This is a genomic window from Flavobacterium tiangeerense (genome assembly GCF_007830355.1).
Taxonomy (GTDB): domain Bacteria; phylum Bacteroidota; class Bacteroidia; order Flavobacteriales; family Flavobacteriaceae; genus Flavobacterium; species Flavobacterium tiangeerense.
In genome coordinates this window covers 1-57,671 of sequence record NZ_VLKO01000013.1, presented here as the reverse complement: position 1 = coordinate 57,671, position 57,671 = coordinate 1, and the positions used below count along the sequence as shown (strand labels likewise).

The 57,671-nt window shown below is 34.5% G+C and carries 49 protein-coding genes and 1 tRNA gene (1 of these 50 running past the window's edge); 26 read left to right on the top strand and 24 right to left on the bottom strand.

All coding sequences use genetic code 11. The features are described from left to right. Positions 1 to 552, bottom strand: partial view of a TrmH family RNA methyltransferase gene (locus IQ05_RS14360; RefSeq protein WP_144894103.1) — the 5' portion only. Its footprint begins 111 nt before the window's first position; the window shows 552 of its 663 coding nt (coding positions 1-552); its start codon is at positions 550 to 552; its stop codon lies off the left edge, out of view. 222 nt (positions 553 to 774) lie between these two features. On the opposite strand from IQ05_RS14360, the gene IQ05_RS14355 reads away from it, so the two are divergent. The 3 genes from IQ05_RS14355 (at position 775) to IQ05_RS14345 (ending at position 5,256) form a co-directional block, all read left to right on the top strand. Next, on the top strand, positions 775 to 1,470 hold the full coding sequence (locus tag IQ05_RS14355; protein WP_144894101.1) for an SIR2 family NAD-dependent protein deacylase: 696 nt from the start codon (positions 775 to 777) through the stop codon (positions 1,468 to 1,470). 115 nt (positions 1,471 to 1,585) lie between these two features. Then, on the top strand, positions 1,586 to 2,932 hold the full coding sequence (gene purB / locus IQ05_RS14350) for an adenylosuccinate lyase (protein WP_144894099.1): 1,347 nt from the start codon (positions 1,586 to 1,588) through the stop codon (positions 2,930 to 2,932). A gap of 89 nt (positions 2,933 to 3,021) precedes the next feature. Further along, complete coding sequence (locus tag IQ05_RS14345) at positions 3,022 to 5,256, top strand: cation:proton antiporter domain-containing protein (RefSeq protein WP_144894097.1); 2,235 nt, start codon at positions 3,022 to 3,024, stop codon at positions 5,254 to 5,256. A 135-nt stretch (positions 5,257 to 5,391) separates the two neighbouring features. Here IQ05_RS14345 and guaB read toward each other — a convergent pair whose 3' ends face one another. The 5 genes from guaB to IQ05_RS14320 all read right to left on the bottom strand — a co-directional run bounded on the left by guaB (position 5,392) and on the right by IQ05_RS14320 (position 11,198). Further along, positions 5,392 to 6,864, bottom strand: a complete 1,473-nt coding sequence (gene guaB, locus IQ05_RS14340; protein ID WP_144894094.1) for an IMP dehydrogenase — start codon at positions 6,862 to 6,864, stop codon at positions 5,392 to 5,394. Positions 6,865 to 7,105: 241 nt separating this feature from the next. Beyond that, positions 7,106 to 8,497, bottom strand: a complete 1,392-nt coding sequence (locus tag IQ05_RS14335) for a DUF5723 family protein (protein ID WP_144894093.1) — start codon at positions 8,495 to 8,497, stop codon at positions 7,106 to 7,108. Continuing rightward, positions 8,494 to 9,045 (bottom strand): hypothetical protein, encoded by a 552-nt coding sequence (locus tag IQ05_RS14330; RefSeq protein ID WP_144894091.1) that lies wholly within the window; start codon positions 9,043 to 9,045, stop codon positions 8,494 to 8,496. The genes IQ05_RS14335 and IQ05_RS14330 overlap by 4 nt, the downstream gene beginning before the upstream one ends. A 108-nt stretch (positions 9,046 to 9,153) precedes the next feature. Next, complete coding sequence (locus IQ05_RS14325) at positions 9,154 to 10,017, bottom strand: hydroxymethylglutaryl-CoA lyase (RefSeq protein WP_144894089.1); 864 nt, start codon at positions 10,015 to 10,017, stop codon at positions 9,154 to 9,156. A gap of 152 nt (positions 10,018 to 10,169) precedes the next feature. After that, entirely contained in the window at positions 10,170 to 11,198 is a 1,029-nt protein-coding gene (locus IQ05_RS14320) for a quinone-dependent dihydroorotate dehydrogenase (RefSeq protein WP_144894087.1), read from the bottom strand. Between the two features lie 282 nt (positions 11,199 to 11,480). Between IQ05_RS14320 and IQ05_RS14315 the strand changes: the two genes are divergently transcribed. From IQ05_RS14315 to IQ05_RS14305, 3 genes are all read left to right on the top strand, one after another. Then, complete coding sequence (locus IQ05_RS14315; RefSeq protein WP_144894085.1) at positions 11,481 to 12,008, top strand: hypothetical protein; 528 nt, start codon at positions 11,481 to 11,483, stop codon at positions 12,006 to 12,008. 145 nt (positions 12,009 to 12,153) lie between these two features. Continuing rightward, the gene (gene pepT / locus IQ05_RS14310; protein ID WP_144894083.1) at positions 12,154 to 13,392 is read left to right on the top strand and encodes a peptidase T; all 1,239 of its coding nucleotides are present in this window, start codon (positions 12,154 to 12,156) and stop codon (positions 13,390 to 13,392) included. Between the two features lie 239 nt (positions 13,393 to 13,631). Then, positions 13,632 to 14,099, top strand: a complete 468-nt coding sequence (locus IQ05_RS14305) for a hypothetical protein (RefSeq protein WP_144894082.1) — start codon at positions 13,632 to 13,634, stop codon at positions 14,097 to 14,099. Between the two features lie 72 nt (positions 14,100 to 14,171). Here IQ05_RS14305 and yajC read toward each other — a convergent pair whose 3' ends face one another. The 3 genes from yajC to IQ05_RS14290 form a co-directional block, all read right to left on the bottom strand. Further along, positions 14,172 to 14,444 (bottom strand): preprotein translocase subunit YajC, encoded by a 273-nt coding sequence (gene yajC, locus IQ05_RS14300; RefSeq protein WP_144894080.1) that lies wholly within the window; start codon positions 14,442 to 14,444, stop codon positions 14,172 to 14,174. 20 nt (positions 14,445 to 14,464) lie between these two features. Beyond that, on the bottom strand, positions 14,465 to 15,376 hold the full coding sequence (nusB, locus tag IQ05_RS14295; protein WP_144894078.1) for a transcription antitermination factor NusB: 912 nt from the start codon (positions 15,374 to 15,376) through the stop codon (positions 14,465 to 14,467). A gap of 184 nt (positions 15,377 to 15,560) precedes the next feature. Beyond that, positions 15,561 to 16,667, bottom strand: coding sequence for a Glu/Leu/Phe/Val family dehydrogenase (locus tag IQ05_RS14290; RefSeq protein ID WP_144894075.1), 1,107 nt, complete (start codon positions 16,665 to 16,667; stop codon positions 15,561 to 15,563). A 202-nt stretch (positions 16,668 to 16,869) separates the two neighbouring features. Between IQ05_RS14290 and IQ05_RS14285 the strand changes: the two genes are divergently transcribed. The 4 genes from IQ05_RS14285 (at position 16,870) to IQ05_RS14270 (ending at position 21,028) form a co-directional block, all read left to right on the top strand. Beyond that, positions 16,870 to 18,630 carry an ABC transporter ATP-binding protein gene (locus IQ05_RS14285; protein WP_144894073.1) on the top strand — a complete coding sequence of 587 codons (1,761 nt, stop codon included), beginning with the start codon at positions 16,870 to 16,872 and terminating at the stop codon, positions 18,628 to 18,630. 71 nt (positions 18,631 to 18,701) lie between these two features. Next, a complete protein-coding gene (locus IQ05_RS14280) occupies positions 18,702 to 19,082 on the top strand; it encodes a PUR family DNA/RNA-binding protein (RefSeq protein WP_144894139.1) in 381 nt (126 codons plus the stop codon). Between the two features lie 107 nt (positions 19,083 to 19,189). Continuing rightward, positions 19,190 to 20,002 (top strand): sulfurtransferase, encoded by an 813-nt coding sequence (locus IQ05_RS14275; RefSeq protein ID WP_144894070.1) that lies wholly within the window; start codon positions 19,190 to 19,192, stop codon positions 20,000 to 20,002. A gap of 105 nt (positions 20,003 to 20,107) precedes the next feature. Next, entirely contained in the window at positions 20,108 to 21,028 is a 921-nt protein-coding gene (locus tag IQ05_RS14270; protein WP_144894068.1) for a hypothetical protein, read from the top strand. A gap of 1 nt (position 21,029) precedes the next feature. Here IQ05_RS14270 and IQ05_RS14265 read toward each other — a convergent pair whose 3' ends face one another. After that, a complete protein-coding gene (locus IQ05_RS14265; protein WP_144894066.1) occupies positions 21,030 to 21,368 on the bottom strand; it encodes a tRNA-binding protein in 339 nt (112 codons plus the stop codon). A 142-nt stretch (positions 21,369 to 21,510) separates the two neighbouring features. On the opposite strand from IQ05_RS14265, the gene IQ05_RS14260 reads away from it, so the two are divergent. Continuing rightward, positions 21,511 to 22,389, top strand: a complete 879-nt coding sequence (locus IQ05_RS14260) for an alpha/beta fold hydrolase (protein WP_144894064.1) — start codon at positions 21,511 to 21,513, stop codon at positions 22,387 to 22,389. A gap of 81 nt (positions 22,390 to 22,470) precedes the next feature. Here IQ05_RS14260 and IQ05_RS14255 read toward each other — a convergent pair whose 3' ends face one another. The 8 genes from IQ05_RS14255 to IQ05_RS14220 all read right to left on the bottom strand — a co-directional run bounded on the left by IQ05_RS14255 (position 22,471) and on the right by IQ05_RS14220 (position 28,995). Beyond that, a complete protein-coding gene (locus tag IQ05_RS14255; RefSeq protein WP_144894062.1) occupies positions 22,471 to 23,403 on the bottom strand; it encodes a peptidylprolyl isomerase in 933 nt (310 codons plus the stop codon). Between the two features lie 236 nt (positions 23,404 to 23,639). Beyond that, positions 23,640 to 24,686: a ligand-binding sensor domain-containing protein gene (locus tag IQ05_RS14250; protein ID WP_144894060.1), complete on the bottom strand. Its 1,047-nt coding sequence runs from the start codon at positions 24,684 to 24,686 to the stop codon at positions 23,640 to 23,642. Between the two features lie 104 nt (positions 24,687 to 24,790). Beyond that, positions 24,791 to 25,414 carry a hypothetical protein gene (locus tag IQ05_RS14245; RefSeq protein WP_144894058.1) on the bottom strand — a complete coding sequence of 208 codons (624 nt, stop codon included), beginning with the start codon at positions 25,412 to 25,414 and terminating at the stop codon, positions 24,791 to 24,793. 165 nt (positions 25,415 to 25,579) lie between these two features. Then, complete coding sequence (locus tag IQ05_RS14240; RefSeq protein ID WP_144894056.1) at positions 25,580 to 25,846, bottom strand: hypothetical protein; 267 nt, start codon at positions 25,844 to 25,846, stop codon at positions 25,580 to 25,582. Positions 25,847 to 26,015: 169 nt separating this feature from the next. Continuing rightward, entirely contained in the window at positions 26,016 to 26,555 is a 540-nt protein-coding gene (locus tag IQ05_RS14235; protein ID WP_144894054.1) for a hypothetical protein, read from the bottom strand. Positions 26,556 to 26,718: 163 nt separating this feature from the next. Then, on the bottom strand, positions 26,719 to 27,234 hold the full coding sequence (locus IQ05_RS14230) for a hypothetical protein (RefSeq protein ID WP_144894052.1): 516 nt from the start codon (positions 27,232 to 27,234) through the stop codon (positions 26,719 to 26,721). Between the two features lie 173 nt (positions 27,235 to 27,407). Then, positions 27,408 to 28,148 carry a hypothetical protein gene (locus tag IQ05_RS14225; protein WP_144894050.1) on the bottom strand — a complete coding sequence of 247 codons (741 nt, stop codon included), beginning with the start codon at positions 28,146 to 28,148 and terminating at the stop codon, positions 27,408 to 27,410. Between the two features lie 163 nt (positions 28,149 to 28,311). Next, positions 28,312 to 28,995, bottom strand: coding sequence for a hypothetical protein (locus IQ05_RS14220; protein ID WP_208653373.1), 684 nt, complete (start codon positions 28,993 to 28,995; stop codon positions 28,312 to 28,314). Between the two features lie 319 nt (positions 28,996 to 29,314). Here IQ05_RS14220 and trmD point away from each other — a divergent pair, with 319 nt between their 5' ends. The 6 genes from trmD to IQ05_RS14190 all read left to right on the top strand — a co-directional run bounded on the left by trmD (position 29,315) and on the right by IQ05_RS14190 (position 37,076). Then, on the top strand, positions 29,315 to 29,992 hold the full coding sequence (gene trmD, locus IQ05_RS14215; RefSeq protein ID WP_144894046.1) for a tRNA (guanosine(37)-N1)-methyltransferase TrmD: 678 nt from the start codon (positions 29,315 to 29,317) through the stop codon (positions 29,990 to 29,992). 170 nt (positions 29,993 to 30,162) lie between these two features. After that, positions 30,163 to 30,513 (top strand): 50S ribosomal protein L19, encoded by a 351-nt coding sequence (gene rplS / locus IQ05_RS14210; protein ID WP_086453886.1) that lies wholly within the window; start codon positions 30,163 to 30,165, stop codon positions 30,511 to 30,513. 265 nt (positions 30,514 to 30,778) lie between these two features. Next, positions 30,779 to 33,001 carry an NADP-dependent isocitrate dehydrogenase gene (locus IQ05_RS14205; protein ID WP_144894044.1) on the top strand — a complete coding sequence of 741 codons (2,223 nt, stop codon included), beginning with the start codon at positions 30,779 to 30,781 and terminating at the stop codon, positions 32,999 to 33,001. Positions 33,002 to 33,147: 146 nt separating this feature from the next. Beyond that, on the top strand, positions 33,148 to 35,529 hold the full coding sequence (locus IQ05_RS14200; protein WP_144894042.1) for a TonB-dependent receptor: 2,382 nt from the start codon (positions 33,148 to 33,150) through the stop codon (positions 35,527 to 35,529). Positions 35,530 to 35,558: 29 nt separating this feature from the next. After that, positions 35,559 to 36,380 (top strand): DUF4249 domain-containing protein, encoded by an 822-nt coding sequence (locus tag IQ05_RS14195; protein WP_144894040.1) that lies wholly within the window; start codon positions 35,559 to 35,561, stop codon positions 36,378 to 36,380. Positions 36,381 to 36,413: 33 nt separating this feature from the next. Further along, complete coding sequence (locus IQ05_RS14190; RefSeq protein ID WP_086453882.1) at positions 36,414 to 37,076, top strand: thiamine diphosphokinase; 663 nt, start codon at positions 36,414 to 36,416, stop codon at positions 37,074 to 37,076. Here the strand turns inward: IQ05_RS14190 and IQ05_RS14185 are convergent. Then, positions 37,073 to 37,957 (bottom strand): alpha/beta fold hydrolase, encoded by an 885-nt coding sequence (locus IQ05_RS14185; protein WP_144894038.1) that lies wholly within the window; start codon positions 37,955 to 37,957, stop codon positions 37,073 to 37,075. The genes IQ05_RS14190 and IQ05_RS14185 overlap by 4 nt on opposite strands. A gap of 141 nt (positions 37,958 to 38,098) precedes the next feature. Between IQ05_RS14185 and rlmF the strand changes: the two genes are divergently transcribed. Both rlmF and uvrB read left to right on the top strand, forming a co-directional pair. Further along, a complete protein-coding gene (rlmF, locus tag IQ05_RS14180) occupies positions 38,099 to 39,043 on the top strand; it encodes a 23S rRNA (adenine(1618)-N(6))-methyltransferase RlmF (RefSeq protein WP_144894036.1) in 945 nt (314 codons plus the stop codon). A gap of 60 nt (positions 39,044 to 39,103) precedes the next feature. Next, positions 39,104 to 41,095: an excinuclease ABC subunit UvrB gene (gene uvrB / locus IQ05_RS14175; protein ID WP_144894034.1), complete on the top strand. Its 1,992-nt coding sequence runs from the start codon at positions 39,104 to 39,106 to the stop codon at positions 41,093 to 41,095. Here the strand turns inward: uvrB and IQ05_RS14170 are convergent. Next, positions 41,092 to 41,493 (bottom strand): excinuclease ABC subunit B, encoded by a 402-nt coding sequence (locus IQ05_RS14170; protein WP_144894032.1) that lies wholly within the window; start codon positions 41,491 to 41,493, stop codon positions 41,092 to 41,094. The two genes, uvrB and IQ05_RS14170, sit on opposite strands and share 4 nt — an antisense overlap. A gap of 56 nt (positions 41,494 to 41,549) precedes the next feature. Between IQ05_RS14170 and IQ05_RS14165 the strand changes: the two genes are divergently transcribed. From IQ05_RS14165 to IQ05_RS14150, 4 genes are all read left to right on the top strand, one after another. Further along, positions 41,550 to 42,371 (top strand): alpha/beta hydrolase, encoded by an 822-nt coding sequence (locus tag IQ05_RS14165; RefSeq protein ID WP_144894030.1) that lies wholly within the window; start codon positions 41,550 to 41,552, stop codon positions 42,369 to 42,371. Between the two features lie 26 nt (positions 42,372 to 42,397). Further along, entirely contained in the window at positions 42,398 to 43,408 is a 1,011-nt protein-coding gene (locus tag IQ05_RS14160) for a dipeptide epimerase (protein WP_144894028.1), read from the top strand. Between the two features lie 83 nt (positions 43,409 to 43,491). After that, a complete protein-coding gene (locus IQ05_RS14155; protein WP_144894137.1) occupies positions 43,492 to 43,959 on the top strand; it encodes a DUF1456 family protein in 468 nt (155 codons plus the stop codon). Positions 43,960 to 43,961: 2 nt separating this feature from the next. Next, complete coding sequence (locus IQ05_RS14150) at positions 43,962 to 44,618, top strand: NAD(P)H-binding protein (RefSeq protein WP_208653372.1); 657 nt, start codon at positions 43,962 to 43,964, stop codon at positions 44,616 to 44,618. 118 nt (positions 44,619 to 44,736) lie between these two features. Here IQ05_RS14150 and IQ05_RS14145 read toward each other — a convergent pair whose 3' ends face one another. Both IQ05_RS14145 and sucC read right to left on the bottom strand, forming a co-directional pair. Further along, positions 44,737 to 46,305: a protein adenylyltransferase SelO gene (locus tag IQ05_RS14145; protein ID WP_208653375.1), complete on the bottom strand. Its 1,569-nt coding sequence runs from the start codon at positions 46,303 to 46,305 to the stop codon at positions 44,737 to 44,739. Between the two features lie 153 nt (positions 46,306 to 46,458). Then, complete coding sequence (gene sucC / locus IQ05_RS14140; RefSeq protein WP_086453873.1) at positions 46,459 to 47,652, bottom strand: ADP-forming succinate--CoA ligase subunit beta; 1,194 nt, start codon at positions 47,650 to 47,652, stop codon at positions 46,459 to 46,461. Positions 47,653 to 48,058: 406 nt separating this feature from the next. On the opposite strand from sucC, the gene gltB reads away from it, so the two are divergent. From gltB to lysA, 3 genes are all read left to right on the top strand, one after another. After that, on the top strand, positions 48,059 to 52,576 hold the full coding sequence (gltB, locus tag IQ05_RS14135; protein ID WP_144894022.1) for a glutamate synthase large subunit: 4,518 nt from the start codon (positions 48,059 to 48,061) through the stop codon (positions 52,574 to 52,576). A 2-nt stretch (positions 52,577 to 52,578) separates the two neighbouring features. Further along, positions 52,579 to 54,033, top strand: coding sequence for a glutamate synthase subunit beta (locus IQ05_RS14130; protein WP_144894020.1), 1,455 nt, complete (start codon positions 52,579 to 52,581; stop codon positions 54,031 to 54,033). A 306-nt stretch (positions 54,034 to 54,339) separates the two neighbouring features. Continuing rightward, positions 54,340 to 55,560, top strand: a complete 1,221-nt coding sequence (lysA, locus tag IQ05_RS14125) for a diaminopimelate decarboxylase (RefSeq protein ID WP_144894018.1) — start codon at positions 54,340 to 54,342, stop codon at positions 55,558 to 55,560. 64 nt (positions 55,561 to 55,624) lie between these two features. Here lysA and pafA read toward each other — a convergent pair whose 3' ends face one another. Both pafA and IQ05_RS14115 read right to left on the bottom strand, forming a co-directional pair. Then, entirely contained in the window at positions 55,625 to 57,238 is a 1,614-nt protein-coding gene (gene pafA, locus IQ05_RS14120) for an alkaline phosphatase PafA (protein ID WP_144894016.1), read from the bottom strand. A 298-nt stretch (positions 57,239 to 57,536) separates the two neighbouring features. Beyond that, positions 57,537 to 57,622, bottom strand: a tRNA-Leu gene (locus IQ05_RS14115). Positions 57,623 to 57,671: the final 49 nt, after the last annotated feature.

Here is a 57,671-nt window from a genome sequence, read left to right as displayed (position 1 = left end):
ATTAATATTAGAACTTCGCAATCTATTGGTTAAATTTTGAATGATGATAGCTGCCGAAACGGAGATATTCAAACTTTCGGTGAAACCTACCATTGGGATTTTTAAAAAACCATCGGCCCGTTGCAAGATTTCCTCAGATAAACCATCGCGTTCGGTGCCAAAAAATAAGGCGCTGGGTTTAGATATGTCAAAATCTTCCATCAAACAATCGTTGTCGTGTGGTGTAGTAGCGATAATTTGGTAGCCTTTCTTTTTTAAAGTGTCAACACAAGTTGTTACACTATCGAAAGTGTTAATGTCAACCCATTTTTGGGCACCCATGGCAATTTCTTTATCGATACTTTTTCCGTATCGCTGTTCAATTACGTTCAGTTCTTGAATACCAAAAACCTCGCAACTACGCATCACGGCGCTGGTGTTGTGCATTTGGAACACATCTTCAACGGCTATAGTAAAATGTTTGGTTCTGTTTTGCAATACTTTCAAGAATTTCTCTTTGCGATTATCTGTGAGGATATTTTCAAGAAACTCGAGATATTTTAAATCGATCATTTGGGATTATTTTTTGGCAAAAATAGTAAAAAAGACTAGTTTTATCTTTTAAAGAACAGCTAGTATTGATCTATTACGAATTGTGCTTTGAAAGTTAAACGAAGTACGCTTACGGGATTTGCGTGAGGGATTGACGCGGCATCCTTTATGGGCTTTTTTTGCCCATAAAGATATAGCAGAAAGCCCGGCCGCCGCGGCGAACACGCCCAAAAAAAATAGAACATGAAAAAGAAATTAGTAGTTTTGACTGGCGCTGGAATTAGTGCGGAAAGTGGTATTAAAACCTTTCGGGATAGTGATGGCCTCTGGGAAAGGCATAATGTTCAAGATGTGGCCACGCCCGGAGGTTGGTATAAAAATCCTGCTTTGGTACTTGATTTTTACAACCAAAGGCGCCGACAGCTCAAAGAGGTTGTTCCTAACGCAGCTCATTATATTTTAGCAGAATTGGAGTCGGAATTTAATGTGCATATCATCACTCAAAATGTAGACGATTTGCACGAGCGTGCTGGCAGTACGCAAGTATTGCACCTGCATGGGGAATTGTTAAAAGTGCGCAGCACACGCAACCCTGATTATATATTAAAATGGACCGAAGATTTGAATTTTGGCGACTTTGATGAAAATCAAAATCAATTGCGTCCACACATTGTATGGTTTGGCGAAGAAGTTCCTGCACTAGAAGAAGCCGTTTCGATTACAGAAACTGCTGATTATTTTGCCGTGATAGGCACGTCGTTACAAGTGTATCCGGCGGCAGGTTTGATTGATTTTACGAAAGTGACAACACCACTATTTTACATTGACCCCAAACCGATTAAAATTCCGAATTTGAGAAATCAACTGCAAGTGATTCCTGAAATGGCTTCGAAAGGAGTTGAAATCATGAAAAATAAATTACTACATAAAATACCATAAGAATGGCAATAGCAATGGCAAAAAATCAATTATTAGAGCAATAAAAGTCTAAACTTATAATCCATTACTTGTAACTTATAACTATTTTTGTGCCTTTCGAACAAACAACTAAACAATGACTACTTTAAACGAATTGAATGCTATTTCTCCAATTGATGGAAGATATAGAAGTAAAACCCTTTCTTTAGCTCCATTTTTCTCTGAAGAAGCTTTGATCAAATACCGCGTACTGGTTGAAATTGAATATTTCATTGCCTTGTGCGAAGTGCCTTTGCCACAACTTGCTGGAGTGAATTCGGATTTATTTGAAAGTTTACGCAACATTTACCAAAACTTTTCGACAGAAGATGCCCTTTGGATTAAAGAAACAGAAAAAGTAACCAACCACGATGTAAAAGCGGTAGAATACTTTATCAAAGATGCTTTTGAAAAACTAGGTTTATCACAATACAAAGAGTTCATTCATTTTGGGTTAACTTCCCAAGACATTAATAATACTGCGATTCCGTTATCGACTAAAGAGGCTTTTGAAAAAGTATACATGCCCTCGTTAATCGCTTTGACAGCAAAGTTGAAAGAATTAAGCGTGGAATGGAAAGACGTGCCTATGCTAGCACGCACACACGGACAGCCTGCCTCACCTACTCGATTGGGTAAAGAAATTGGCGTTTTTGTAGAACGACTAGAGGAGCAAATGCGTTTGTTGTTCAATATCCCGTTTGCAGCTAAATTTGGCGGTGCTACTGGAAATTACAATGCCCACCATGTAGCTTACCCACAAATTGATTGGAAACAATTTGGAGGTAAATTTGTAGAAGATATTTTAGGATTACACCACTCTTTCCCAACCACTCAAATAGAACATTACGATCATTTTGCAGCGTTTTTTGACGCGTTAAAAAGAATAAACACTATTATTATTGACTTGGATAGAGACATATGGACGTACGTTTCTATGGAGTATTTCAAGCAAAAAATAAAAGCAGGCGAAATAGGATCGTCAGCCATGCCGCACAAAGTAAATCCTATTGACTTTGAAAACTCAGAAGGAAACTTAGGCATTGCCAATGCTATTTTTGAGCACCTTTCGGCGAAATTACCTTTGTCTAGATTGCAGCGCGATTTAACTGATAGTACTGTTTTAAGAAATGTGGGTGTCCCAATAGGTCATACCATCATAGGATTTGAAGCTACCTTGAAAGGATTGAATAAATTGCTCTTGAACGAACCTAAATTTCACGAAGATTTAGAGAAAAACTGGGCTGTTGTTGCTGAGGCAATTCAGACTATTTTGCGTCGTGAAGGATATCCAAATCCGTATGAAGCCTTGAAAGGGTTGACAAGAACTAATGAAGAGATTGATAAAAACGCTATTCATGGTTTTATTGCAACACTAGATGTATCTGAAGCTATAAAAGCCGAATTAATGCAAATTACACCTAGCAATTTCTTAGGGGTCTAAACCTCGATATTGTTATACTTTTCTAAAATCTGCTTTTGTCACTTGATAAAAGCAGATTTTTTTGTTATTTTAGTAAAAATTCAAAATTTATGTTTCCCTTTTTATCCGCTTCAATAGTTCATTTACCCGATTTAATAACTGATTTAGGTTTAATCTTAATCACTGCTGCCATAGCTGTATTGTTATTTCGAATTATGAAACAGCCTTTGGTTTTAGGGTATTTGGTTGCAGGATTTTTAGCCAGTTCTGAATTTGATTTTTTCCCAACAGTAAAAGATGTTAATAGTGTAAAAGTTTGGGCCGAGATAGGCGTTATTTTTTTACTATTCAGTTTAGGTCTTGAGTTCAGTTTTAAAAAACTGGTAAAAGTGGGCGGTACGGCTTCTATCACAGCGTTTACACAAATAATTACACTAGTGACATTGGGCTTTTTTACGGGTCAATTTTTGGGATGGAGTAAAATGAACAGTATCTTTCTTGGCGTAATATTATCTATTTCTTCTACTACCATAATCTTAAAAACCTTTGATGAACTGGGCGTAAAATCGCAAAAATTTGCGGGTAACGTAATTGGTTCTCTTATTGTTCAAGATATTATTGCCATTTTAATGATGGTTTTACTCTCAACAGTTGCGGTGAGTCAGCAGTTTTCTGGAATGGAATTGGTGCAGTCCGTATTGAAACTGATTTTCTTTTTGACGATCTGGTTTGTAGTCGGAATCTTTTTTATACCCACATTACTAAAAAAAGCCAAACATTTATTAACTGATGAAATGATGTTGATTATTTCGTTAGCCTTGTGTTTACTAATGGTGATTTTTGCCGCAAATGTTGGTTTTTCCCCGGCCCTTGGCGCCTTCATTATGGGATCTATCATTGCCGAAACTACGCAAGCAGAACACATAGAACATCTTGTAAAGCCTGTAAAAGACTTATTTGGTGCGGTGTTCTTTGTATCTGTAGGAATGTTAATTGATCCCAATACACTGCTAGAATATGCTTTTCCAGTGGCTGTTTTGACATTAATCGTAATCTTTGGGCAATCCATCAGTTCTTCAATAGGTTCATTGCTATCCGGACAACCGCTTAAACAATCCATACAATCCGGTATGAGTTTGTCTCAAATTGGAGAATTTTCATTTATCATCGCTACATTGGGAACCACCCTAAAAGTAACTAGTGATTTTTTATATCCCATTGTAGTCGCCGTATCTGCAATTACCACTTTTACTACGCCTTTCATGGTCAAGTTTGCCGAACCTTTCTCGGTTTTTGTTGAAAAGAAACTTCCTAAAAGATGGGTGAAAAGAATTCAATTGTACAGCTCTAATACCGAAGAAATAAAATCATTAAGCAATTGGCAAATTGTAATGAGAAGTTATCTTACACAAGTTGTTCTGCACTCTATCATTATTGTTGCCATCATTTTGCTTTCTTCAACTTTTATACTTCCGTTAGTAGAAAATTCAAAATTTGGAAATGCTATTGCCGCACTTATCACATTGATTATATTATCACCTTTCTTGTGGGCACTATCGTTAAGAAGAGTTGCAGTCAAACAAGTTCAAATTTTATTGGAGCAAAAAAAACATTATGGCCCAATTATCATGTTGGTACTTTTTAGAATAGCGCTTTCATTATTTTACGTGGGGTTTATTTTAAATACTTTTTTCTCAGCAGGAATTGCTGCAATTGCTTTTTTAATTGCCATTGGTTCTTATATCTTATTCCCGAAAAAATTACATGCCGTTTATCATAAAATTGAAGATCATTTTATGACCAACTACAATGATCGAGAAATTAAAAAAGAAAATAAACGACAAAATACGCTCTCGCCTTGGGACGGACACATGACAGAGTTTGATATTGCCAAAGAATCTAATTTAGCTGGGAAAACTCTTGAAGAATTAAAAATTAGAGAACAGTTTGAAATCAACATCGCCTCAATTAAAAGAGGTGAAGTAGTAATTAATATTCCTTTGCGAACCGAAAGATTGTTTCCTGGAGATGAAATAAGTGTTATCGGAACGGATAAACAAGTTAAGGAATTCAAAATCTACTTGGATAAAAACGAAATTGATGTTGCCGAAAAAGTGGTTGAGACTGATATTATTCTTCAAAAACTGGAATTAAAAAACCGCGTTTGTATTGGCAAAAGTATTCGAGAATCGCAAATTCGAGAAAATACCCATGGTATTATTGTTGGTATAGAACGCAACGGAAAACGAACCTTAAATCCTGAATCTCACCTAGTATTAGAGGAAAGCGATATTTTATGGATTGCAGGCGAGAAGAAAAAAATTGCTGCCTTTTTAAGATCTTAGCCTTTTTTCCATAAAAAAACCATTAAGAAAATTAAGTTTCAACAGCAATTGAACGCTTATGTAATTTTCTTAATGGTTTTAATTTATTGTAACCCTAAAGCTATTTCAAATATCCATCTGAAATTTGCTCACGAACTATCTTGAATAATTAGGAGCTTCTTTTGTTATTGTCACATTATGTGGATGACTTTCATTGATACCACTAGCAGTAATGCGAACAAAACGTCCAGTCTCTTGTAGCGTAGGAATGTCTTTTGCACCACAGTATCCCATTCCAGCACGAAGACCACCAATGAATTGTAACATACTTTCATTTAGTTCTCCTTTGTAAGGCACACGACCTACAATTCCTTCTGGAACTAATTTTTTCACATCATCTTCAACATCCTGAAAGTAACGGTCTTTAGAGCCTGTTTCCATAGCTTCAACAGAACCCATTCCTCTGTATGATTTGAATTTTCTACCTTCAAAAATAATGGTTTCACCTGGAGATTCTTTGGTACCTGCAAGAAGTGAACCTAACATTACACAATCGGCACCAGCGGCTAAAGCTTTAGGTATATCCCCTGTATATCGAATTCCACCATCAGCAATTACAGGAACACCAGTTCCTTTTAAGGCAGCAGCTACTTCAAGCACTGCAGAAAACTGAGGAAAACCTACACCTGCAACAATACGAGTCGTACAAATAGAACCTGGACCGATACCTACTTTTACACCATCAGCGCCGTTTTCAACTAAAAATTTAGCTGCTTCAGGAGTTGCAATGTTACCCACGATAACATCAATTTGAGGAAATTTAGATTTAACTTCTTTCAAGGTATTCACCACGCCTTGTGTGTGTCCGTGAGCAGTATCGATAATGATTGCATCGACACCCGCATTTACCAAAGCTTCAGCCCTTTGTATGGCATCACCCGTAACCCCAATCGCTGCAGCTACGCGCAAACGCCCGAAAACATCTTTATTAGCAATAGGTTTTTGGGTTAATTTAGTAATATCTCTAAAAGTAATAAGACCTACTAGTTTATAAGTAGCATCCACTACAGGAAGTTTTTCAATTTTGTGACCTTGCAATACTACTTCGGCTTGTTCTAAGGAAGTTCCTTCGGCTACAGTAACTAAGTTTTCACTTGTCATTACCTCAACAATAGGCCTTGCATTGTTTTTTTCAAAACGCAAATCTCTGTTAGTAACAATACCTTTTAAAATTTTATTTTCATCAACGATAGGTATACCGCCAATACCAAATTCTTTCATAACATTTTTTGCATCAGCAACGGTAGAACTCAATGGTAAAGTTACTGGATCGATAATCATACCTGATTCAGCACGTTTTACCTTACGAACTTTAGTTGCTTGCTGCTCGATAGTCATGTTTTTATGCAAAACACCTATTCCTCCTTCTTGTGCCATTGCAATAGCCATAGCACTTTCGGTAACGGTATCCATAGCAGCAGATACAATAGGGACATTAAGAGTTATATTTCTTGAAAATTTTGACTTGATACTTACTTCACGAGGAAGAACGTTAGAATAGTTGGGAACTAATAGAACATCATCGTAAGTTAATCCTTCACCGATAATCTTAGAGTTGTGTGCGATCATTGCAATTGTAGTTGGAGTTTAATTGCGTGCAAATATACATTTTTTTTCACAGAAAAAGAACATAACAATGATAAATCAATAAAGTAAACTACTTCAATAACAATTTCTATTAAAAAGAATACTTGATTTTAATACCTCAATCTTAATCGTTTAGAAAAACGGGCTTTTTAAAATTTAAAAAAATTACAACTTGGTACTATTTATAAACTCTCTTGAAATAATTGTTTCAATTGTTTAAAAATTATTTTACAATCACATTGAATCCTAACTGAAAAGAAAGGCTGTTCGCTTTTGTTAGATCCTTATATTCTAACAAATTATCAGCCATTAGATAGAAATTTATAGGCCCTGAAGTAGTTGACAAACCCAAACCTATATTTTTACTAGAATAGGTATCTAATGTATAGGTAGCCTTAGCCTGTAACCCTTTTAGGATTTTTCTCGAAAAATAAGTTGTAAAAGCAAACATAGGCATTCTAGGAGTAGACATCACAAATAATTGCGCTCCTACTGCACTTTTATAAACTGCTTCGCTTCCATTACCTTTACAATTACAATCGTCCTCACTATCCTCATCAAAAGAATATTGGAAAGAAGAATTCAATTTAATAGGACGCCATGTTGTGTATTTTGAATTTATAGTATCTAATGGAATGGCTTCTTGAAATTCTTTGTAAATATTTTCTGCAGAAGCTCCTGAACTAAAACTAGGCACAATACCTCGATAGTTGTACCTTCCCTTTAAGGTATAACTTTCAACATCCTTAGTGTGGTTTATAAATCCTACATCAAGAATACTTCCTGTTATTTGTATGTTTTGTAAAGGATAATAGGTAAAACCTGCATCAAAACCTAAACCTAAATTACCACCTAAAAGAGCTCCTTTTGTAATGTCCTTAACTACATCCGATTCATTATTTTCATCATCATACTTTGCCAGTCCTGAAGTATTGAGTTGCATATTCGAATAAATACTTTGATCGTAAACACCTATATTTGATGGTCCTGTATAAATATAACCTGAGTTTTTTGTAGAATTAGCATTATAAATACTGGAGTAAATCTTTCCACGAACACCCACAATAAAGTTTTTGCTAATATTTTTATGTACTCCAATGTGCCATACTGACAATAACTCAGCCTTCATACTTAAATCTCCTAAGTCAAAAATTTTCCCTAAGTAATTACTATTGCCATCAATTGCAAGAATGGCTAAATCCTTAGGCATGTAACTCATCATATCAAATTCTTGATACATCCCAAATGAGACATACGCGTTGGAAGCATCACGGTCAGCACCCGGAATTCTAAACCCGCCATTAAAAATTTCCATTTGCTGGTTTATCGCCAATTTATCATTTCTGTTTGTCTTCATCACCACATTACGCAACTTAGTGTTAAAATCAACACCATCGTTTGCAAATAGATCGTAGGTACTAAAACCGCTTGAACCTACATTAGCAGAAACACCAGACAATAATGGGACTCCAGCATACCATTTGTACTTAAAATCAGCGCCAGGATTTGTCATCAATGATTGTGGAACTGCCGTGAAATTGTACAAGATTTGCTTGTTTTGAGACCAACTACAAAATGCAACGAGCAATGTTAAAATGTGAATTATTTTTTTCATTCTACAACAAGATAAGCCGTTACACCTGAACGTAATATTAATTTCCCTGAACTAGTTTCGGTCAATGGTTGACCCGGTGACATGCGTAATATGAAAGCAATTTTGGTTGTTCTTTTAAGTAAATCAAGTTGGACATTCTCAAAATCATCCGTTCTATTTACTTTGTTTACTGTTCCTGAATATGCTGGCACATTAAGATTGGCCGAATAAACTGTAGTATTGTCTTTATCTAAAAATAGAAGTTCTACTTCATAAGCCCTATTAATGGTGTTTTCCATTTCGGTAAAAATAGAAGCTTTCTTAAGATTATCTCTAAAAAATTTATCTGAAAAAACATCCACTGCAGGTACATCAAAAACTAAGCTTTGCTCTTGACCATTGTCTACAAAATCTGGAGCAGGAACTTCAAAATAAGCTAAATTAGCTATAAAAACAGGCTCTAATTTCAAAGTGTTCACTTGATCAAAATCAACATCACTAGCACATGAAGTAAAAAGAAATACGATAGAGATGCAACTATAAACGAATGTAATGAGCGATCTTTTCATTTGGAATTAGTAATTTGATTGTTATAAAAATACATACTTTTTATTAAAAAAACGAAATTAAATTAACTCTAGTATGTAGTTTCAACAAACAACCATACAATTGCTTTTTTAATGAAATTCTCCAAATAATTTTGATGCCTCATTGTAGGCACTTTCAAAACTCATGGGACTCATGCCTGCATATTCTTTTTTTGCTGTAAAATAAGAGAGTAATTTTTCTGTAGGCATGTTTCCTGTTAGATTATCGGTTGCCATAGGACAACCTCCAAATCCTTGTATAGCACCATCAAATCGCCTGCAACCCGCAAGATAAGCAGCATCAATTTTTTCAAACCATTTATCAGGAGTAGTATGCAAATGAGCTCCGAACTCAATAGTAGGATATTGCGGAATTAAATTTGAAAATAAATACGATATAACATCTGGGTTTGAACTTCCTACTGTGTCTGAAAGGGATAAAATTTTAACTCCCATTGCGGCTAATTTTTGAGTCCATTCACCCACAATATTCACATCCCATGGATCACCGTATGGATTCCCAAAACCCATTGATAAATAAGCAACTACCTCTTTATTTGATTTATCAGCAATTTCAAGAATTTCTTGTAAAGTCACTAGAGATTCAGCAATGGTTTTGTGTGTATTCCGCATCTGAAAATTTTCGGAAATAGAAAAAGGAAAACCTAGATACTGTATTGCCTCATGGGTAGCAGCCTGAGACGCTCCCTGAGTATTGGCAATTATTGCCAGTAATTTACTTTTTGTTTGTGACAAATCAAGTTGTTCTAATACTTGGGCTGTATCCTGCATTTGTGGAATTGCTTTTGGAGAAACAAAGCTTCCAAAATCAATACTGTCAAACCCCACTCTTAATAAAGATTGAATATAAGCTACCTTTCTGGCTGTGGGAATAAATGGTTTTATGCCTTGCATGGCATCGCGCGGGCATTCTATAATTTTTATTGGCTCCATATAAAGTCAAAGATACTAAAGTAATTGTTTTTACGAAATCGTTTTTTCTGTTTAACGCAAAATTTAAAAATTCCGAAAATTAGCAGTAATCAATCACATTTTTCTTAAATGACAAATACAAAAAAAGCTACGCTTGTGGGCTTTTTTTTTCGTTAGGATTTTGACTTTCTTTTTAGCAAGGCCTTGTTAATTGCTTTTACCAATGCTGGTCCTTCATAAATAAAACCCGTGTATAACTGAATCAAACTAGCACCTGCATCTAGTTTTTCAAGAGCATCGGCAGCGGAGTGAATACCCCCTACACCTATTATTGGAAAAGCTTTATTACTTTTTTCTGAAAGGAAACGAATAACTTCGGTAGAGCGTTTTGAAAGTGGTTTACCTGAAAGCCCACCCATTTCACCACGATTCTCAGATTGTAAACCTTCGCGAGAAATAGTGGTATTTGTTGCTATTACTCCCGCAATACAAGTTACACTTATAATATCTATAATGTCAAGCAATTGATCATCAGTTAAATCTGGAGCAATTTTAAGTAAAATTGGTTTTTGCTTTGGCTTAGCCAAATTCTTGTTCTGTAAGGTTTGCAACAACAGTGTTAACGGTTCTTTATCCTGAAGCGCTCTTAAATTAGGAGTATTAGGCGAACTTACATTGACAACAAAATAATCTACATAATCATACAAAGCATCAAAACATAATTCATAATCGAGCGCAGCATCTTCATTTGATGTAATTTTATTTTTACCAATATTTCCGCCAATTAAAACCTTATCATTACTTTTCAATCGATTAACGGCATCATGAACACCTCCATTATTAAAACCCATACGATTGATAATAGCACTATCCTCTTTTAAACGGAATAATCTTTTTTTAGGATTTCCCTCTTGCCCTTTAGGAGTTAGTGTTCCAATTTCGATAAAACCAAAACCAAAATTAGAGAGTTCTTTATACAACTTAGCGTCTTTATCAAAGCCTGCAGCAAGTCCCACGGGATTTTTAAATTTTAATCCAAAAACTTCTGTTTCTAATTTTGGATCGTCTACTAGATAAAGTGACCTAAACAAAAAAGGAAAACCCGGTACTTTAGATAAAAAACGAATGCAAGAAAAAGTAAAATAATGAACCTCTTCCGGATCAAACCAAAAAAGAATAGGGCGTAAAAGCAATTTATACATGATTGTGTTGTTGTGTCATGCAAAAATAGAACTATCCCAGCGATAAATAAATTTTTAGAAAAAAAATATAACGATGTTACTTGAATCATTGGTAATATAAAACAAAATAAAAGTCTTGAAAAGATAAAACGACAAACTTATTTCTCAACAAAAACATAAAATAAAAGCTCTATTTGTTAACTTTTAGTCTTATTTAACTTGTTATTTACTTAAAATGACATAATTTTAGCAAATTGAAAATATTCCTAACAAATGGATGAATAACAACTTAAATTAAAATCTATGAAAATTAAAATAATAACAACAGCAATATTGCTTTGCACTGTTCAAGTATTCTTTGCGCAAGATGTCAAAAAAGACACGCAATTACCAAACTCTAAATCCTCTGTAGAAGTTACTAAAAATGACAGCATAAAAAAAGCTACTCAAGCAGCAAATAAAGCTTTAAAAGCCGAAGAAAAAATGCTCAAAGAAAGACTGAAAAATGATAAAAAAGCACTTAACCAAGCCGAAGAAACAGAAAAAGAAAAACACAAAGCAGATAAAGAACAAAGGGATTTTGCTTTAAAACAAAGTAGGATACTTGCTGCTGAAAAGTCGGTTCAAAAAAGCAAAGAAAAGCTCGCTACTACCGAGAAAAAATTGCTAGATAACATGGAAAAATTCGAAAAGAAAAAAGACAATCGAAAACTAGATCCTACTCAAATAGAAAAAGAAAATATTAAAATTAGCAAGCAACAAATCAAAATCAACAATTTAAAAGAAGATGTTGCAAAAGCAGAAAAAAAATTGAGTAAAGTAAGAGATTAAACGTAAAACCACTTTCGAGTGGTTTTTTTTTGTGACAAAGTAATATTGCTAAAGCTATAATGCTCAAATAAAAATCAAAAAATGTTCTTAATGAGAATCAAAATCCATGTGGAAAAAATTATATTTGCATAAAACAAATTAAACCATGCAACATATCATTGACCGCTTCATCAGTTATGTTATAATTGATACAGAATCTGATGCCAACTCACCAACCACGCCAAGCACTCCAAAACAATGGGACTTAGCAAACAAACTGGTTGAAGAGCTAAAAAATATTGGAATGCAAGATGTGACTATTGATGACAAAGCATATATCATGGCCACGTTACCTAGCAATGTAGATCATGAAGTACCTACAATAGGTTTTATATCACACTTTGATACCTCACCAGATTTTTGTGGTGCCAATGTAAAACCGCAAATAGTTCCCAATTATGATGGTAAAGACATTGTGTTAAACGCTGAAAAAAACATCATTTTATCCCCAGATTATTTTAAAGACCTATTACAATATAAAGGGCAAACCTTAATAACAACCGATGGAACCACTTTATTAGGAGCCGATGACAAAGCCGGAATCACTGAAATTGTAACGGCAATGGAATTCTTAATCAACAATCCTGAAATCAAACACGGGAAAATCAGAGTTGGTTTTACACCAGATGAAGAAATAGGTCGTGGTGCTCATCATTTTGACGTTGAAGAATTTGGAGCAGCATGGGCATACACTATGGACGGAAGCCAAGTAGGCGAACTCGAATATGAGAATTTTAATGCGGCTGGAGCCAAAATAACTTTCAAAGGAAAAAGTGTTCATCCTGGATATGCCAAAGGAAAAATGATCAACTCCATGCTAATTGCCAATGATTTTATCAATCAATTACCATCTGATGAAACTCCTGAGCAAACAAAAGGCTATGAAGGTTTTTTTCATGTTCACCACCTTTCTGGAAATATCGAAGAAACAGTTTTAGAATTGATAATCAGAGATCATAACAAGAAAAAATTTGAGAAAAGAAAAGAACTCATTGAAAAAATAACCGCTAAAATCAATAAAAAATACGCTAGGCAATTTGGAGAGGATATTGTAATTACAGAAATAAAAGATCAGTATTACAATATGAAAGAAAAAGTATTGCCCGTAAAATACATTGTTGATATTGCCGAGCAAGCAATGAGAGAATTGAATATAAAACCATTGATCAAACCTATTCGAGGTGGAACTGATGGATCACAACTTTCATACAAAGGACTTCCATGTCCTAATATTTTTGCTGGAGGTCATAATTTTCATGGGAAATACGAATATGTACCAGTAGAAAGTATGCAAAAAGCTGTTGACGTAATTGTTAAAATAGCCGAATTGACAACAAAACTATAACGAAACATTTATTTCATAATTCAAAAGTCTCCATCTCTGATAGGAGACTTTTTTTTTGAATATAAATCAACAACAGAATGAATTGTGATCTGCAAACATATGCTTGTAAAAAAAAACTCCTAAAACAAAAGCTTAACATTGAGCAATGAATAAAATCACTACATTTACTAACGTAAAAATAACAATTTATTAATATTGTGATTTATTATAACATCAAACAACTATAAACTACTTTTTTTATGACATCACACGAAGAGGAAACAAACCTCACACCAGAATCTACACCTGAGACTACTAAACCCGTTAGAGCAAGACGCGCTCCTGCAGCAAAAAAAACAGCTACTTCTGTAGAGACTGAAGACACAACAGAAAACCCATCACTTGATACTGAAACTACTGATATTGAAACACCAGCATCAGAAGAAGAAGTTATCACTTCTTCAGTTGAGGAAGTATTGAATGACAAGGATAAAAAGGAAAAGAAAGACAAAAAAGAAAAGAATAAAAACAAAGTAAAAATGAAAGATAAAGAAAAGAAAAAAGTAGCAAAGGCGAATGCCAAAGAAAAAGCTAAAGCCAAAGCTAAAAAAGCAAAGAAAACTAAAAAAGACAAAGCCAAAAAAGCTAAAGTAAAAGCAAAACTGAAAGCAAAAAAAGCTAAAGCTAAATCAAAAAAAGCAAAAAAGAATAAAAAGAATAAAAAATAAATGCTCCTTGTGAAAATAAAAAAGTCCCAAATTAAAATCTAATTTGGGACTTTTTATTTGTGTTGTTTACTACTATTTTTTCACTAACGCTGCGCTCATTTCCATTGAAATTGCTGAACGCTCCATTTTTAATTTACCAGACATAGTCTCAATTACCACTGTAGTTTCTGCTAGTTCAGCAACTTTTCCGTGCAATCCACTTTTGGTAATGATTTTATCTCCCACTTTTAAGCTGCTTTCAAATGTCTTCTCATTTTTAGCTCTTTTTTGTTGTGGTCTAATCATAAAGAAATAGATAACAACAAACATTAAAATGAAAGGGGCAAACTGCTGTAATTGTTCCATGTTTTTTTTTATTTTTTTTATTACATCAAACCGCGACCGGCTTTGATAATTCTATTATTTGTATTCAATTCTTTTACTAGGTTATCTAGAATACCATTGATAAATATACTACTTTTTGGGGTAGAATATTCTTTGGCAATTTCAAGATATTCATTCAATGTTACTTTTACAGGAATAGATGGAAATTTTAGAAACTCACAAATTGCCATTTTCAAAATAATGGTATCAATTTCTGCTATTCTTTCACTGTCCCAATTAGGTGTTTTGTCAAGATATTCTTTTGCAAGATCTTTTTCGTTCAAAACTGTTTTACGAAACAACTCTTTTACATAATCTCTATCTTCATTATCCTTGTACAATTTTGGAACTCTAAAATTGTCATCTTCACCAGCCTTGATTGCTTTTAATTGCTTAATGATATGCGTGTTAACCAGTGGAATATCATCAACCCAAGTTAATTTATCATCTTCAAGGTAATCATACAGTTTTTCATTTGGAACGATCACTTGCATGAATAAGTCCACAATAAATTGTCGATCTTCTTCAAATGTGTTTATACCACTTTGCATGTAATCCAGATATAGCTTACTAGCTTTAATTTCGTTAAGTAGCAAAACAATATAATCATCATTTAATGACCAATTGTTAATTTTACGATCCTCAAGTGCTATGCTTAATGAATTATTATCAGAGAGGATTTGAAAAATTTTATTTTTAATAAATTTTTCGTTTGGATTACGTTCTTCTGGAGTAGCTAAATGTTTTAAGCTTGATTTATGCAAATAAACAGTTTCAGTCTTACAAATTTCAATCAATGAAGAGAGCATTATAAGGTACAAATCTTGGATACTATCTATACTATAATAAAGGAATTTTTCCTCTTTTTCCAAACTATCTGAACCGCTTTGATGCATTGCATAAATGGATTGCATGACCTTTACGCGTATGTGTCTTCTATTTACCACCTTGTAAGAACTTTAAATTTATTAGGGTGCAAAAATAAGGATTTCATTTTTTAAAATAAAATATATAATCGCTTATTTTGAAGTATTCAGCAATCAGTATTTAGTGATATCAAATAATGCATCACTAAATACTGGCAGCTGAGTATGAAAACTACTTTTTACTGTTCTCTAATTTTCTTTGATCAATTCTATTTTGTGCAATAGTAAGTGCCGCTTGATGTGTTGTACAATTATTGGCAATAGCATAATCAAATATTTCTAGCGTAGTGTTATAAATATTTTCGGTTTTACGCATGATTTCTGCTTTATCATAATGAGCTAACTCTGCATAAACGTTAATAATTCCACCTGCATTAATCAAGAAATCTGGAGCATACAAAATTCCTTTTTGTTGCAATAAAGCTCCATGAATGTTCTCATCTGCAAGCTGGTTGTTTGCTGCACCAGCAACAACTTTTGCTTTTAGTTTTGAAATAGTACTATCATTTAAAGTCGCACCCATAGCACATGGCGCGTAAATATCTACATCAGCAGTGTAAAGATCTTCACCTCTGTAAATTTCAGCATTATATTTTGCTCCTACTTCTACAAGTTTTTCTTCATTTATATCAGCAATAGTAACAATGGCTCCTTCTTTGGTTAAATAGTCTACCAATGTTTCTCCAACGTGTCCTATACCTTGAACTAATACTTTCTTACCACTTAATACATCGGTACCAAATTGTTGTTTAGCAGCCGCTTTCATTCCCAAATACACCCCGTAAGCCGTAACTGGAGATGGATTTCCAGCACCACCTCTAGATTCAGAAATTCCAGTAACATAAGGAGTTACATCTCTTACAATATCCATATCTGCCGTTTCCATTCCCACATCTTCTGCAGTAATATAACGTCCACTTAATGAATGTACAAACTCTCCAAATTTACGCATTAATGCAGGATTTTTTTGAGTCTTAGCATCACCTATAATAACTGCTTTACCACCACCTATATTTAGACCTGTTATAGCTGCTTTGTAGGTCATCCCGCGTGAAAGACGCAAAACATCATTTAGTGCTTCCCACTCATTAGCATAATTAAACATCCTTGTACCACCTAATGCGGGTCCCATTACCGAATTATGAATACCAATAATTGCTTTTAAACCCGTATCTTTGTCATTACAAAATACAATTTGCTCGTGATCATCAAATGATAATTGACCAAAAACAGGATCCATTTTTTGAAGTTCTTTTCCAGTTGTAAAATCTGCTTTCATTGTGTAAGTTTTAATAGTGAGACATTTATGAATTTGTCAAAAAGACTAGCCAAATCTACATAAAATTTAAATATGCAGTAACATTTCTGGAAAAAATCATTAATTTATCAATAACTTTCACTTGATAATCAGCAATATAATCTTGTAAAAAGTTAGCTAAACATTATAAAAAAGTTACAAAACACAGAATATCTCACTAAAAATGAAAGAATTACGTTATTTAAATAAATATTTCGTCAAATATAAATACAGCTTTTTATTAGGAATCGTATTTACAATTATCGCTCAAATATTCATGCTTTTTACCCCAAAGTTGATCAGTCAATCTTTTATGGTAATTGAGGCTTTCGCCAAAGATACATCAGTAGCTAAGTCCGCTATTAAAGACGAATTGATATCCAATATATTACTGATTATTGCAACTACAATAATAGCCGGTCTTTTGACCTTCTTGATGAGACAAACGCTAATTGTGATGTCCAGACACATCGAGTTTGATTTAAAAAATGAAGTATTCAGACAATACGAAAACTTAACTCAAAATTTTTACAAACAAAACCGTACAGGAGATTTAATGAACCGCATTAGCGAGGACGTTTCAAAAGTGCGTATGTATGTAGGACCCGCAGTGATGTATACTATAAACACAATAATTAGGTTTGCAATAGTAATTGTGTATATGTACAACGTGTCTCCTATATTGACTTTGTACACCTTATTACCGCTGCCTATTTTATCGTATGCTATCTTTAAATTGAGCTCTGAAATAAATTCGCGAAGCACTATTTTTCAACAGTATTTATCAAAAATTTCTAGTTTCTCACAAGAGATTTTCTCTGGAATTAGAGTGATCAAAGCCTACTCATTAGAGCAGCAGCACCAACAAAATATGGTAAATCTTGCCGAGGAAAGTAAAAGCAAAAGCTTAAATCTAGCCAAAGTACAATCGTTATTTGGACCCTTAATGATGGCTTTAATTGGTATAAGTAACTTGGTGGTGATTTATTTTGGTGGTCTCATGTACATCAACGGATCTATAAAAAGTATTGGAACCATTGCTGAATTCATCTTGTACGTTAATATGTTAACTTGGCCAGTTGCCTCACTGGGTTGGGTTTCATCTATGGTTCAAGAAGCAGAAGCTTCTCAAAAAAGACTTAATGAATTTCTTAAAATAGAACCCGAGATTAAAAACAACAATCCTAACAAATCTGTTATTGAAGGTAGTATTGCATTTCATAACGTGAGTTACACCTATGAAGACACCAATATTCAAGCTTTAAAAGATATTTCATTTACCGTTAAAAAAGGGGAAACATTGGCTATTTTAGGTAAAACGGGATCTGGTAAATCAACTATTTTATCGTTAATATCTCGTATGTATGATGTGTCTGGCGGTAAGGTAACCATAGATTCAGCTGAAATAAGTACATTAAACTTATTTGACCTTCGTAACAGCATCGGTATTGTTCCTCAGGATGCATTTTTATTCTCTGACAGTATTAAAAACAACATCAAGTTTGGTAAAGAAAACGCAACGGATCAAGAAGTACAAGCTGCCGCCAAAAGTGCCGTTGTTCATGACAATATCATGGGGTTCAACAAACAATATGAAACAGTACTTGGAGAACGCGGTATTACACTTTCTGGAGGACAAAAACAACGCGTATCTATTGCAAGAGCCATCATAAAAAATTCACCTATTTTATTATTTGACGATTGCTTGTCTGCTGTGGATACCGAAACCGAAGAGGCTATCTTGAACAATCTTAATGCTATTTGCAAAGACAAAACAACTATTATTGTTAGCCATAGAATATCATCAGCAAAGAATGCAGACAACATAATTATAATAGACAACGGACAAATTATTCAACAAGGTTCTCATAATCAATTGATAAATCAAGAAGGGTATTATGCCGACCTGCATTTAAAACAACTTTCAGAAAAAGAAATGATTTAATTGTTGGATAATACATATTTTTTATAGATTTTTGAGCGCTATTTAACAACGATAAATTGACTGAAAGGAATATGAGAGAACATGACATGTTAGAAAAAGAAGAAATATTTTCTAAAGTTTTAAGAGCTGGAAGAAGAACGTATTTCTTTGATGTGCGCGCTACTAAGGCTGATGATTACTACATCACCATTACCGAGAGTAAAAAATTTACAGAAGAAGATGGATCGTTTCATTTTAAAAAACATAAAATCTACTTGTACAAAGAGGATTTTACTGCTTTTGCAGAAATTCTTGACGAAATGACTTCTTATGTATTAAATCACAAAGGTGAAGAAGTAATATCTGAAAGACACCAAAAAGATTTCAAAAAAGAATATGCTTTAGAGAAACAAGACGATGATAGCTTACCACAAACATCAACATTTACAGATATAGATTTTGATGATATTTAATTTTTAGTTCCTTACTTACACCAAGAAAGTCCAAAAACTATCCGTTTTTGGACTTTTTTTTTACTTTATAATCCAGAAGTTTTATTTCTTTGTCAAAATGAAAAAAAATGACCTCAACAATAGTATCGGTAGAATGGCTTTACAAAAATCTTGATTTACCCAATCTAATAATCTTAGACGCTAGTCTTAAAGAAAATCAGGCTAAAACACTGTCTGATTTTGAAAATCTCAGAATACCAAACGCTCGATTTTTTGATTTAAAAACAGCATTCAGCGATCAAAATAATCCATTACCCAATTCCATACCAAGTCCAAGTCAATTTGAAGATGAGGCAAGAAAAATTGGCATTTCAAAAAACAGCATTCTGGTAGTGTATGACAACTTAGGAATTTACTCTAGCCCAAGAGCTTGGTGGATCTTTCAAGTTATGGGATTTACAAACATTGCTGTGCTTGACGGTGGCTTGCCACAATGGATTAAAGACAATTACCCTGTAGAGACCATTCCAGAAAATGAAATATATAATCTTGGTGATTTTAAAGTTGATTTTCAAAAAGAACTGGTAAAAACTAAACATCAAGTTGAAAGAAACATTATTGACCAAAAATATCTTATAGTTGACGCCCGTATTGAGAACCGTTATAATGGTATCGTAAAAGAGACCAGAGCTGGACTTCAAAGCGGACATATTCCAAAGGCGATAAACATTCCCTACACAAGTGTTCTTCAAAACAATACCTTTTTACAACCTGAGGAACTTAAAACCGTTCTAAAACCAAGCGCTAAGCCAATTATAGTTTACTGTGGATCCGGAGTTACCGCTTGCATAATCGTTTTAGCATATGCTTTGATTGAGAGTGACAATTGCTCTGTTTATGATGGATCTTGGGCTGAATGGGGTTTAAAAAAGAAAATATAGCAATTTTAAAGCAAATGGTTCAAACTACTTTAAACAAAGGTTAATTAATTGAAAATCAATATTTTTAAAATGTTAATTCAGTACTTTTAGTCCTTACTTAGTATTATGAAACAATATAACACTGTATTTCAATTTTTGTATCGCTTGCTCTTATCTGTTGAAACTAAAAAAAGAGCTGAAAAGTTTTTTGTTTCCATGGCCATTATTTTTTTCTTGGTACATCTTAGTATCATTGTCATTATTGACCTAGGCTGGATTGATACCCCAAAATATTCAAAGCTATTGAGTAATCCTATAGCCGCAATTTACACGCCATTTTCGTTTATTTTGATTTATGAGGTCTATCTTTTAATTTACTATTTACCAAAATCAACCACTATATACATTGGTAAACAATATGAAATCATTACGCTTATCATTATCAGACGCATCTTTAAAGATTTGACTAAACTGGACTTTAAAGACAACTGGTTTGACTCTGCTCCAAATGTAAATTTTACACTAGACATACTGGCTACCATAATGCTTTTCTTATTGCTTTTTTTCTTTTACAAATTGAGTAAGGAGAATGAGATCAACCAGTCTAAAATTCAAAAAACTACAGCAATTGCTTCGTTTATCAAATTAAAGAACATTTTTGCTATCATTCTAATTCCTGTCTTTTTAAGTTTATCCATTTACAGCTTGGGACATTGGATTTATGAAAATTTCTTTTCGATTGCAGAAATTGTAACTAAAATGAAAGACATTAATAAAATTTTCTTTGATGATTTTTTCACCATACTAATTTTAATAGAGGTACTTCTATTACTGTTTTCATTTTTCTTATCTGATAAATTTAGTAAAGTAATCCGCAATTCTGGTTTTATCATTTCAACGATATTGATAAAGCTTTCTTTTGGCACCGAAGGTTTTTTAAACACGATTCTAATAGTCTCGGCAGTATTATTTGGGGTAATTATATTAGCAATCCATAACAAGTATGAAACGCTTGATGCTAAGGCTCAAACTTCATTTGAAGAATAAATTAACCTATTCGCAATCCATTTTCAACCTTAAAATCTGGAGATAATAACACAATATCTCCCTCCGTTCCCACCGATCCTAATACTAAGCATTCGCTGAAAAACTTCCCGATTTGTTTTTTTGGAAAATTGACAACAGCAACAATTTGTCGGTGTAATAGATCTTCTTTTTGATATAGCTTAGTTATTTGTGCAGATGATTTTTTAATTCCTATTTCAGTCCCAAAATCCATGATCAATTGATAGGCTGGTTTTCGGGCTTCGGGAAAATCATGAACTTCTAAAATGGTACCCACACGCATTTCTACTCTTTCAAATTCGCTCCAGTTAAGGTCTTCCATAATTATTAATCTATTAAAATACTGAATAACAAACCTATAAAATTTACAACTATTTAAACTAATTCTGTAAAACTTTTTTTGTAAAACAGTTCTAGTTTTACAAAAGACGAATACTAAATTCATCTTTTAAATAGTAACTATTATGGAAATGAGTCAAATGAACAACAACGAAGCCAGAAAAAAAGAAACAATTGGCATTGACCAATACATACAAACAGCGCCAAATGTACAATTGTACGTGAAAGATTATGGAGAAGGAAAACCCGTAATTCTAATTCATGGCTGGCCATTATCCAATGAAATGTGGGAATACCAAATGGAGGCTTTGATTAAAAACAACTTTAGAGTAATTGCATATGACCGTCGTGGTTTTGGTAAATCCTCACAGCCTTGGGATGGTTATGATTATGATACTTTGGCTGACGATTTGAAAGCTATTATTGAGTATTTGAATCTGGAAGACGCAGCTCTTGTAGGTTTTTCAATGGGTGGTGGCGAGGTAGTGCGCTATTTTAGCCGTCACGGCGGAAAAGGAGTTTCAAAAGCAATCCTTATTGCATCTATAACCCCATTTCAATTGCAAACTGATTCAAATCCCAATGGTGTACCACAAGAAAAATACGATGCTATGGCAAGCCAGATTAAGGAAGATCGCATTAGCTTTCTAGATAATTTTGGAAAAACATTTTTTGGTGTAAGCTTTATCAGTAAACCCATAAGTTCTGCTTTGCTGCACTACTATCGCATGCTATGTTCTTTTGCTTCGCCACAGGCAACTTTGGCATGTGCCAAATCATTTTCGTCAACAGATTTCCGAAACGAGATGAAAACCGTGACAGTACCAACCCTTATCATTCACGGAGATGAAGACAAAACCGTTCCCATAGAAATAACTTCAGAAATTGCCGCTAAACTTATCCCTGACAACACCTTTCTTATTTATGAAGGAGCACCTCATGGATTGTTTTATATAGAAAAAGACAAGCTAAATGCTGATTTAATTCAGTTTTTAAATACGTAAATTTTCTTTGTTATACCTAAAAAAATCCCATTAGCCGCTAAGGCCAATGGGATAAATGAAGTATGCTAGTTAAGCTAACGCTTATTTTACATCCATTAATTCTACATCAAAAATAAGAGTTGCATTTGGTGGAATTACTCCTCCAGCTCCTCTTGGCCCGTATCCTAAATCAGATGGAATTACAAAACGAGCTTTGTCACCTACTTTTAAAAGTGCAATACCTTCGTCCCATCCTTCGATTACTTGACCTTGACCCAATTTAAATTCGATTGGTTTTTTTCTTGGGTATGATGAATCAAAAACTTTTCCGTTTTCTAGTGAACCTTCATAGTGTACCGAAACTGTTTTACCGCTTTCTGCTTTTTTACCTTCACCTCTTTGAATGAATTGGTAACGCAATCCACTTTCTGTTTTTTCAAATCCAGCTGCTAATTTTTCCATAGCTGCTTCAGCTTCTGCTTTTAAGGCAGCGTCACGCTTGTTTCTAGCACCTTTGAAAGTGATAAAAGCCTCAATTGCGTTCCAGTTTTTAGCCTCTTCACCTTCTCTTATGATTTCTAAAGATTCTAATACATCCCCTTGAGCCACAGCATCAACAATGTCTTGACCTTCAACAACGTGTCCAAAAACAGTGTGCTTGTTGTCCAACCAATCTGTAGGAACGTGTGTGATGTAAAACTGAGAACCATTTGTACCTGGACCTGAATTAGCCATTGCCAAAACTCCTGGACGGTTATGTCTTAAACTTGGGTGAAATTCATCATCAAATTTGTACCCTGGATCTCCTGTTCCTGTTCCTTGTGGACAACCACCTTGAATCATAAAATCAGGAATTACCCTATGAAATTTCAAACCATCATAAAACTTCACTCCTTGTGGTTTTACTTTGTTTTCAAGGTTTCCTTCGGCTAAAGCTACAAAGTTACCTACAGTTCCTGGTGTTAAATCGTGTGTAAGTTTTACTAAAATAGCACCTTTTGTGGTGTTGAATTTAGCATATATTCCGTTTTCCATTGTTGTTTAATTTTTATTGAATCGCAAATTTACGAAAATAATTTTAAAAAGGGAATTTGGCGATTCGTTGATTTACAAACGAAACGTAATGAAAGAATAGCTTTGATTGCATATGAATTTAAATACAAAAAAATTGAGGGAGGAATAATATAATGAGGGAAGATAATCTCTAATATCGAAGTCACATCTTCACTCCCACTCTAATGTATTTATCTCTTAATCAATTGTTACTTAAATTATTTCGTTTTATTGAAACTCTTCATTGTTTTACCATCATAGCGAAAAACGCTTTCAAAGGTAGCTAACCAAATATTCCCATCTCTTGATGCACTGAGTCCAAAAATCATTGGTAAATTGGGAATTGTGACTCCTTTAAAATATTCAGTACGTACAACATTTGAACGTAATTGAGAAAGATCCCACTTGGGTGTCATTCCATTTTTTGCAGAGCCTATCCATATAGCACCGTTTTCATCTTCGACTATGCTAGACACGATAGTTTTAGAAAAATTACTAAAAGCATTGTTCTGGCAACGCCATAAACCTTGGGGACCGCCAAGCCATATAGATCCGTTTGAGTCTTTCATAAGGACACGAACGTTATAAAAAGGTTTCTGGTCATGAGTCATGACAGTTGTTTTTTCTTGATTGTATTGGTACGTTTTGTCCCCTGTTGCAATCCATAAAACACCTTTATCATCTTTCAAAATGGAATTGACCGTATGCTTAAAAGATTGCCTTTTTGCAAATATTTTTCCAGTTTTGTCTTCATGAATTCCATTTTCGTTTATAATAAAATTTTTAAAAGAGCTTCCATCAAAGAAACTAAACCCACCTGAAACGCCAAACCAAAAAGTACCGTTGTTATCCTCATAAATACTACTTACTTCATTGTTAAGAAGTCCTTGATCAGTTGTAAAGTTTTCGAAAGATTTTCCGTCATACCGATACACTCCAGACGCATCTGCACCAACGGTACCAAACCACAAATTACCTTTTGAATCTTCTAAAATAGAATAAAAACGTGATGTCGTTAAGGATTTAGTCATGTTAGTAAAAAACGTTCCGTCATATTTATAAACACCACGAAAAGATGCCATCCACATCATCCCTTTTTTATCCTGAATGATATTTCTAGTAATTCCTACAGGTCCGTGTGTGGTGGTAGCTTTAAGATCACTGGGATTGACTTTTGTTATTTTCCCTTGTAATTGATGTTGTGTACACGAAACATGACTAACAAATAGCAGGAATAAAACGACAATTTTTATAGACTTTATCATGTTGTTTTTTTTGTTTACTAAAAAATAAAAATACCTCAAATACAAAACTAATTTCAGATTAAGCTAAGTGCCAAATGTACTGTATTGGGTAATCGCTAATACTTTTAACTTATCCATGTTCTCCGTTTGTTTATTATTTTCCACTGACCGTTAATTTTAATCAGAAATATTGATAAACCAACGCCGCATAATCTGCCACAATAATAATTTAGCTCTAAATAAGCTTTCTCATTGTCAGAAGAAAAAATTGGTATTGTCATTTCATAAAATTTATAAGGTTTACCTATTTTACTTTTATTTATTTCTTTATCAATAGTTGTTAAATTAATTTTTTCGACAACTTCTTTTTCAATTTTAAGTTTTGGAGGATTTATATTTTGTTGAAGTAAATACAATGAATCATTAGAATTAAAAAACAATTCATTCTCTATTTTATAATGTAATAAAGTTTCTAATGAGATGACATTAAAAAATGATGGAGGTGGAGGTGGAATTGGATTGTTATTATTTCTTTTTTCAGGAATATAAATATCAAGTTTAATTAAATCTTCGCAAAACATTTTGGCCTCTTTTTCATTTTTTAAAACGTTTAAACTGTCTTCTAAAATTACCGTTTTAAGAATTTCACTAACGTCTTTAATTTTTAAAGAATCAAAATTGGTTTCACTATTATTCTTACATGATGTAAAAAACAAAGTAACCAGAAAAATTAACAATACCTTTTTCATTATTTAAACTTATCATTTGTTTACAATTTCCAGCAAAATATGTACTCCCACCTTAAAACACGGATTTTCAATCCACGCTTAGATTTAAGAAATAAAATTTTACATAACCGAGCAATAGGTTTCTTTTTATTTCTATTTTGAATGAAACAATTTTGAGACTAAATTTTAATTGAAAGCCAATGAGGCAAGCATAAATATTCCTAAAAGAACAAGAAATTTTATAAATCTATTTTTTAAGAAAGGAAAAATTCTTCTCCAAAACTCTGTCATTGGCGGAAACAAAAGCAATCCAACTAGTGAGTAGCAAAAAATTACGTGCCAAATTTGATCTCCATCTAAAACCATAAATGATGCAGTTAGAAATAATAAGGAGAAAATCCATTTAATAATTATCAAAAAAACTGATTCTTTTGTTTTGCTTACTTCTTCCATTGTATTTTTATGAATTGTTACGATTATGGACTAACGGATAATCATTTAGTATTACTGTAAATTTAAATAAAGGTACATTTTCAGATTTGCAAGTCATACCAAATAAAAAATATATTTTTCCATTTCACCTATTGCCCAAATCCGTTGTAATAACCTTTATCTAATGGCTCTACAATTTCATTGTTATAAAGTATTCTGCTATTCTCAATATGACAAAACAAATAAAAGCAATTACTAATTTGATTATAAATTTAAATCTTGGTTGCTGAGATGTACTAAAATTGATTAAACTCTTGATGCTTTGAATAACTTTATCTTTATTCAACCATAGAATTATTAAAATTAATAATTGGTATAGAATCGCTGCTTTTAGAGCTCCATTATGCACTTGGAAATATATGTCCTGTAAAATCACATTTACAAGTATGGTAGATATGAACAAACAACCAATAATTCTGGTTCTTTTTATCAAAATCAATGTTCCTCCAATTATTTCAAAAAATCCTAAAGTTATTGCATATGCTTTTGAGTAACCATAAAAAGCCCGCATCAATTCCATTCCAGTCATTTCTGAAACAGTTTTATCAATTTCAGCAGCTCCATCAAATTGAACTATTTTAGCCCCACCATAAACAAACATGGCAAATACTACAATCCAACTGATTGCATTTTCAAAAATTTCTATTTTATCATTTCTGTCGAATTTCATTCTTCTTTTTTTCTTTTAGATTGTTACCTGCGTTAGGCTGCTTTGAGATGTGCGAATTAAGGTAGCCTAGACTTTCGGATAAATATTGACTTTAAAAATACAAAACCATTTTCCCATTTAGTCTGATTCCTAAACTGCTAGTAGCTTGTTTGCTCGTGGTGTTTTAAATTTTATTTTCTAACAAGTCCTTAGCCAAACTTGCAATTTTAAGTTTTCGGTTTCTAATTACATAGTTTAAATCAGATGTGTTGTCTATCATTAATTGTCTATTATAATAATTAATGTGTTCAAGAATCCCAAAAACGTTTACTATGATTGCCCACAACATCAAATTCTCTGTTTTTACTTCCCAATTGGAAAAATAAAGCTGGATAATAAATACTAACGGGATTAAACCTATCATAAATAGGTTGTTTTTTTTTGATTTTCTAAAAAACAATAGATTCTTGTTTTGATCAAATGCCTTTCCTGTAAGCCTATGCAGTTTTAGCTTCCAGTAATGTTGCCCTTGAAACAATATGAAAATACACAGCACTAAGCCATATAAAATAAACAGTATATCAACAAATGAATTAGTAAAAAGCAAATAAATCCCAATTAACGGGAAAGTAATAAATGCGTGCAACCCTTCCATAGGATAATACCACTTCAACCGTTTTATTAAATCTTTTTTTGTCATTTTTCTGTTTTTATTTATTGTCAGTTTGAACACTTGTAGCTAGTGTTTTGGGATTACAGCAAGTTTGGCGTTAAATTAAGCTCGTTATTCGGGTTTGCAAAATCTGTCCAATAAAAAACCAACTTCAAATTAAGCCTAAAACCCAAATCTAGCCAAATGGCTGTTATGCTTAGTTATTTTTTATCACTAAATATATCATTTGCAAAGCTTTCCAAATTATCAAACTTACTTTTTGGATTTAACTTTGAATTTTTTTTGTACGGCCAAATTCTTAATGTTTTAGCGTTTTCGTTGAATTTTATATCTCTATCATTTTCTTTAGCGGATTCAAGCCAACTAACTCTAAAAGCTAAGCTGTCTAATTGTGTCGTAATTACATAATTCCTATTTAATTGATTTGAGTTTTCTCTTAAATGAAACATTATTTGAGTTTGTTGCCAAAAAATTTTATGATTATTATCTACAAATGAAACATCAACTTTCACATTTTTAGGAAGATTTTTATACTTATAGATAAATTCGAATTGTTCATTTGGCACTATTTTTCTATAATTACTGCCCGCATTTATAACAATTGCAGTTTTAAAGCACCATAGAGATATAATAAACCTTTCAATTTTGGAAAGCCTCAAGATAGAAGAGTTGTCATAATTCAGATTACTAAATAATGGTATGAAGTCTGTTTCAAGTTTAGACATCCAACCGTTGTTACAATTATTACAGACTTTTCCAAAAACTAAGCTATCACCAGTATGTTTTCTTTTACTTAGCTCAATAAGTAAACTTGAACGATGTGTTCCTTCATAATTCCAATTTACATTTCCAATTATTTTTTTTTGTAACCAAATTGGAATTATATGCTCTTTAGATTTTGGTTTTAGTTCTTTACAAAAAACACATTCTATTATTGACATTGTTTTTGGGTATAATTGCGTATAACGGTTCGCGTGCAGAACTTGTTGCGGCTTGGCGAACGAGTTTTCTCCAATATGGAGAAACGAAAATAAAAAAAACTTACAACTTACAACTTACCGAAAACCAAGCAATGAGTTTTGCACACTGTTAGCAGTAGTATTTTTATGATTTTACATCTGTAAATCGGTAATAGTAAAAATATAAAGTTTCCAATCTGGATTTTAGAATTCGAGTATATTCTTTGTAAAAATTAAATTCGAAGTCTAATCTTTCTTTTATTTTCCTTTGAAAAATATTTAACTCATTTGCTTTATATTTTTCCCAGATTTCCTGGGATTTTATTAAATCATCATAATCTTTGTGTTTCAGTATTTGTTCAAGCTTGTGAAAGTATTTGGAATTTAAACTATCATACATAACGCAAGTAGATTTCTGTACATTCAATGATGTTTCTAGATCGACTTTATTAACTGGAAACTTTCGTTGAAAATATCCTATTTTAAAAGTGTCAATTGCAAATTCTGATTCTATCTTCTTTAAAGATGGATTCATTTCATGACTTTCTGTACTATTTATTAAATCATTTATTTCTTTCTTACGATCTGGCGTATCAAAATCTTCAATTTTATATTTGCTATAAATTAAATCTGAAGTAATTGGTGGATTAGATTTCTTGTCTGAACATTGGATTAGCAAAATGCAAAATCCAATTCCGCACATAAGATTTTTTAGTTTCTCGATTTTCGTCATATCTAATGTAACGTTTATTAATATTACTGCTAACTTGCATATAGTTCCGACAATACCAAACCTATTAAACCACAATTGAGTGGCTTTGTCTGACAAAAGCCATGCTGTATTTATATCCAAATATATAAATAATTAGTTACAAAGCAGTAAACACACTTTGCAAAAAAGAATAATTTTCGAACTTTTATAAACGGAAACTATCCTGAAATACGCACGCCCTAGCCCAGATAGCAGTGAAAATCCTTATGAGCCAGTCCCGAAACCTCGGGATGGCGTATAAGATTGTAACGTATAGCTGGATCAAGCTCCTAAAGAAAAGTTTAATGGTTGAAATAGGTATTTGATTATTAGAAAACCTTAGCATCTTTGTATCTTTGCTGCCGAATCCTCGGGATTATAACTTATAAAAGAAATTATGCGCATTGATATTGTTACCGTTTTGCCTGAGTTGTTGAGAAGCCCGTTTGAAGCTTCGATTATGAAACGTGCTATTGACAAAGGATTGGTGGAAGTTCATTTTCATAACCTGCGCGATTACACCACAAACAGACAAAAAAGTGTTGACGATTATCCATATGGAGGCGGCGCTGGAATGGTGATGACCGTGCAACCTATTGATGCGTGCATTACGCACTTAAAAAGCGAACGTAACTACGACGAAGTGATTTACATGTCGCCCGATGGAGAAACGCTCAACCAAAAAATGGCTAACACGATGTCCTTGTATGAAAACATTATTATTTTGTGTGGGCACTACAAAGGCGTAGACCAGCGTGTGCGCGATCATTTTATTACCAAAGAAATTTCTATTGGCGACTATGTTTTATCTGGTGGTGAACTTGGTGCTCTCGTATTATCGGATGCTTTAATTCGGTTGATTCCTGGTGTGTTGAGTGATGAAACTTCGGCTTTGACTGATAGTTTTCAAGACGGGTTGTTGTCCGGACCTATTTACACGCGACCTGCAGACTACAAAGGATGGAAAGTTCCTGAGGTTTTAACGAGTGGGAATTTTGCCAAAATTGACCAATGGCGCGAGGATATGGCCTATGAACATACTAAAAATAGAAGACCAGATTTGCTGGAGGATTAAAAATTAGTTTAGAGTTTCATGTTTTAAGTTGTGATTCAAGAACTTCGAAACTTTAAACAAGAAAAACTTTAAACTTTAAACATTTTTCTTTACTTTTGCACCCACATTAAGTTAACCTCTGGCGAGATCCGTGAATGTTGACCTAAATTAAACCATAATAAAATACAATCATGGCAGATTTAATGAAATTCGTTCAAGACGAGTTTGTAACAAGAAAAGATTTCCCAGTTTTTGCAGCTGGAGATACTATCACTGTTTTCTATGAAATTAGAGAGGGTGAAAAAACAAGAACTCAGTTCTTTAAAGGAGTTGTAATTCAAAGAAGAGGTTCAGCTAATACTGAAACTTTTACAATTCGTAAAATGTCTGGTGCAATTGGAGTAGAGCGTATTTTCCCAGTGAACTTACCTGCATTACAAAAAATTGAGATCAACAAAAAAGGTGCAGTTCGTAGAGCTAGAATTTTCTACTTCAGAGAACTTACTGGTAAAAAAGCTAAGATTAAAGACAAAAGAAGATAGTCAAATATCTCTTTATAATAAAAGTCCCAACTATGTTGGGACTTTTTTTTGCTTATAACTTCCTTATAAATTTAGAATTTAATAGGATTGTAACCTGAAATATAACAATTTGAGAATAGTGCGTTAGTAATCCTGAAATTCGAGTTTTTCTATCTCAAATCGTCCCTCAATTACATCTGATTTTCATATATTTGTGCGTCTTATTTCAGGGAAAAATTCCTTGAATAAGCTACATTTAACGTGATTCGATTATAAAAATAAAAAAATGACACAGAAATCAAAAATTTTTTACACGCTTACTGATGAAGCGCCATTACTGGCCACTTATTCATTTTTACCTATTGTACAAGCATTTACAAAAACTTCTGATATTGAAATTGAAACTAGAGACATTTCATTAGCGGGTAGAATCTTATCTAACTTTCCGGAGTTTTTGACTGAAGATCAAAAAACAGCTGATTCCTTACTTGAACTTGGAGTATTAGCAACTACTCCTGAAGCCAATATTATAAAATTACCAAACGTATCTGCATCTGTTCCGCAATTGAAAGCAGCTATTGCTGAACTACAATCTCATGGATACAATTTACCAAACTTTCCTGAAGAGCCACAAAACGATGCAGAGACTGCTATCAAAGCAAAATACTCAAAAATATTAGGATCTGCTGTAAATCCTGTATTGCGTGAAGGAAATTCAGATAGAAGAGCACCAAAAGCGGTTAAGAATTATGCTAAAGCCAACCCACATTCAATGGGAGCTTGGACTGCAGACTCTAAAACATACGTTGCCTCTATGGAAAGTGGCGATTTTTACGGTAGTGAAAAGTCAGTTACCTTGACTGAAGCTACAGATGTAAAAATTGAATTAGTAGCCAAAGACGGAACAACAACTGTTTTAAAAGCAAGCACTCCACTAAAAGCTGGAGAGATTATTGACAGCGCTGTATTGAACTTACATGCTCTAAAAACATTTGTAGCTAAAACTATTGCCGAAGCAAAACAATTAAACGTTTTACTTTCGGTTCACTTGAAAGCTACGATGATGAAAGTTTCGGATCCCATCATTTTTGGCGCTATAGTAGAAGTATATTTTGCATCAGTATTCGAAAAATACGCTACTTTATTTCAAGAGTTAAACATTGACACCCGCAATGGTTTGGGTGATGTGTACGCAAAAATAGCGGGCAACCCAATGCAAGCCGAAGTTGAAGCATCTTTGGATGAGGCAATTGCAAACGGACCAGCCTTAGCAATGGTAAATTCTGATAAAGGAATTACGAATTTACACGTCCCTTCGGATGTGATTGTAGATGCATCCATGCCAGCAATGATTCGTACTTCGGGTCAGATGTACAACAAAGAAGGCAAGCAACAAGATACTGTTGCCATGATACCAGACCGCAGTTATGCAGGTGTGTACACAGCAACTATTGATTTTTGTAAAAAACACGGCGCTTTTGACCCTACAACAATGGGAAGTGTACCAAACGTAGGTTTGATGGCACAAAAAGCCGAAGAATATGGATCTCATGACAAGACTTTCCAAATTGCAACGGATGGTGTAGTTCGAGTGGTAGATACCAATGGTACTGTTTTAATGGAACAAGCTGTTGAAGCAAATGATATTTTTAGAATGTGTCAAGCCAAAGACGCTCCTATTCAAGACTGGGTAAAACTAGCTGTAAACAGAGCTCGTTTGTCTAATACTCCAGCGATTTTTTGGCTAGATAACAACAGAGCACATGATAGAGAATTAATTGTAAAAGTAAAACGCTATTTACAAGATTTTGACACTACTGGTTTAGACATTCAGATTTTAAACCCTATCGAGGCTACTAACTTTACCTTAGAGCGCATCATTAAAGGACAGGATACAATCTCTGTAACTGGAAATGTATTACGTGATTACTTAACTGATTTATTCCCAATTTTAGAAGTAGGAACATCAGCAAAAATGCTTTCTATCGTTCCTTTGATGAATGGTGGTGGTTTGTTTGAAACTGGTGCAGGTGGATCAGCTCCTAAACACGTTGAGCAATTTACAGAAGAAGGATACTTGCGTTGGGACTCTCTTGGAGAATTCCTAGCACTTGGGGCTTCATTAGAGCATTTAGGACAAACATTGCACAACAATAAAGCAATTGTACTTGCTGAAACGCTAGATGTTGCTACTGAAAAATTCTTAGCAAATGACAAATCGCCTGCACGTAAAATAGGTGGAATTGACAATCGTGGATCACAGTTTTACTTGGCTATGTATTGGGCAGAAGCTCTTGCAGCACAAGATAAAGAACCGTCTTTAAAAGCGATTTTTACTCCTATTGCAACTGAGTTGTTAGCCAATGAAGCAAGCATTAATACTGAACTTATTGCTGCTCAAGGCCAACCTCAACATATTAATGGACATTATCAACCTAATCCAGAGTTGACAAGCAAAGCCATGCGTCCTAGTGCAACATTCAATGCCATTTTAGCAAAAATTGCATAAGTAGAATAACAATAGTGACACAAAAAAAGAAGACAACTGTAAAAAGTTGTCTTTTTTTTATCTTAGCAATACCTTAACATGTGTTCTATGCCAATTACCAAACTATTTGAGGTAATTTGTGCTTTCATTCTGATAAAAACAAAACAATGAATTCAAAAAAATACATTCTGTACTTTATAGTTGTACTATCGTCATTTTGCTCTTTTGCTCAGGAAAAATTCACCCTTAGCGGAACGATAATCGATGCAAGCAGTAACGAGTCTTTAATAGGCGTTAATGTTGTTTTACATAGTTTAAAAACTGGTGTTACTACTAATGAGTATGGATTTTTTTCAATCACAGTTCCTAAAGGAAGTTACACCGTACAGGTAAGTTACTTGGGTTTTCAAACGCTTGAAGAATCTATTGATCTGAACCAAAATACGATTCGAAATTTCAAACTAGTGGGAAATGAAACCATTTTAAAGGAAGTAATTATCACCGATAATAAAACCAAAATTGACATCAAAAAACCAGAGATGAGCGTGAATAAACTCTCCATTTCTGCCATTAAAAAAATGCCGGTTGTACTGGGAGAAGTTGATGTTTTAAAGTCTATTTTATTATTACCTGGTGTAACGAATGCTGGTGAAGGTGCATCTGGATTTAATGTGAGAGGTGGTGGAGCTGATCAAAACTTAATTTTATTAGATGAAGCAACGATTTTCAATTCGTCACACGTTTTTGGATTTTTCTCTGTTTTTAATCCTGATGCTATCAAAGATTTAAAGTTGTATAAAGGTGGAATTCCAGCGCGATATGGCGGAAGAGCTTCATCTGTTCTGGATATTTATCAAAAAGATGGTAATAGTAAAGAATTTCATGTAAACGGTGGAATTGGGTTAATATCCAGTAGAATTTTGGCCGAAGGACCACTAGTAAAAGACAAAGGATCTTTCTTAATAGGCGGTCGCAGCTCTTATGCGCATTTGTTCTTGAAACTTTCTGAAGAGCAAAAAGACAACTCTGCTTATTTTTATGATTTAAATACAAAACTGAGCTATAAATTAAACCCGAATAACAATTTATACTTATCGGGGTATTTTGGTCGAGATGTTTTCAGTCTTAACGAAAGTTTTACCAATATTTATGGGAATGCTACTTTAAACCTAAGATGGAATCACTTATTTTCAGAAAAATTATTTTCAAATTTATCACTAATCTACAATGACTATTACTATGGTTTGGATTTGGATTTTGTAGGTTTCAAATGGGATTCAGGAATCAAGAACTACAATGTTAAATACGACTTTAAAAATTACATTTCGAATAAGTTCAAATTGAATTATGGAGTGAATGCCATTTACTATGAATTCAATCCCGGCACCATTCGACCAAGCAATGAAAATTCTGGAATTAACTTTGACCAGCTAGATAAAAAATATGCTTTTGAACCAGCGCTTTACTTAAATGCAGATCATGAAATATCCAATAAAATAGCTCTTTCATACGGACTTCGTTACAGTATGTTTTATAGATTAGGGCAATCTACAGTAAATATTTATGAGAACAACAATCCAGTCCTTTTTGATACTGAGTTGCAAATTTATGAAAAAGCTACACCCATAAGTTCTCAATTTTATGGTAAAAACAAGGTCATTAAGAACTATAATTACCTTGAACCACGCTTGTCAATTGCGTACCAAATTAATGAAGAACAATCTGTAAAAGCCAGTTACAACAGGATGGTACAGTATTTACAATTAATCTCAAACACCTCATCTCCTACTCCACTAGACGTGTGGACACCGAGTGACAATTTTATAAAACCTCAAATTGCAGATCAAGTTGCATTGGGCTATTTTAAAAATTTTAAAGATGATATGTATTCTCTTGAGGTTGAAACCTATTACAAAGAGGTTCAAAACCGATTGGACTATATTGATGGTGCCGATTTAATTGCGAATAAAGCTATTGAGCAAATTATTTTAAATGGACAATTAAGATCCTACGGTTTGGAAATTATGTTGCGTAAAAATGAAGGCAAACTAAACGGGTGGATTTCGTATACACTATCAAAATCCGAGCAACAAACACCGGGAAGAACTCCGCTAGAAACAGGGATAAACAATGGTCAGTGGTACAACTCTGTATATGACAAGTTACATAATATTGCTGTTACCTCCTCGTATAATTTAAATGACAAATGGTCTTTTGGCGCTAACTTTGCACTTCAAACAGGGCAGCCAGTAACTTATCCTACGGGGCAATACGAGTATTTAGGCATAGTTGTTCCTAGCTATGGATTGCGCAATGAAAATAGATTACCAGCCTACCACCACTTAGATCTAGCAGCGACCTTAACACCTACAAAAAATAAAAATAGACAATGGAAAGGCGAATGGGTTTTTAGTATTTACAATGTATACAACCGTCGTAATGCTGCGTCAATCAATTTTAGACAAAACGCAGACACAGGCAATAATGAAGCCGTAAGAACCTCTATTTTTGGGATGGTTCCAGCAGTGAGTTACAACTTTAAATTTTAGTACTTAAAATATTTTTAAAATTTCAGATGATGAAAAAAATAATCCTTCTCTTTATCCTAATTAGCACTTGCATTACCACTAGTTGTGAGGATGTAATAAATGTTGACTTGAATAATGCTGCGCCAAAACTAGTGATTGAAGCGGCAATAAACTGGAAAAAAGGAACAAGTGGTACAGTACAAACCATTAAACTATCAACAACTACTGGTTTTTATGACACTAAAATTCCAAAAGTATCTGGAGCTACTGTGACTATAAAAAATAGTGCCAACACAATTTTTGTTTTTACTGAAACAGGAACACCTGGAGAATATGTTTGCACCAATTTCAATCCAGTTCTTAATGAGACATACACGCTAAATATCATTAACAAAGGTGCCACTTACACTGCCACAGAAACATTAAAACCTGTTGCTACTATTACCAAAATTGTTCAAAATGACAAAGGTGGCTTTACCGGAAACAATAAAGAAATAAAAACTTTTTACCAAGATCCAGCAGGAACTGCCAATTATTACCTCTACAAATACAGCTATTCTAATCAAGTAAAAGCAGATTATTATGTGGATCAAGATGAGTTTTTCAATGGCAATGAATTTTTTAGTATTTCTCAAAACGACGAACTTAAGAAAGGTGATCTAATAGAGGTAACACATATCGGAATTTCAAAAGCCTATTACAATTATATGAGTGTTCTAGTAAGCATTGCTGGTAACAATGGCGGTGGGCCATTTCAAGCGCCGCCAGCAACTGTCAGAGGAAATATCATCAACTCGACCACACCAGAAAACTATCCACTTGGGTATTTTTCATTAAGCGAGACAGAGGTAAGAAATTATACAGTCGAATAAGTATATTTGTACTCCAAACCAAAATCAGTAAACATGTCATCACATCATATCGTTCGGGACGATCAAGAGCCTGCCTTAATAATTGCAAATGGCGCATCCTGTAATCCTGAACTTCTAGGTCAATTGCTAGAGTGGTCACCGCTAGTAATTGTACTAGATTCGGCTATGGTACGAGTTATGGAACTAGATATAAAAGTAGATGTACTCTTGGGTGATTTTGACCGTGGTTTTGATCCTGAAATCTATAAAACTTCTCAATATCCGCTTGAAATTGTTCACACACCGGACCAAAACAAAACAGATCTTGAGAAAGCTTTTGATTATTTAATCAATAGAAAAATACCTGCTGTAAATGTGGTTTGGGCAACAGGAAAAAGAGCCGACCATACGATTACGAACCTAACCAACATCCCAAAATACAGAAATCTATTGAAAATTGTGATTCTAGACGATCACTCTAAAGTCTTTTTGTTGCCTAGAAAATTCGAAAAATGGTATACTGCACAAACTCCTATTTCATTAATCCCAATTGGACAAGTAACAGGAATACAGTCTGATAATTTATTTTATCCGCTTCAAAACGATACCTTAACTATAGGATATCGAACTGGCAGTAGTAATCACGTGGCTCAAGACGGCTTAGTTACCATACTCCATGAAGAAGGTGATTTACTCCTGATGGAATGTCTGGATTAATTTTTAGTTTCTTCGTCTAAAAGAACGTTTTTAACAATATCGTAATGACTCCATGGAATAAAATGATTGACTTCGGGAATGGTTTTTACAGTCAATTTTTTAGCGTTTACAAACTTCTCTTTCATGTAATCCACATTGCTGTAAGGTACTAGAACATCCTTAGTGCCATGTACAATTGTCACTTCGCAATCAATTTTATAAAGTTGGTTTTCTAAGGTTACCAAGTCTTTTTTCAACCACCACAATTCATCGTTTGAGGGTCTCAACGCTCCTGGAATTAAGTATCGCAACGGAATTGTTTTAATTACCGTGCGCCATTTTTCTGGCTTTTCTGCTTTTGGATCAAGAGATCCCGCTAAAACTACCATCCTGTGATACCACTCAGGATGATCCACTGCAAGTTGTGCAACAAGCGGACCGCCTAATGAATGCCCTACCAACGTAACTGGCTTTTTAAAATTTTGAGATTTGATAAATGTGGATATAAACTGTGATTGTGTTGCTAAATTTTGAGCATCGCCAAAATCACTGTACCCAAATCCAGGACGATCAATAGCAATCATTCGGTATTTTTTTAGCAAGTCTGGATCTACTAAATACTCTTTGAAAGCATTCCAACTTCCTGGCGAACCATGAACAAAAAACAATACCGGGTTTAAATCTGATCCAGTGGCTACATAATGCAACTTAAAACCACCGCTTTGAAAGGTCGTGTCTTGATACATCGTATGAGATTTTGAAAAAAATGAAGTCGTTTCTTTAGGAGTAAACCGCATAGTCATACAAGCTTGACACAAAAACAAGTAAAGTACTATTCCTAAAATTACTATATAACGCTTCTTGAAAACGAATCGAACTACTATAAAATTCATTTTTTTCATAAAAGTAGCCGTTTTTAAGCTTCAAAAAAAGTCTCAATTAAATTTTATGATTTCTTTTCCAGCTGTTTAATCACATTAACTTTACATTAGCAAACTACTTATGGTTATCTTTGCACCCAAAATAAGAACGAACGATTTAAAATGAGTACTGAAAAAACAAATTTACACCCAAGGAATCTGGACAGGACAGGGTATGATTTTAAAGAATTAATTACTACATATCCATCCCTAAGTGAATTTGTTAAAACCAATGAGCACGGAACTGAAACCATCGATTTCAGCGATCCTGAAGCGGTAAAAGCTTTGAATAAAGCGCTTTTGATGCAGCACTTTGACATTCAAAATTGGGATATTCCTAACAATTATTTGTGCCCACCTATTCCTGGTAGAGCTGATTATATTCATTATTTAGCAGATTTATTGGCCTCTAGCAACAACGGGGTCATTCCTGAGGGCGAAACTGTTCAAGGGTTAGATATTGGTGTGGGTGCCAATTGCATCTATCCGCTTATTGGTTGTTCTGTTTACGGCTGGAGTTTTGTCGGAACTGATATTGATACAAAAGCAATTCAAAATTGTAGTGCTATCATTGAAAACAACCCGAAACTCATTGATTTAATTAGCTTGCAACAACAAACGGAATCACGTTTTATATTTAAAAATATTATAACGCCTGAGGATAAATTCACCTTTACAATTTGCAATCCTCCTTTTCACGCGTCACAAGATGAGGCCACTAAAAGCACCTTAAGAAAAATAAACAATTTACAATCTAATAGCGGTACAAGTAAAACTACAAAGCCTGTTTTAAACTTTGGAGGTCACAATGCCGAATTATTTTGCGAAGGCGGAGAACTAGGGTTTGTCACCCAAATGATTTACGAAAGTGCAAAATATCCTATGCAGTGTCTTTGGTTCACGACTTTAGTGTCCAAAAAAGAAAATCTTTCCAGTTTATATAAAACACTAAACAAAGTAAGCGCCGTCGAAATCAAAACAATTGATATGGCTCAAGGCCAAAAAACAAGCCGTATTTTAGCATGGACTTTCTTGAGTTCAGCACAACAAAAAGCGTGGAAGTTTTAAGTTTTTAAAAACATATTTTCTTGAATTGAGTCGTATCTTTGTATGAAGTAATTCCAAGACATGAATTTTCAAGTAGTATCCGATTACCAGCCCAAAGGTGACCAACCTCAAGCTATTGCAAAATTAGCGCAAGGCATTGTTGATGGAGATCAATTCCAAACGCTTTTAGGAGTTACCGGTTCTGGTAAAACGTTTACCGTGGCCAATGTTATTCAAGAAGTGCAACGGCCTACGCTAGTTTTAGCACACAACAAAACATTAGCGGCTCAGTTGTACTCGGAATTCAAACAATTTTTCCCGAATAACGCCGTAGAATATTTTGTTTCTTACTACGATTATTATCAGCCTGAAGCGTTTATGCCTGTTACTGGCGTTTTCATTGAAAAGGACTTATCCATCAACGAAGAGCTGGAAAAAATGCGAATGTCAACCACTGCTTCGTTGCTTTCTGGACGCCGAGATATTTTGGTTGTAGCATCTGTTTCGTGTTTGTACGGTATTGGAAATCCAATTGAATTTCAAAAAAACCTAATCCCAATAGAGAAAGGACAAGTTATTTCTCGGACCAAATTATTACACCAACTCGTTCAAAGTTTGTATTCTAGAACCGAAGCTGATTTTAATCCCGGGAGTTTCAGGATAAAAGGTGATACCGTTGATGTGTATCCGAGCTACGCTGATGAAGCCTATAGAATTCATTTCTTTGGGGACGAAATTGAAGAAATAGAAAGCTTTGATACGAAAAACTCACAAGTCCTTGAAAAATTTGATCGGCTAACGATTTATCCTGCTAATATGTTTGTGACTTCGCCGGATGTATTGCAAAATGCCATTTGGGAAATTCAACAAGACTTGGTAAAACAAGTTGATTATTTTAAAGAAATAGGTAAACATCTTGAAGCTAAAAGACTGGAAGAACGAACCAATTTCGATTTAGAAATGATTCGGGAATTAGGATATTGTTCCGGTATCGAAAATTACTCTCGTTACTTAGATGGGCGTTTGCCAGGTACAAGACCTTTTTGCTTGCTAGACTATTTCCCTAAGGATTACTTGATGGTCGTGGATGAAAGCCATGTAACACTCTCACAAGTAAGCGCTATGTATGGTGGTGATCGCAGCCGTAAAGAGAACTTGGTTGAATACGGATTTAGACTTCCTGCGGCAATGGACAACCGTCCTTTGAAATTTGAGGAATTCGAAGCCATGCAAAATCAAGTTATTTACGTTTCAGCAACACCTGCTGATTATGAGTTACAAAAAACAGATGGCGTTGTGGTAGAACAAGTGATTCGTCCAACGGGATTATTGGATCCTATTATTGAAATAAGACCTAGCTTGAACCAAATTGATGATTTAATCGAAGAAATTCAAGTTCGAGCCGAAATTGACGAGCGCGTTATAGTCACTACTTTGACCAAAAGAATGGCCGAAGAATTGGCTAAATATTTAACCAAAGTTCATATTCGTTGTCGTTATATCCATTCAGAAGTAGATACTTTGGAACGAATTGAAATCATGCAAGACCTTAGAAAAGGAATTTTCGATGTTTTAATAGGTGTCAACTTACTTCGTGAAGGATTAGATTTACCCGAAGTTTCTCTTGTAGCAATCTTAGATGCTGACAAAGAAGGTTTTTTAAGAAGTCATCGATCGCTTACACAAACAATTGGTCGTGCAGCAAGAAACCTTAATGGAAAAGCGATTATGTATGCCGATAAAATTACGGCCAGCATGCAAAAAACCATCGACGAAACGTCATACAGAAGAACCAAACAAATCAATTACAATACCCAACATAACGAGGTTCCAATGGCGTTGAACAAAAAAATAGAAAGCGCCTTTACTAAAAATCCTCTTGTAGATTATGAATTAGGTGCTACTTTAAACACTGCAGCAGAGCCAGAAAATCTTTATTTGTCAAAACCTGAACTGGAAAAACTTATTCGAGAGAAAAGAAAATCCATGGAAAAAGCGGCAAAAGAATTAGACTTTATGCAAGCCGCAAAACTTAGAGATGAGATTAAAGCCTTGCAAGGTCAATTGACCTAGTTGTGCTGCTCCTGAAAAATGTTCAATAAAACCGCTCCATCAATTATAGCATTTGGCGATTCACTCATTAATTTTAAAATACGTTTCGTTGCAATAGGATTCAACCCCATATCAATAGCTATTTGCTTTATGGCAATAGTTTCTTTTTCATGTATCACACCATCACAATACATTAACAAAGCCAATCTATAAAATTGTTGAATTCTCAGAAACTCAGTTTTAATGGGCAATTGAGGAACTTCTTGATGAAATAAATCATTAAAAACATCTTTTTCAATTCCTAAAGCTTGTGCTACTATTGCCAGAAATTCATATTCCCGTTTGTGTAATTTTCCATCAACGGTTGAAAAACCAATCATCTCTAAAAGTAAACTCCTCTTTTCTTCGAACGTATGCATCAAATTATTATTTTTAGCTAAAATATTGTTTTTAATTTAAAACACAAAAACTAACAATGATTAGATTTTCTCTGCTATTGCTGCTACTCTTATTTACAACAACAAAAATCAATGCGCAACAAGCTCTAAAGAATTTACATAATACTGCTAAAAAGGAGGTTCGTAGTTTTACTATTGATGCTCCTCAATTGAATAGCACTAAGAAAACATGGGTTTATTTGCCTAAAAATTATGTGACTTCAAAAAAGAAATTTTCTGTCCTATACATGCATGATGCTCAAAATCTATTTGATGCAAAAACTTCTTTCGCAGGAGAGTGGAATGTAGACGAAAAATTAGACAGTTTAAATGCACCTGTCATAGTAATTGGTATTGAACATGGTAATGAAAAACGACTCGAAGAATTAACCCCTTTTAAAAATGATACATACGGCGGTGGCCAAGCGAATGCTTATTTAGAATTCATTGTTAAAACATTAAAACCGTTTGTAGACAAAAACTATAAAACGAAGACCGATAAAAATCATACGTTAATTATGGGTAGTTCTTTAGGCGGATTGAATTCCTTTTATGCTGTTTTAAAATACCCCGAGGTATTTGGAAAGGCGGGCGTTTTTTCGCCTTCTTTTTGGTTTACCAAAGATATTTACAATACGATGGAACAGGCTAAAAAGACGAAGACTAAAATTTATTTCCTATGTGGCGACAACGAAAGTGCAGATATGGTTTCTGACTTGAACAAAATGGAATACCTACTGAATTCCAATAGATGCTATTGTTTGAATTTGAATGAAAAAAAAATAGTAAAAGGCGGACAACACAATGAAAAACTTTGGCGTGACGGTTTTGTGGATGCTCTTTTATGGCTCGGATATTAATCAGAACAACTTAAAACAATCTCATAATGGAGCTTATCTTAAGGGAATACAACCTAAAATTAAAGCACACTTTCACCATTTCGCGGAAATCGATTGACTTGCAACCTACCTTAATTGCTGAATTAAAGAGCGATGGCATTTCAGGCTACGGGGAAGCTACTGCAAATCCATACTACAATAGTACCGTTCCCATGATGATGGCTGATTTAGAAAAAATCAAACCACTTCTTGAACAAAATTTGGAAGAAACTCCAGAGGAATTCTGGATGAAAATGCAGCAAACATTACGTCACAACTCCTTTGCTTTGTGTGCTATAGATAATGCATACAACGATTGGTATGCTCGAAAAAAAGGAGTGAAACTATACGAATTATGGAACTATAATATTGACAAAAACCCACTTACAGATTATACAATAGGCATTGATTCAATTGAAAAAATGGTGGCCAAAATGAAAGATCTTCCATGGCCAATATATAAAATCAAATTAGGAACATCTGACGATATTGCTATTGTAAAAGCATTAAGAAAACATACAAAAGCCATTTTCAGGATTGATGCCAATTGCGGATGGAGCGTTGACGAAACGATACAAAATGCTGTCGAACTAAAAAAACAAGGTGTAGAATTCTTAGAGCAACCACTACAAGCAGATGATTGGCATGGACACAAAGAGGTTTTCAAACATGCTGTATTGCCCATTATAGCCGATGAAAGTTGTATTATCGAAACAGATGTACTTAAGTGTCACCAGCACTTTCATGGTGTAAATATTAAACTGACCAAGTGTGGAGGATTAACTCCTGCAAGAGGTATGCTTGCACAAGCTCGAGAATTAGGAATGAAGACCATGGCAGGTTGCATGACCGAATCCACTGTGGGAATCTCAGCTATTGCACAATTACTACCACAATTAGATTATGTAGATATGGACGGTGCTTTGCTTTTAAAAGAAGACATAGCAACCGGTATTCGATTAGATTTTGGAAAAACAATCTATTCTGAACTCCCAGGAACGGGTGTAGCGCTCTTGTAAATATTTGGTACTACACTATTTCTAAATCAAATAATGCTTTGTAAATGCTTTTAAACCGTACCTTTGTATAAAATTAGAATATGATGACAAATAACGATATCTTTAAAAAACTTCGTGTGGCACTTATGTTACGTGACGACCAAATAGTTGAAATATTAGAATTAGTAGATTTTAGAATTACAAAATCGGAGTTGGGTGCTTTTTTTCGTGATGAAAAACATGAAAATTACATGGAATGTGGCGACCAAGTATTGCGTAATTTCTTGAATGCACTAGTGATTCACTTGCGTGGAACCAAGGAGAATCCAAAAAATCCAAATGATGTTTTGGCCAAACACAAAGCACAAATTCCAGTAAAAGAAGGCGCCGGGGAAAGAACTGAATTCAAAGCTAAAGCAAAAGATTCTGAAAAATCAAGAGGTGACGAAGCGCCATCAAAAACAAAACCTGCAGCTAAAAAGCCTTTCAAAAAAACATTTGCTAAAGGAACCCCAAAAGTGCAAGTGGTGGAAAAAGTGAAATATAATTTCGGGAAAAATAAAAAATCATAATTGTGAAAACAGCCTTGATTATTGGCAGCACAGGTCTTATTGGATCTGAATTACTCCAAATTCTTTTAGAAAGTTCAGAGTACGCTCAAGTAGTTACTTTTGTTAAAAGAGATACGGGAATACAAAACCCCAAATTAACCCAACACGTCATTGACTTTGACAAGCCCGAAAGCTATAAAGATTTAGTCGTGGGCGATGATTTCTTTTGCACCATTGGTACAACCATAAAAAAAGCTGGTAGCCAAAAAGCATTCCAAAAAGTAGATTTTGAATATCCTAAACAATTCGCCCTTTTTGCGCAAGAGAATAAAGTGAAAAATTATTTATTGATCTCTTCACTGGATGCCAATGCCACGTCTTCAAATTTTTATTTAAAGACAAAAGGTGAAATTCAAGATTTTCTTAAAACTTGTAATTTTGAAAGCGTTTCTATTCTACAACCTTCCCTCCTATTGGGTGATCGAAATGAATTTAGATTTGCAGAAAAAGCTGGTGCATTTGTCATGAAAATGTTTTCATTTATTTTTCAAGGAAATTTAAAAAAATACCAACCAATAGAAGGTGTAAAAGTTGCGAAAGCCATGTACAAATTGGCACAAAAAAATACAGAAGGTTTTCATATTTACGAATCGGATGTGATTCAAGAATTAGGAAACTAATACATAACTAAATCCTGAATGAATGTTCGGGATTTAGTTATGTATTTTTAATTTTCCTAAAAAAAATCTTAATTTAAAGAGAGGATATTATTGCTATTAAATAATTCTAAATCCCATTTTAAGAACTACAACTTAACATACTACACCCTACTTTATCTCTAGCCCAATCCGGTCTTTTGGAAAACCATTTTTGGAAATTAGGCTGCTCATCATAAGGTTTTTTGAGCATTTCAAATAATTCATTTAGCAAACCGTAATCTCCTTTATCCGCATCATCAATACACAATTGCGCCATGTAATTTCGCAATACATACTTGGGATTCACTTTATCCATTTGTTCTTTTCTTTCCAAATCAGAAATAACCTCTTCATTAATTCGAATGCTGTACTTTTCAAACCAATCGTACCATTCACTCAAGATGGTTTCATCTAAATCCTTTTCATTGTAAAAAGCAGCTTTAACAGTATTAAAAGCTACTTTCGAAGTAGCTACTTTAGTAACATCGCTTAGATTCCTAAAGAAAATAGTCATATCGGTTTCTACTCGTTGAAGTAATTCAACCAAACTATGAATCAAGACAACATCCTCTTCTTTTTTGATTTGGAGACCCATCTTATTTTGCATCATTTTCAAATACTCCTTTTCGTAATTGGTACTGAATGCCTCAAGAATAACTTCCAGCGGCTTGGCATCTAGAATTAAAGGATACAATGCATTTGCTAGTTGGTATAAATTCCACAATGCCATTTCAGGTTGATTGCCATAACGGTACCTTTTATGCTGCCTATCAGTGGTATTTGGAGTCCATCCAGAATCAAAATCTTCTAACCAACCGTAAGGACCATAATCAATTGTAATCCCGTGAATAGACATATTATCCGTATTCATTACACCATGTACAAAACCAACACGCTGCCAGTTAACAATCATATTGAGCGTGGTTTGAGTAACTTCTTGAAAAAAGGCTAAGTATTTTTCGATTCCTTCCTTTTGAATATGTGAAAAATGATGTTTAATAGTATAATCGGCCAGTAATTTTAAATTTTTGTGATCTTCACGCGCGGCAAAAATTTCAAAACTTCCAAAACGAATAAAAGATGGAGCCACTCTTGCTACAATAGCACCTTTCTCATAAGCAGGATTTCCATTGTACAAAATATCGCGTAGAACGGGATCTCCAGATAATAGTAACGAAAGTGAACGAGTAGTGGGAACTCCTAAATAATGCATGGCCTCGGCACATAGGTATTCTCTAATAGAAGAGCGCAAAACCGCAAATCCATCTGCATTTCTAGAATATGGCGTAGGTCCAGCACCTTTCAGTTGCAACGTATACGATTCATTGTTATGTTGAACTTCCGTTAAATTTATGGCACGTCCATCACCCAGTTGTCCAGCCCAATTCCCAAACTGGTGACCTGCATAACACAAGGCATAAGGCTTAGTTTCAGGATAAATGGTAGTACCTGAAAACGTATTTAAAAATGCTGTTGATGCAATATCTTCTTTACTAAGTCCGATCGTATTGGCCACTTCAACAGAAGCATGAATTAATTCAGGATTACGCGGTTTTACTGGCGTTACATAGGAGAAACACGCTTTTTCAACTTGCCTTGGAGTATTTTCAAGGTCAAGATCAGCCGGCAATTCAGATGTGAAGTTATTTTTTATATGAAGTTTCATGATATCAAATTTAAAAAAACAAAGGTAATTGATCCGCGCTATACTGTTTTGTACTTTCCAATAATATTATGAATTGTTTACTTTCCACTAATTATTTGGCACAAAAAAACCTGTTTACTAAAGCAAACAGGTTTCTGATATATAACAATTTTCTAATTAAGAAAGCGCCGCTTGTACTTGATCAGCTGCTTCTTGAAACTCAACAGCAGATAAAATTGGCATTCCTGAATTATCAATTAATTCTTTTGCAATAGCTGCATTGGTACCTTGTAAACGAACAATAATTGGTACTTTAATAGCATCACCCATATTTTTATAAGCGTCAACAACTCCTTGTGCCACACGGTCACAACGAACAATTCCACCAAAAATATTAATCAAAATAGCTTTTACGTTTTGGTCTTTTAAGATAATACGGAAAGCAGTTTCAACACGTTTTGCATCAGCAGTTCCACCTACGTCAAGGAAGTTTGCAGGCTCAAAACCAGCATACTTAATTAAATCCATAGTTGCCATTGCAAGACCTGCTCCGTTTACCATACATCCTACAGTTCCGTCAAGATCAACATAGTTCAAGCCAACTTCTTTTGCTTCAACTTCGATTGGATTTTCCTCACGAACGTCACGCATGTCAGCATATGCTTTTTGTCTGTATAATGCATTGTCATCAATGTTAACTTTTGCATCAACAGCCATAATTTTATCATCAGATGTTTTTAATACCGGGTTGATTTCAAACATTGAAGCATCAGATCCGATATACGCATTGTATAACGAATCGATGAATTTCACCATTTCTTTGAACGCATTTCCTGAAAGTCCTAAGTTAAAAGCAATTCTTCTTGCTTGAAAACCTTGTAAACCTACAGAAGGATCAATCTCTTCAGTAAAGATTAAATGTGGTGTGTGCTCAGCAACTTCTTCAATATCCATTCCACCTTCGGTAGAATACATAATCATGTTACGACCAGTAGCTCTATTCAATAAAACAGATACATAAAACTCTGATGTTTCACTTTCTCCAGGATAGTACACATCTTCAGCAACTAATATAGTACTTACTTTTTTTCCTTCAGCTGATGTTTGAGGTGTAATTAATTGCATCCCTATGATTTGACCTGCAATTTCTTCTACTTGTTGTAAATTTTTGGCAAGTTTTACTCCTCCACCTTTACCACGTCCACCTGCATGAACTTGTGCTTTAATAACATGCCATCCTGTACCCGTTTCGGCAGTTAATTGTTTCGCAGCTTCAACAGCTTCAGCTGGACTATTTGCTACAATTCCGCGTTGAATGCGTACTCCGTAACTTGCTAGAATTTCTTTTCCTTGATATTCGTGTATGTTCATAATATAGAATTTGACTGGCTTCTGAATTTCTTCCAGAAATAAAGTGCCACAAAAATAGCAAAATTTAATGTAACTGTTATTTTTTTTAAATAAATTATTATTCAATTTTTCAGCAGGTATTTAAGCCCATTTCACATCGGTACGATTCTAAAAAATATCAATTTTTCAAACAATTTTGTTAGGATTTCATTTCAATGTTAAAAACAAACCTATTTAGCCTCTTTTCCACCCTATTTTGAAAACAAATCCTTTTACTTTTTATCAAAAAAACAAATCAGCTGGTTCAAAATATCAATATTGATTTTTATTCAACACTTTTCTATTACAACTGTAAAAAACACTCTGTTTTAACTCATATACCTTTTATATTATAACGAATGTTTAATTTTACATAAAAAAATTTAAAATGATAGTTAAAGAACAAGGACTTTATTTACCCGAATTTGAACACGACAATTGTGGCGCGGGATTCATTTGCAATCTAAACGGAATTAAGTCAAATGATATTATACACAAAGCATTAGATATTCTCATAAAACTAGAGCATCGAGGCGCTGTAAGTTCTGATGGTAGAACTGGAGATGGAGCTGGTATCCTATTTGATATCCCACATGCTTTTTTTAAAAAAGTATGTGATTTTGAACTTCCAAATGCTAAAGAATATGCTGTTGGAATGGTTTTTATGCCAAAGAGCAACAATCAAGTTGTTTTTTGTAAAACTGCGTTTGAAAATGCTATTCATGATCAAAATCTAGAAATTTTAGGATGGAGAGACGTTCCTGTTGACGCATCAAATTTAGGGCGAATTGCTGGAGAAAAAGAACCTACCGTAAAGCAAGTCTTTGTAGGTAAAAAAAGTTTGGATTTGACAGAGCAACAATTTAATGCTAAAATGTTTGCCGCCAGAAAAATAGCAGAGCACACAATTCGGAACTCAAGAATTTCCGAAAGTCACATGTTTTATTTCTCAAGTTTTTCTACCACTACAATAATATATAAAGGTTTATTGATGCCAGAGGACATCAGCAGGTATTACACCGATTTGCTAGACGATGACTTGGTAACCCGATTGGCATTGGTACACCAACGATTTTCAACCAATACTTTTCCATCTTGGGAACTAGCCCAACCCTTTCGTTACATGTGTCACAATGGAGAAATCAATACGTTACGTGGCAACATAAGCCGTATGCGTGCACGTGAGGAATTGATGAAAAGTGATGTTTTTGGCGAAGACATCAAAAAGCTTTTCCCAATTATTCTGGAAGGAAAATCAGATTCGGCATCGATGGACATGGTTATTGAATTGTTACTGATGACAGGACGTTCCTTGCCCGAAGCTATGATGATGGTAGTTCCGGAAGCTTGGGAGAAACATCAAACGATGTCAGCAGATAAGAAAGCCTTTTACGAATACAACGCTTGTATTATGGAACCTTGGGATGGTCCAGCCTCTATTCCTTTCACAGATGGTAACGTTATTGGGGCGCTATTGGATCGAAATGGATTGCGTCCCTCTCGATACACTTTAACCAAAAGTGGTTTCGTAATCATGTCATCTGAAATTGGAGTATTAGACATCAAACCAGAAGATGTGATTCAACACGGTAGATTAGAACCGGGGAAAATGTTTTTGGTTGACATGAATGAAGGTCGCATCATAGAGGATGACGAAATCAAAAATGCAATTGTCACCAAGCGCCCTTATAAACAATGGCTTGACGAAAATTTACTTTCGCTAGCTCAAATTCCGTACACTGATAATCTCATTCCGGTTGAAAATATTGATTTTGAAACCAGACAGCGCTTATTTGGATATACAATTGAAGACTTAAAAACCATCATCAACCCAATGGGTGCCGAAGGAGCCGAAGCGCTAAGTTCAATGGGGAATGATACTCCGCTGGCTGTTTTATCCGATCAGCCTCAATTGTTGTATAATTATTTCAAACAACTTTTCGCACAAGTAACTAACCCTCCGCTGGATGGTATTCGTGAAGAAATCATTACGGATATCAGTTTAGCAATTGGTGGCGATTATAATATTTTTGACATTGTTCCCAAACATTGTAAAAAACTAAAAATCCAAAATCCGGTCATTTCTAACGAAGATTTGGACAAAATTCGTAACATTGATCATGCCGATTTCAAGTCAGTCACTATTTCAATGTTATACGAAATCAAAAAAGGAGTAAACGGCTTAGAACGTGCTCTTGAAAAAACAGTGCAAGCCACCTATAAAGCAGTTGCAGAAGGCTGCAATATTGTGATTTTATCAGACAGAGGTGTTAGCGAAAAAATGGCTCCTATTCCAATGTTATTGGCGTGTTCGTACATTCATCATTCGCTAAACATTCTTAAAGTTCGATCAAAATTTGGTATTCTTATCGAATCGGCTGAACCACGCGAGCCTCATCATTTTGCGCTATTATTTGGTTACGGAGCAAGTGCTATAAACCCGTACATGGTTAATGAAATTATTTACAACCAAGTAAATGCAGGATTTATCACTGGTGTAAAAGCGGATTATGCCATCAAAAATTACAACAAAGCCATTGCTAAAGGGATTCTGAAAATCATGAATAAAATCGGAATTTCAACTTTACATTCGTACAGAGCGGCACAAATTTTCGAAATCTTAGGACTGAACAAAACATTCACATCTAAATATTTCCCATACACACCATCTCGAATTGAAGGAATTGGCTTGATGGAAATTGAAAAAGAAGTCAAAAAAAGATATCAAAAAGCCTTTCCAAATTCTAAAGTCAGTAATTTACTTCCACTCGAAATTGGCGGTGTTTACAGATGGAGAAGATCAGGTGAAAAGCACATGTTCAACCCAACCACGATTTCTAAATTACAACAAGCTGTTCGCTTAAACAGTCCTGAAAGTTATAAGGAGTATTCAAAAATGGTCAATGATCAAAGTGAAAATTTGATGACCATAAGAGGTTTATTTGAATTCAACAACTTAGATCCTATCCCTTTGGATGAAGTGGAGCCTTGGACTGAAATTGTAAAAAAATTCAAAACAGGTGCCATGTCTTATGGATCCATCAGCCAAGAAGCACATGAAAACCTAGCCATTGCCATGAACAGAATTGGTGGTAAAAGCAATTCGGGAGAAGGAGGAGAAGATCCAAAACGTTTTCAAAAAGACTTAAATGGAGACTCTAGAAATAGCGCTATCAAACAAGTTGCTTCTGGACGTTTTGGAGTTTCGATCAACTATTTGACCAACGCTCGTGAGATACAAATCAAAATGGCCCAAGGAGCAAAACCTGGTGAAGGTGGTCAATTACCTGGTGAAAAAGTAGTGCCTTGGATTGCCGAAACTCGAAATTCAACACCGTATGTTGGCTTAATTTCGCCACCACCTCACCATGATATTTATTCAATTGAAGATTTATCGCAGTTAATTTTTGACTTAAAAAATGCAAATCGCGAAGCTAGAATTAATGTTAAATTAGTTTCCGAAGTCGGTGTAGGTACAATAGCAGCTGGAGTTGCAAAGGCAAAAGCAGACGTGATTTTAATTTCAGGATACGACGGAGGAACTGGAGCCGCTCCATTGACCTCATTGACTCATACCGGAATTCCTTGGGAACTTGGACTTGCGGAAGCACAACAGACATTGATTTTGAACGATTTGAGAAGCCGTATCGTTTTAGAATGTGATGGCCAATTAAAAACGGGTCGCGATGTGGCTATTGCAGCCTTACTTGGAGCGGAGGAATTTGGTTTTGCAACAGCGCCATTAGTAGCTTCAGGTTGTATCATGATGCGAGCGTGTCACTTGAATACATGTCCTGTGGGTATTGCAACACAAGATCCTGAATTGAGAAAAAATTTCAAAGGAACGCCAGAGCACATTATCAACTTCATGTATTTTATTGCCGAAGAATTGCGAGAAATCATGGCTCAATTAGGCTTTAGAACCTTGAAAGAAATGGTTGGACAGTCACAAAAACTGAATGTAAACAAAGCCATCAAGCATTACAAAGCAAGTGGACTAGATTTGTCTTCCATTTTATACAAGCCTGAAAAAGCAAAAGAAGTTCCCAATCATAATACAACTACTCAAGATCATGCTTTAGAGCACGTTTTGGATTTTGATATTATCAAAGCTGCAATTCCATCAATTTACAGAAAAGAAAAAACAAGAGTTACTTTCGATATCAAAAACACCGATCGTTCTGTAGGAGCCATATTGAGTAACGAAATCTCAAAAATTTATGGCGCACAAGGATTACCTGAAGATACTATTTTAGTTGATTTTACAGGTTCTGCTGGACAAAGTTTTGGTGCTTTTGCAACAAATGGTTTATCATTTAAAATTCATGGTAACTGCAATGACTATCTAGGCAAAGGGCTTTCTGGCGGGAAACTAATCATTAAAGTTCCTCCTACTGCTACTTTCAAACCCGAAGAAAATATCATTATTGGTAACGTGGCGCTATATGGTGCTATTACTGGCGAAGCCTACATTAATGGTATGGCAGGAGAACGTTTTTGTGTTCGGAATTCTGGAGCGACAGCCGTTGTTGAAGGAATTGGAGATCACGGATGCGAATATATGACAGGTGGAACTGTAGTAGTTTTAGGAAAAACTGGAAGAAATTTTGCAGCCGGAATGAGCGGTGGAATTGCGTATGTTTTTGATCCCAACAAAAAATTTGATGCACGAGTTTGCAACATGGAAATGGTTGGCTTGGAATCTTTAGAAGAGGACGACTTCACTAAACTACGTCGTTTAATTAAAAATCATTCGCTGTATACGAGTAGTCCTTTAGCAAAAAGGATTCTAGAAGATTGGGAAAATCAACAGCAGCATTTTGTAAAAGTGATGCCTACGGACTACAAAAAAGCGTTGCAACGCTTGGCCGAAGAAAAAGAAATTAAAGAACTTATAGCATCATAGTCATGGGAAAAATAGGAGGATTTAAAGAATATTCTAGAACCGACGAAAGTAATGTTGCAGTTCCAGAAAGAGTTTCAAATTATAATGAATTTACAATTCCGTTAACCAAAGATAAAATCAAAGAACAAGGTTCCAGGTGTATGGATTGCGGCATTCCATTTTGCCACAGCTCTTGTCCGTTAGGAAACTTAATTCCTGATTTTAACGATATGGTGCATCAGGAGGAATGGGAAAGTGCACTGAAAATATTACAATCTACCAATAATTTTCCTGAATTTACAGGAAGACTTTGCCCAGCTCCTTGCGAAAAATCATGTGTTCTAGGAATCATTAGCGAGCCAGTTGCTATCGAAAATATTGAAAAAAATATTATCGAAAGAGGCTTTGCCGAAGGTTGGATCAAACCACAACCTCCAGAGGTTAGAACTGGAAAAACAGTCGCAGTTATTGGCTCTGGTCCTGCAGGTTTGGCATCAGCCCAACAATTAAACCGCGCCGGACATACCGTTACCGTCTTTGAAAGAGACAATGCCATTGGTGGATTATTGCGTTATGGGATTCCAAATTTCAAACTAGAAAAAGGAATTATCGACAGACGTGTAAAAGTTTTAGAAGCGGAGGGAATTACTTTTAAAACCAATGTCAATGTGGGGGTTAATTTTGAAATTTCAGAACTCAATAACTTCGATTCAGTTGTATTATGTGGTGGCGCTACAGAGCGTCGTAGCTTACCTACCAAAGGAATTGAAAGCAAAGGTGTGGTGCAGGCTATGGACTTTTTAACACAACAAACCAAAGCATTATATGGTGAATCAATTCAAAATCAAATCACAGCAACTGATAAAAATGTTATCGTTATTGGTGGTGGAGATACCGGCTCAGACTGCGTCGGAACCTCAAACCGTCATGGTGCCAAATCAGTCACAAATTTTGAAATTTTACCAAAACCTCCAGTAAGCCGAAGCGAATCCACTCCATGGCCTTTTTGGCCCTTGCAATTAAAAACTTCAAGCTCTCATGAAGAAGGTTGCGATAGAAACTGGCTCATCAACACCAAAGAATTTATTGCAAACGATGCTGGAGAACTGGTCGGCTTGAAAACCGTTGAAGTAGCTTGGAAAATGACACCTGGTCAACGACCTGAATTAATTGAAAAAGAAGGTTCCGAAAAAATCTGGCCTTGTGACTTGGCTTTGTTAGCACTCGGTTTTACAGGTCCCGAGAAAACATTGAGCGAGCAGTTGGGCATCAAAATTGACACCCGTAACAACTATCAAGCAAACAATTACCAAACCAATATTCCCCATATATTTACCGCAGGCGACATTCGTAGAGGACAATCATTAATTGTTTGGGCAATTTCTGAAGGTCGCGAAGCCGCCAGAGAAGTAGATAAATACTTGATGGGTTATACCAATTTACCAACTAAAGGAAATGGCGATTTGCCTAGCCTATAAATAGTTTTGAAAAATCAAATAATGACTGCCAATTCCTTTATGGGCAGTCATTTGATTTTTTTAGGAGGTGCCACTACCTCCACTATCGTTCCGGTAGCGTCGGGCTGTTCGCTTCAAGTCCTCGCCGCTTTCGTAAAAACTACAGCGTCTGTGGGCTATCCGCTATCATCCCTCACCCAAATTGAAAATTTGCCTTTCAAAACCTAATTTGTTTAAAATATAACTTTTTGTTATAATTTGTTAGAATTCATACGTTCCCTTGCGGGACTAAATAAAGAGTAATAAATTTGCTCAAAATTAATAATTATGCAATCAAAAGACTTAGTACAATTAGCAGAACAATTTGGTAGTCCATTATACGTATATGATGCCGAAAAAATACAATCTCAATACAACAGATTATCCAAAGCTTTTTCTAAGGTAAAACAGTTGCGCATCAATTATGCTATGAAAGCCTTATCAAACGTGGCAATACTGCAATTATTAAGAGAAATGGGATCAGGTTTAGATACTGTTTCTATCCAAGAAGTACAATTAGGTTTGCACGCGGGCTACGAACCTGAAAAAATATTTTATACTCCAAACGGTGTTTCTCTTGAAGAAATCGAAGAAGTTGCCGCTATGGGAGTTCAAGTAAACATTGATAATCTATCTATTTTGGAACAATTTGGAACAAAATATCCAAATGTACCAGTTTGCATCCGAATCAATCCTCACGTGATGGCAGGTGGAAACGCCAATATATCTGTAGGTCATATTGACAGTAAATTTGGAATTTCAGTTCACCAATTACCACATTTGGTTCGAATTGTCGAAAATACAAAAATGAACATTGTAGGTATCCACATGCACACTGGTTCCGATATTTTAGATATTGAAGTATTTTTATATGCAGCTGAAATATTATTTGATGCAGCCAGAAATTTCAAAAACTTAGAATTCTTAGATTTCGGAAGCGGATTTAAAGTGCCTTACAAAAAAGACGACATCGAAACAGATATTGAAGAATTGGGTAAAAAATTGTCGAAACGATTCAACGCCTTCTGCGATGAGTACGGAAAAGAACTAACATTGATTTTCGAACCTGGAAAATTTCTAGTTAGTGAAGCTGGATATTTCTTAGCAAAAGTAAATGTAGTAAAACAAACAACATCAACGGTTTTTGCAGGAATCGACAGCGGTTTCAATCACTTAATTCGTCCAATGTTTTACGGATCTCAACACCACATAGAAAACATCTCAAATCCAAAAGGGAAAGAGCGTTTTTATTCCGTAGTAGGATATATTTGCGAAACGGATACATTTGCAAACAACAGAAGAATTGCCGAAATCAAAGAAGGCGATATACTCTCATTTAGAAATGCAGGAGCCTATTGTTTCTCTATGGCATCAAACTATAATTCAAGGTACAAACCAGCCGAAGTTTTATGGATGAATGGCGAAGGGCATTTAATCAGAGCCCACGAAACCTTTGAAGATTTGTTAAAAAATCAAATTCCGTTACCACAAGCAATAGCAGCGGTTTAAAATAGAAAATCCCATTTACACTGTCAAGCAGTTGTAAATGGGATTTTTTCAATTCAAAAACTTATTATTTATCAAGTAAAGTTTCTAAAACTTCTGACTCAGTGCCATTCGTAAACGGAATTTTTAACATTTGAGACAACGTAGGTGCAATTTGAGTTATGTACGTTTTTGCGTGTAACTCTCCTTTCGGTACATGCCATCCATAAAAAAGAAGCGGCACATGAGTATCATAACTATTTGGAGATCCATGTGTTGTTCCTGTAGCTTGATATTCCATATAGCCAGTCTTATCTAAAATCACTAACTCACCATTCTGTTTAGGATCATAACCTTTAGCTATAAAACTTAAGAAGTAATCATCGCCTGAAGAAGCTAAAATTTCTTCCTCAGTATACACTCTTTTGATATGCTCTTGTGTCATCAAAAATCCTCTAAAGCTCTCTTTTACTTTTGTCAATTCTAAACCTTTTTGTTTTACCAAGTCCAAATTGAAAAATACATTGAAATTAGAATAGTCCAAGATAAGATCAACTCCAAAAGTTTCATTTGAAAATTTCTTTAAGGATTCCACAAAACCTTTAGTAGGAACATTTTTTACATTGTATTTATTATCCTTTAAATAATTTGGATTTTCTGCACCAGCATGATCAGCAGTTAAAAAAACCAAATAATTATCTTTTCCAACTGTCTTGTCTAAGTAATTTAAAAATTGATCTAGATTTTGATCAAGGCGTAAATAGGTATCTTGAAGTTCTATAGAGCGAGGTCCAAAAGTATGACCAACATAATCAGTCGAAGAAAAACTAACTGTTAGAAAATCAGTTATATCGTCTTTTCCTAACTCCTCTTTTTCAATAGCTTTCATCGCTAAATCTGCCAAAATATCATTACCAAAGGGTGTAGTTCGCAAAACATCAGCACCTTTTTCTTTGTAGATTTTAGCCAAATCATAAGGAAAAACAGGACCATTTGCTTTATCCAATTTCCCCTCGTATGGATTATCATCCGCTAAACTTTCATTGTAAGTAGATAATGGCTTCAATAAATTCCAACCTTTATTGATATAGTTCATATACCTTTTTTCTTGGTTGAATTCAGTTACCCAATTTGGCAAACTTGCACCATAAAACGTACTTGAAATAAATGAACCTGTTGAACTATACCAAAATGCCCAATTTGCAAAATGTCCTGCTGGCAAAATAGCACCACGGTCTTTAATACTTAATCCAATAACTTTACTTTTAAAATTGGTTGCCATTCGCAACTCATCAGTAATTGTGGTACTTAAAAGATTTCTTGGTGACATCGCACCCTCTTTTTCAGTACCTTCTCCCACCATCTTAACGGATGCGTCATCGGTACAATACATATTTTTTCCAGTCGCTTTATTGAACCAATCATTTCCAACAATACCATGCGTTGATGGAGTTGCTCCAGTATAAATACTGGCATGACCAGGCGCAGTATAAGTTGGCACATAATTATAATGCATATTATGAAAAGTATATCCATTATTCATTAATCTTTTAAATCCATTTGCAGAAAAATCATCTGAAAAACGATATAAGTACTCCATTTTCATTTGATCTACTACTATACCCACTACCAATTTAGGGCGTTGCTGAGCTTGTGAGTTTAAAGACAAAATAACTGTCAAAAACAAAATAATTCTCTTCATATTATATATTTATATTTTAGACAAAAATACAACATAAAGTTCAAACCCACTCTTCACAACTACCTCATGATACTAAATTAATAAATTGTTAACCCTAACAAAAATTAAAATATTGAGTTTAAATAAAAAAAAATATAAACTGAAAAAGGAAAAATAAAATCGTTTATAAATAATACGAGAAAAAATAGATTATTCATATTTAGAATCAATTATCTTTTTTCAAAGTATCAAAATTCTAATATCGTGCAATATAAACGCAAAAAACTCCCTAAAAAATAGGGAGTTTACAAGGATTTTGTACTCAGAGCGGGACTTGAACCCGCACGAACATTGCTGTTCACTGGATTTTAAGTCCAGCGTGTCTACCAATTTCACCATCCGAGCGATGTTGTGGTACCTCCAGGGATCGAACCAGGGACACATGGATTTTCAG

Excerpts from the sequence above, each read along its gene's own strand:
- IQ05_RS14275 (WP_144894070.1), top strand. The coding sequence starts at position 19,190 with ATGACCTCAACAATAGTATCGGTAGAATGGCTTTACAAAAATCTTGAT.
- IQ05_RS14185 (WP_144894038.1), bottom strand. The coding sequence starts at position 37,957 with ATGAAAAAAATGAATTTTATAGTAGTTCGATTCGTTTTCAAGAAGCGT.
- IQ05_RS14170 (WP_144894032.1), bottom strand. The coding sequence starts at position 41,493 with ATGCATACGTTCGAAGAAAAGAGGAGTTTACTTTTAGAGATGATTGGT.
- IQ05_RS14345 (WP_144894097.1), top strand. The coding sequence starts at position 3,022 with ATGTTTCCCTTTTTATCCGCTTCAATAGTTCATTTACCCGATTTAATA.
- IQ05_RS14230 (WP_144894052.1), bottom strand. The coding sequence starts at position 27,234 with ATGACAAAAAAAGATTTAATAAAACGGTTGAAGTGGTATTATCCTATG.
- IQ05_RS14130 (WP_144894020.1), top strand. The coding sequence starts at position 52,579 with ATGGGAAAAATAGGAGGATTTAAAGAATATTCTAGAACCGACGAAAGT.
- IQ05_RS14315 (WP_144894085.1), top strand. The coding sequence starts at position 11,481 with ATGAAAATTAAAATAATAACAACAGCAATATTGCTTTGCACTGTTCAA.
- IQ05_RS14165 (WP_144894030.1), top strand. The coding sequence starts at position 41,550 with ATGATTAGATTTTCTCTGCTATTGCTGCTACTCTTATTTACAACAACA.
- IQ05_RS14195 (WP_144894040.1), top strand. The coding sequence starts at position 35,559 with ATGAAAAAAATAATCCTTCTCTTTATCCTAATTAGCACTTGCATTACC.
- rlmF (WP_144894036.1), top strand. The coding sequence starts at position 38,099 with ATGAGTACTGAAAAAACAAATTTACACCCAAGGAATCTGGACAGGACA.
- lysA (WP_144894018.1), top strand. The coding sequence starts at position 54,340 with ATGCAATCAAAAGACTTAGTACAATTAGCAGAACAATTTGGTAGTCCA.
- IQ05_RS14270 (WP_144894068.1), top strand. The coding sequence starts at position 20,108 with ATGAAACAATATAACACTGTATTTCAATTTTTGTATCGCTTGCTCTTA.
- IQ05_RS14260 (WP_144894064.1), top strand. The coding sequence starts at position 21,511 with ATGGAAATGAGTCAAATGAACAACAACGAAGCCAGAAAAAAAGAAACA.
- trmD (WP_144894046.1), top strand. The coding sequence starts at position 29,315 with ATGCGCATTGATATTGTTACCGTTTTGCCTGAGTTGTTGAGAAGCCCG.
- IQ05_RS14335 (WP_144894093.1), bottom strand. The coding sequence starts at position 8,497 with ATGAAAAAAATAATTCACATTTTAACATTGCTCGTTGCATTTTGTAGT.
- IQ05_RS14155 (WP_144894137.1), top strand. The coding sequence starts at position 43,492 with ATGACAAATAACGATATCTTTAAAAAACTTCGTGTGGCACTTATGTTA.
- yajC (WP_144894080.1), bottom strand. The coding sequence starts at position 14,444 with ATGGAACAATTACAGCAGTTTGCCCCTTTCATTTTAATGTTTGTTGTT.
- gltB (WP_144894022.1), top strand. The coding sequence starts at position 48,059 with ATGATAGTTAAAGAACAAGGACTTTATTTACCCGAATTTGAACACGAC.
- IQ05_RS14290 (WP_144894075.1), bottom strand. The coding sequence starts at position 16,667 with ATGAAAGCAGATTTTACAACTGGAAAAGAACTTCAAAAAATGGATCCT.
- nusB (WP_144894078.1), bottom strand. The coding sequence starts at position 15,376 with ATGCAATCCATTTATGCAATGCATCAAAGCGGTTCAGATAGTTTGGAA.
- IQ05_RS14240 (WP_144894056.1), bottom strand. The coding sequence starts at position 25,846 with ATGGAAGAAGTAAGCAAAACAAAAGAATCAGTTTTTTTGATAATTATT.
- pafA (WP_144894016.1), bottom strand. The coding sequence starts at position 57,238 with ATGAAGAGAATTATTTTGTTTTTGACAGTTATTTTGTCTTTAAACTCA.
- IQ05_RS14255 (WP_144894062.1), bottom strand. The coding sequence starts at position 23,403 with ATGGAAAACGGAATATATGCTAAATTCAACACCACAAAAGGTGCTATT.
- uvrB (WP_144894034.1), top strand. The coding sequence starts at position 39,104 with ATGAATTTTCAAGTAGTATCCGATTACCAGCCCAAAGGTGACCAACCT.
- IQ05_RS14160 (WP_144894028.1), top strand. The coding sequence starts at position 42,398 with ATGGAGCTTATCTTAAGGGAATACAACCTAAAATTAAAGCACACTTTC.
- IQ05_RS14355 (WP_144894101.1), top strand. The coding sequence starts at position 775 with ATGAAAAAGAAATTAGTAGTTTTGACTGGCGCTGGAATTAGTGCGGAA.
- purB (WP_144894099.1), top strand. The coding sequence starts at position 1,586 with ATGACTACTTTAAACGAATTGAATGCTATTTCTCCAATTGATGGAAGA.
- IQ05_RS14320 (WP_144894087.1), bottom strand. The coding sequence starts at position 11,198 with ATGTATAAATTGCTTTTACGCCCTATTCTTTTTTGGTTTGATCCGGAA.
- pepT (WP_144894083.1), top strand. The coding sequence starts at position 12,154 with ATGCAACATATCATTGACCGCTTCATCAGTTATGTTATAATTGATACA.
- sucC (WP_086453873.1), bottom strand. The coding sequence starts at position 47,652 with ATGAACATACACGAATATCAAGGAAAAGAAATTCTAGCAAGTTACGGA.
- IQ05_RS14265 (WP_144894066.1), bottom strand. The coding sequence starts at position 21,368 with ATGGAAGACCTTAACTGGAGCGAATTTGAAAGAGTAGAAATGCGTGTG.
- IQ05_RS14325 (WP_144894089.1), bottom strand. The coding sequence starts at position 10,017 with ATGGAGCCAATAAAAATTATAGAATGCCCGCGCGATGCCATGCAAGGC.
- IQ05_RS14200 (WP_144894042.1), top strand. The coding sequence starts at position 33,148 with ATGAATTCAAAAAAATACATTCTGTACTTTATAGTTGTACTATCGTCA.
- IQ05_RS14305 (WP_144894082.1), top strand. The coding sequence starts at position 13,632 with ATGACATCACACGAAGAGGAAACAAACCTCACACCAGAATCTACACCT.
- IQ05_RS14190 (WP_086453882.1), top strand. The coding sequence starts at position 36,414 with ATGTCATCACATCATATCGTTCGGGACGATCAAGAGCCTGCCTTAATA.
- IQ05_RS14285 (WP_144894073.1), top strand. The coding sequence starts at position 16,870 with ATGAAAGAATTACGTTATTTAAATAAATATTTCGTCAAATATAAATAC.
- IQ05_RS14245 (WP_144894058.1), bottom strand. The coding sequence starts at position 25,414 with ATGAAAAAGGTATTGTTAATTTTTCTGGTTACTTTGTTTTTTACATCA.
- IQ05_RS14225 (WP_144894050.1), bottom strand. The coding sequence starts at position 28,148 with ATGTCAATAATAGAATGTGTTTTTTGTAAAGAACTAAAACCAAAATCT.
- IQ05_RS14330 (WP_144894091.1), bottom strand. The coding sequence starts at position 9,045 with ATGAAAAGATCGCTCATTACATTCGTTTATAGTTGCATCTCTATCGTA.
- IQ05_RS14250 (WP_144894060.1), bottom strand. The coding sequence starts at position 24,686 with ATGATAAAGTCTATAAAAATTGTCGTTTTATTCCTGCTATTTGTTAGT.
- IQ05_RS14205 (WP_144894044.1), top strand. The coding sequence starts at position 30,779 with ATGACACAGAAATCAAAAATTTTTTACACGCTTACTGATGAAGCGCCA.
- rplS (WP_086453886.1), top strand. The coding sequence starts at position 30,163 with ATGGCAGATTTAATGAAATTCGTTCAAGACGAGTTTGTAACAAGAAAA.
- guaB (WP_144894094.1), bottom strand. The coding sequence starts at position 6,864 with ATGATCGCACACAACTCTAAGATTATCGGTGAAGGATTAACTTACGAT.
- IQ05_RS14280 (WP_144894139.1), top strand. The coding sequence starts at position 18,702 with ATGAGAGAACATGACATGTTAGAAAAAGAAGAAATATTTTCTAAAGTT.
- IQ05_RS14235 (WP_144894054.1), bottom strand. The coding sequence starts at position 26,555 with ATGAAATTCGACAGAAATGATAAAATAGAAATTTTTGAAAATGCAATC.